Below are 57,671 nucleotides of genomic sequence, written 5' to 3' on the forward strand. Positions count from 1 at the left end.
AAAAAAAAACATTAAGGATATAATTTTGATATATTAATAGGAATTCCATTATTTATTAGCTAATTAATAAATTGTTGTTTAACAACTAAATTTCCCAATTTAAAATTCCCGATATAAAAGACCAGAATTTTTATATTTTATCTATTTTTTATGTTTTAATTATATACCCCCATTTGTTCCAATAATTCTTTTGCAAGAGTTCTTGATCCTGTAATTCCTTTTAGATATTTCATACTTCCTTCAGCAGACCAATCAACATTTTTTATCTTATAAAGGGTTTTAGTCATCTGGTTTATATCAATATTATTTGAATCTTTATCAAAATGTTTTCTTATAACCTGATTACCTACAAGTGACAATGCATTAATTCCTATAATATGTGTCATCTTATAATTTTTATAGTCTCCCCATTCATTAGGAAACATCTTTTTAATTATATTAAAGTAAGTTGTTGCTATTAACAAAATCTTCTCTTTATTTAATTCTGTAACTATTGAATCCTTTGTAAGCATTGACAGTGCTGTATAAATATTTTGTAAAGTAATATGTCTTCCTTTACTTCTTTGTCCTATAATAGTTCCTTTTTCGTGAAATGGACTATCTTTTTGAATTATTAGTTGCGTTGCTACCCAGCTTAGCTCTTCATTATCTCTTTTTAAATATCTACTTAGGGATGAACCTATACCTTTTGCTTTAGTATTAATGGTATCAAACAACATAATCTCTTCATCTTCATCTAACCAATGAAATGCCAAAAAAGGTATATTTAATGAGATATTTGATTCTTTAGTATATATTTCAATTCCTCCTAAACGATGTTGACCGTCCATAACTGAAGCTTTACCTTTACAGAACAGTCTACCAAATGAAGGACGTTTACTGTCATAAGCTGAGAATTCCCAATTCCCCATAGCGTTTAATAATATAGGGGTAAATAAAGCTCCATCTCCTATAGATAAGTATTCGGAAAAATCCTGACACCTTTTTTTGTTAACTGGTCTTTGATACCCTTTTCCAGAAGGGTCATCAAATGGTTTTACAAATAATAACTTAGTTGAATCATGAGAAGAAATATTACTTTGATAGATAACTTTACCTCTCATTTTGGTTTGTATGACATTTTCAATAATAATATTCTTATTTAATGAACTCATTATAATATCTCCTTTAATACAAAAATACAATATGAATAATAGTACTTATAAGTTCATTTTTCAATGGAAATTATATCATATTAGTCTGTATGGATACTTCTTACTTACCTACTCTTAAAGAGAGGTGGTAAAGGTGTCAGATTTCATTAAACTTGTTGGAATGAAGGTTAAATTGATAAGAAAATCCCTAAACTTAACTCAAGAAGAACTTGCTGAAAGAGCTCATTTCCAAGCATCATACTTAGCAGGAATTGAACGTGGGGAACGAAATATAACTTTAGAAACTTTAGAAAAAATTGCAAATGCATTAGAGATTTCCCCACAAGATTTATTTCATTATAATGACTTAGTTACACTTGAATCTGATAATGTTAGTGACATTGAAATAATTAAATCAATTATCTACAACCGTAATAGTACAGAACTTAAAATGATAAAGAATATTCTCTTTGAAATCACAAAAACGATTGACTCAATAAAAAAGTAGAAGAGTACATAACTTGGTACACACCTACTTTTTTATAATAACTATAAGTATGTTTATATACTTTTCCAGCTTATTTATAATAAGTTATTATCAAGAGCTTTCAAAAATTTATCTACTAACCATTATGCCGTTTTTTTATAATGTACTCTTCAGGATCAATTAATTTAGCTATTAATTCACACTTAGTTAAATTATGATATCTTCTTTTTAACGTCATTTTAAAATTCGATCTTGCTTTAAACTTTTACGATTTGTAGTTGTTATTTTGTTTTTTTTAACAGTATTACTATGTTTTTGGTATTAGAATGTATCGCTTTTTCGATGGATCAATTTCAAAACGATATTGCTAATACTCATATCTTCTTTTCTTAATTTTAAATAATCTATTGCTTTACCTAATTCCACTGACCTTTGTTCTTACTTTCATTCAACCAAGGACGTGGATATGAAGAACACTTCTGACTAATAATGTTCGTCCTTCTATATTCTTCAATTTATTATATTACTTACCAGTTTTAAATAACTACCCAAATTCACGCCCATTTCTCAGCGCTTTCAAGAGACCATTTAATAAAGGATTCCAATTCATGTTTTTGTTTAGGAATTTTAGCCTAAAATCTTTATTTTCTTTTGGGCTCCTCAATCTTCTGAATTTAGAGAAACTCTTCATTCTCACTTCTTACATACGGTATTTATCGATTGATTCTTATTAATTTCTCTACTGTCATGAAAAACTAATGATACACCACCTGCGGATGATAGAACTTCAGTAATAGTTCTTGATTAACAAAAAGTTTTGATTAATTTATTCAGCGCTATCCAAGTTTAGTTCGCATTTTGAGGGATATAGTTGGAGGTTCGTATTACCGTTTGTCATAATTCCCATATCCTTTTAAATAATAAAGCGTATAGAATCCATAATGTTAACTTGATTTTTTATCCATTCAATGATCTTTGAAGATTCATCCGTATTAACTTCCAATTAACTACATACCTGGTTTTTTCTCCATTTTTATATCTTTTATTCTGACCCTCTTCTCTCCCCTCAACTCTAGCCGTTTACCTTTTCCCTAATTTGTTTTTTGTAATTATCGATGATCTTAATAGTTAATAATAGATACATAACTTCTGTATTAAATTTTACTTCTGTTCAGCTGGTACAACAAAAATTTAGTTTTTTGCACCTTCTGTAACATTATTTTAGGATGGCTCTAATGCATCTCTCACTGTAATGCTCCACTTACTAAACAAGAATAAATTATTAAACAGAATAGTATTTGTCCTGAAAAAACAGCAATAGCTAACCACAATAAATACAATTAGTATAAAACCTCTTATAATTTCACGTACCATATCCATTAATCTCTATAACAAACAGTAGCTCTAAGATATTATTTCCCTATTAAAGTTTGCTTACTAACAAATAAGCAGAAAGGAGAATTTTGATATGTATTGGCACACTGGCTCATTATTTGTCAACTAGACCTCGCTCTTGGCGGAGATCCCTTGATGAAGAACGGTAGGCTTGTTCTATAGGCCTCCTCAGACTCTATGATACTCGTATCCTCTTTTGGCAGGACATTAGGAAACACGAGCTGCGCTCTTGGTATTGTTATCTGTTTTAAGGTAATAAGATGTTTAAACAATACAGACTTCGCTGAGATTCTGGTCACCGCGTTCCGACCGCGTCCCTTTGTTTGTTTGACGATTCGTTTTGATTGCTTTAACACCTCTTTTAAGGTGGATAAGGCCATGCCGAACGTTTCGGCGAGCATGCTTAAAGAGCCCTTCAGGAAAGGGTTGACTTCTGTTGTATGCTTCTTTAAGTACTCTAGGATATCGCTCTCTCGTTCGTCGTAATGAGAGCGTGATCTCTCTTCACGGGGCTTCTTAAACTTATACCAGCCTTCTCTTCCGATAAACCGAGCTTGTCCGTCGGTCCAGAGCTCAAGCAGGCTCTCCACGTAAGAACGCTTCACTCCTTTGTATTTACCGGAGTAAGCACTTTTTAACGTCCGTTCGAATTCTTGTTTACTTAATGGACGAGTTAGGTTGCTGTTGAACTGATCAAGTTCATCGTACGCCTCTTCTACACATCTTCCACTCTGATAATTTGCTAGAGCGAGTGTCATGAGAGCGTTGTTCCGGCTGGAACCGTGGTATCCTGAATCGATTCTCTCGGAACGGATGAGCGCCTGGTACCAGTCTGAACGGGTCATGTCTTCAGTCTGGTTTCGTGTAGAATAGATGACGCGGAACATGTTTTTCTTCTCATAAGTTACAGACCAGCTGATGAGATTTCTCGTGTCCGCTGGTGTAGGAAAGAAATCGAGCACGTTCTCCTCTGTCGGCATCCGGTAGAACCCAAAAGGTACACAGTTTGCGTCGACTGGTGCATATTGTTTCAACGCTTTTCGGATGTTGCTGGATAGTCGCTCTGCGATCCTTAGACTCTTGTAGTCTTGTTTTTTATGGATATAGAACGGTGTGGAGAGCACGTAGAACACCTGGTATCCCCTCGGTGTCGACAGCAAAAGATTCGGCCGGGGCAGCCCCAACTCCTCACAACCGATGTAGAGCCCATAGAGATCAACGTCTTTCGAGTCGATATCCATACCGATCACGTTGATCTGCTTTAAGTTCTCACGCTCGTGTCCTTTGATGATCCTGTTCTTAAAATCGTAGTATGTTCCACCGCGAAACGTGTTTGGTGTCCAATGGGAAAGGCCTCTGTACTTCTCTTCTAGCGTCTCATAAGATGTAACAATGAAGCCTTTTCCTTGGGTCAGGTCTTCTTTAGAGGAGGAGACGAACACAACACCACTCTTGTATGGTTTATTTTTTTCCGCATCACGAAAACGCACCACGTTCTTTAGTGGTGCAGATGTTCCTTTTTTCTTGTATGGAGTGAGGCTGTCATGTGTCATGAAAGCGAGTATGTCAGCTATTGAACGTATAGATTTTTGACTATTACTTGCTTCTCTCTCCATAAGAACACCCTTTTCTCCCGTGATTTTCGCCTTCTTTACCGTTAACAGGGTAAGCCAGAATAGTTTTGTCCCCTATTTACGTCTGTTCGAAGTTTGTTGGAGAAAGTATAGCGAAATCACTTTTTAATTTTTGGTGTCCTCTAAGGAAAATGCACCAAAACAAAAAGCCCCTCAAAGCGTGACACCTCAAGGGACGAAAAAAAGTGTTCTATTTTTTTATGATGCAAGTTTCGCTCGTCTTTTGCACCATGGAACATAATGTGTTCCATGTGTGCGGACTCTGTGTGGTTTTTTAAATGTTAGAAATCCCTATGATATCAAGGTTTAAAGAGTTTGTGATAAAACAATACCATACAGACTACGCTCAAATTTTAATGTAAGTGGTGCGTTTTTTACGGACATCCTTCGCTCAATTTCGTCAAGTCTCGTCGATTATTTCGTTAAAATTGGATAGTTTATCCTCTAAACCTACTGTTTTCATGGTTTTTATTGCAGACAGGTTCCGCTCAAAATGGAAACTCAGTAGATTGGTTGGTGCATTTTTTGGTTCGTTTTGATACACAGGTTCCGCTCACCATGTAGTAAGATGGTGCATATTTGGTGCGAAATGCACCACTGAGCGGACAGTGTGTACTATTTTCTTGAGTTTAGGAATAGTTTGCACCACAAGACAGCACCTAATGATTACCTATTTATTCTAATTTTTCATCTGAATGCTACAAGATACCCTAAATTTAAGTTGTCCTTAAATTTAAAGTACCTTTTTTTAGAAGTCATTAGACACATTAAGTTATAATCATTTACTTCACTTAAAGTAGTGAGATTAAGTCCGACTGCTCTTTTTAATTAACACACATACATTATAAAACCATACACTAAATCAAAAGGGTTTAGTCGCCAACATATAGCTTCAAAGGACTCCTGATCGATAGAGCAGGAGTTTTAAACCCTTCATGCTTACTCTAACTTACTTAATAATATCTTCCATTAATTACACAGCTTCTAATCGGTCAAAAATAAATGATGAATGGTTGCAAGCTCAAAGATACAACCGTTTTAACGTACACTTTCAAACTGGTGCAGTTTCATTATATGATCGGAACTTGTCTATTATATGGTGCATTTCTGTATGTTCATTTATAAAAAGACAGGTAAGTGCACGATATCTTCACAAAATGTACTGTAATTTTAAAATGCACTACTCCTTCTTGAAGGAATGTACCTGAAGTAGAACAAGACAATTATTTATAAACATAAAAATTTCAATTAGATTTAACCGAAAATCTGTAACTGCAATTCCATATAAGTTATTGTTTCTAAGAGGTATCCATCTGAATTAATTATTATAATGAGGGGTTGACTCACTTTTCAACACCACTATCAATTAAAAAGTTCATAAACCTTTCGTCACTAGTTGGAACGACAATTCTAAGAGTTCATTAATAGTTAAGCCAGTTGTTTTCATGTTTTTGGTCTACCTTTTTAACCATGGACTCAATTGTATCGGGGTTCCTTTATAAACTATCATTTCTTTTTATCTAGCATAAAATTGATTTGAAATATACTACATAAAACAATTTATAGATTTACGTTTAAAAAATATTCCTAGTAGAAGACTGTTGCGAAATGTTATTAATCCCTCATATAGTAAACATTATTACTTAATAATATACAACGACATATATATTGTTGTTATTATTGACTTATATTTTATTTAATTAAGTCGAATTCCGTTGGATTAACTGAAATGGGAGATTTACTTCTTTTCGTTTAAGTGATTTTTTATCTTTTATTGCGTTTACCACCTGAGCCATTGCATCTCGTCCCTTTTTTTCGATCGGTTGCTCCACTGTGGTAAGATTCAGTTTTCAGATAAGTCAATAAATCTTTTTATCTGTTATTTCGAATACAGAAATATTTGTCAGATAACTTCCCCCTACTGAATCCATAGGTTTACAAATTACTGGTGCATTTTTGGTACACAAGTTCCGCTCGAATGTACCAAAATTGGTGCAATTTTTATTATAAAAGTATCAATTTGGTGCATTTTAATGTCTTCTATATGTACAATGCTTGCTATAATGAAAACAGTGGTGCATTTTATATACATAAATAAACCAATATGATTGTTATAGCTATACATAGAGAGGGTGTATGTTATGAATTATGAAGACATACCTGATCGTTTGATACTAAACTATAAACTATTAAAAGTTGTCATCTATGAAGAAACAAAGGGATTGTTTGAAGACCGTCCGCATGTTTTGGAACATTGGCACCATGATGCCTACCAGATGACAGAGGAAGAGACTCGCCAACAAGCGCCATGTGAGAAGATGCGCCCTAGTTTTCGTGCTCTCTTCTACCTGTACACGCAGACCCTTTTTTCTGGTGAACATATTACTAAACACATGATTCGGGATGCTGTTGACCGTTATAAGGACACGATCAAACTCTTGCTTGCAGGTCACTTCATGCAAGAGTTCCCGAATATTGAGATCAAAAGAAGTGTGAACGAAGAAAAGATCGAAGAAGCGCTCGACCGTGATTATATCTATTCCAGTATGGATATGGATTTTCACCTCATGCGTGATATCGTGACGAAGAAGAAAGAATATAAAGAAGGTGACACGGGTTACCTCGCTACAGAGATCATTGATAACAAAGGACAAGTACGTGGGATGGCCGAACTACGGCCAAACGAGACAGGTGTTCCACAGCTTACCGCAGATCAGCAAGAAATCTGGCTCGAACTCATCGAATCTACACTGAATTCACTTGATGAGATGACGGCTGACCTCTTTGACTTGATCACCTACCTTTGGATGGTGACACCTAAAGACAGTGATGGATATATTGAGTTTCACAGCAACGATGCCCTTCGCCTTCGTAATCTTCGTAAACGTACAGCAAACGGTCGTGAACTAGATTACCGTGAAGAAGATCGCTTCAATATTATGAAACGTGTCGCTGCCCTCTCTTCTATCTGGGTCTCACTCGGAGACCAGAAGATCAAAGTCATCAACGCTGAAGAGATGCAAGATAACGAGCTTTATAAGTTCAAAGATTTTCAGCGCATGTTTGAGATTGGAAAAATACGTGTCGCGTATGATAAGAAGACGGGTGAAGCGAGAGGAATTTATGCGGTTCAAGTTAAACCCACCTCTATACTGACACCTTACCTAGAGGGACCTAACCGATCAATAGGTCTTCTTGACCTAAAGATCTTTCAATACAGTCACTTCACACAAAGAGAACAGAAACGTTTGGCTCGTTACCTAAATCTACAATGGAAGATTCGTACGGTGAGAAGGTCTTTAAACCAACCGTTTAAAGTTTCTACGATTCTTAAAATATTAGATATCTCTTCTCGTTATAACGGTGTTCAGATCAGGGACAAGTTTGAGAACGTATTAGATGAACTGCAAAAAGATGATGTAATCAAAACGTGGCATTACACCGAAGAGATCGATGAAGAGATGGTCGGCAGAAAAGGATGGTTTAAGAACTATTGGTCAAAGATCAACGTGATCATTCTGCCTCATGATTCACTCGTCAAAGAAAACCAGAAGAACTTAATTTCATCAGATCATAGTGTCGATGAAAGAATCATTGCGCGCATGCAGAAACTAACGCAAGACAATTTACTGATTGCTAGTCACGAAGATCCTACTCCATCTTGGGAGTTCGTCCAACAAGAAACAGCATCAACTATTGATACGAAACAGAACATTCATATATTGGACAAACCCGAGCAACAGACTTTCGATTTCACACCTGATATAAAACTTACACCTTCTTCTATAAAACAAATGATTGATTCACTCGGTATGAGTATACGTCAATCAGCCAGTGAGATCGGCATCGCACACACTACTCTCTCTCGTTATATCCGGGGAGAGAACAAACGTCAGAATAAGAACAATGACGAGAAAATGTTGAACTGGTTAAAAGAAAAAGCTGTGAAGTAAGAGCACTAACCAAATTGGTTAGTGTTTTCTTATAAAATACCATTAAAACATATGTTGATGATGATATATATGTTGTAATATTAATCGTATTATAATTTAAAAGTATTGTTATGAAAAATAACGTTTTTAATATTGTGGTTAACTATATAATCTTTATTGTAATTAACATTAAGAAAGATGACATTAATAAGAACGCTGTCATAAATATATTCGTATTACATAACAACATTAAAACTATGTTGTTATATATGAAGATTGATACAATACCAATAACTATATACTTACAACATCTTTTAAAAATAAAATTGATCATATATTTAATTTGGTTATTCATATTAACAACATCTATATTATTATTTTTAACGTTATAAATAAGATTGATAACAATATGCATGAATTAAGACTTGGGGGTGATTCCTATATGCATTACGAAATTATGCTTGTCACGAAAAATTCAGACCAACAAAGAAAAATAACTGTTATGGACCTTAGGGCCAATAAGACCATCACGTTCTTATTAAATGAATTAGATAAGAGTGATTTGGATGAGGACTTAAAAAATTTTATTGATTTACACATAAATAAAATAAAAAGAGGTGATTTCGATTACTTTGGAAATCAGCAATAGAAACAATATCAATCGTGACAATAATTAAAACTAGAAGAATTATTATATATGTTAATGATAATATATATAACAAAAACGTTAATAATATTGTTATCCAAAACACAATATAATTGAAACATATGATATAATTAGCATTGTTCATAAAATTGAATATGTCGACAACATATTAAAATATGCTGTATGATACTGTGTGTTATTGTCGACAGTATGTATGACGATGACATGTACAATGATGTTAAAATTAGAATTAACAAATAAGAGATTAATAGTGAGGTGTAAACATTGACTGCAAAAATTGTAACGTTTGGAATCAGTAAAGGCGGCTGTTCAAAGTCAATCAGCAGCGGTATCACATCATACCTCCTTAGTAAGAAAGAACGAGTTCTTGCGATTGATATGGATGGTCAGGGAAATCTTACGAGTTTCTTAACGAGTGAATATGATATTTGTAACGTATTTGAGAAAAGAACCGTATTAGAAGCTATCCTTGATGGAGATGCCAGAAAGTATATCATCAAGATTGCGAAGAACTTAGATTTAGTTCCTGCAAATGACTTCCTGGCTACGCTCCCTCGTTTGATGTATGAGAATGGATTAAACCTGGATGCCCTGCAAAAAGCATTAGAACCGGTAATGGAAGATTATGATTGGATCATTATCGATACACCACCGGCCCTATCAGAACATACAGTAATGCCTCTAAGTACATACTCAAGTGCAGGAAGTTACGCGGTTGTCATGTTTGATGGATCGATGTTTGCTTACTACGCCATTCCTAAGTTCTTAGAGATTATTGATGGAGCCAAAGAGAGATACAACCCTAACTTAGGAACAGCAGGTATTCTCTTCTCTCTCATCGATGCAAGAGCTAAAGAGAATGAGATCATGGAAGAGTCTATCGATGAAGAGTATCCAGGTGTACGCTTTAAGACGATCATCAAAAGAAAAGCAGCTACTCGCCGTTTAGCGATTACAGGATTTGATGAGAATCCAGAACTGAAGAACGCTTTAGAATACTACATCCCATTCGTGAAGGAGCTGAAGAAACGTGTCAAACAAGAGCAGCCTCAAGGATAAGATAAAAAAACCTAACGCGACACAGACCTTTTTTAATTCATATGACAACGTTGATGTTAAGAAAGAAGATAGGAAAGAAACTGAAATTAAGAACAATGAAGAAGATATCATTAAAAACGAGGATGAAGTTGCTAGCGAAATATATGATATGAACGACAACAACATCGACAACGTTGTTGATAATAAGAACAATAATGATGAAGATGATGATTACCTTCGAATGCTTGCTTCTGGTAACAAAATAAAGAAGCAAAAGAAGAAAAAAGTATTCACCTCCTTCTACATGGATCCAGATCTTGCTGTTGAAGTGGATAACATTGCCTCCCGCGGAGAAAAAGGAGATAAATCAAAACTTATTAATAAGGCGATAAGAAGCCTATTAGAACAATATGGAGTTATTGAAAAAAGCCGCTAAATTAGCGGCTTTTTTCAATCTATATAACCTCTTTGTCATTAATAACAACAATGTTATATATGTTGATTATGATATATTTTTAATTTATATCACGTTTATAACAACCATTAATATTTATATGTTGTTGATGTATATCAATTATCATTATTGTCAATAATACTAGTAACAGCAACACTATACTTGAGTATAAATAGAAATATGTATCAACAATATTTATCCCGACAATAAATATATATATATATTTATTTATATCGAGTCTTATTGTTATTTTTAGCCAGAATTTAATAATTAAACTTAATATCCAGAAACAAATATAAAAATAAGTAGTTTAACAGCTGATTGACATGTTCTAATTTTATTATATTTAATTGAGTATTATGTATGGTAGATCGTCAATGTTAATTGGAAGGGATAGTTTGGAAACGTTAAGTAAAGAACAGAGGTACTTTAGTTAATTTATTATAGCGGATGATTATAAATGTAACATTCACCAAAGCTATACTTAACAGTTTGTAGCTGATTACTGAATCTGGTAACTTTATTTGAAGTGAGCATTTTTGTCTTTTACGACATCAATTATATCAATAACAATGTTTTATATGTTGATCATGACATATATGATAACTAGTATTACATTAACAATTAATACTTCATCATTATTAATTTTTGTATGATATACAACATTAATATGATCCATAACGTTTGCCTTAACATTAATAATTAGAAATATAAATACCGTTGTCATTTATAAGTATAAATTCAATGTATATTAATAAGTTATTGACATTTATATAGGCGTTTTTAATTATAAAAAATATGATGTTGTTACTATATATATTGTATTTAAGATATGTTGTAAGCAATGGATTAACATATTAGATGTTATCAATATCAATTCCAATATTAATAAAATTTTTGATATACATACAATTGTATAGTTAATTTTCGTATGTTTATAAATTATCGAATTGCAACGTTAATAATCATAATCACTCATTTTCAGATCACAACATTCTTGTTCTGAATACTAGCATTTCGACCAAGTAAAAATCCAAGATGTAAATATTTATGTCATTGTTAATGTATCTGTTAAAATTGGATATGTTACTAATGTAGAGATTTAAATCCAACAATATAGGGACAAAAAAAGACCAAAACATAACGTTCGGTCTTTTTTGCTTTTCAGATCAGTTATTTCGAAAACACTTATGTTAATGAATATGAGGACGGTACAGGCATTCTAGTGGATTTGACTTCGCATTTAGGACGCTGAAACGTTAACTTGCTCGGTTATTGCTGATGTGAATGATAATGGTCTTTAAAATTGAAAATCTACACCCTTTAGTAATTTCAATATTCAACAAACGGTAGCTATAAGGATCTTCAAACTCAAGATCCTTTTTTTTGTTTAATAGTTAAATATATGCTCCAAGCTGGTATCAAAGAAGTAACGATCCATGGAAGATCCTTTGTGCCAATAGGGAATTGAATATTTATTGTAAATTATTTTGACTAATTTGACTTAAGGCATTGCCAGCACTTTGGTTGGACTGTTCACGTACAGCTAAATCCCCTAAGGACAACATTCCTACAAATTGTCCATTATCAACAACAGGTAAACGCCGTATTTGATGTTGAGACATAAGAGCTGATGCTTCTTCAAGAGATGCATCAGAGGCAATAGTTACGATATTGTTTGACATCACTTGAGATACATTTGAGCTTCCATTTGTTAATCCACGAATCGCTAGATCACGGTCTGTTACCATTCCGACAACTTGACCGTTTTCAACAACCGGAACAGCTCCGATATTTTGGGCTTCCATTTTACTTGCAACCTCCTGTAAAGAATCTTGATTCGAACAGGATTGAATATTGGTTGACATAACATCACGAACTTGCATGGGTAATCCTCCTTATATTCTAGTCTAAATATTATCATTTGATATTTTCATTAAATTATTCAGTTACTCCTTGCCAATGTAAATGGAAAAGCAGTAGTTTGAAAAGAATATATGTTAAAGAAAAAGCCAGGATTAAATAATCCTGGCAAATGAAGCTTATCCAATCTAGCTGTAACTAACTTTCTTAATTACCCTTAGAGGTCAAAAAGAAGCTCTAAATCAAGATGAAGTAGAAAAAAACTTAATTACACATAGTAGTCTGAGTTTTTTATTGGTCAGCTGATACCAAGTTTCACTTTTAATAACCCAATAACTATAACAATGTTATATATATTATTAATATTGTTTTCATTTAACATTATTTATAAAATAAAAACCCTATTCATGTTGATACTGTTATTTAAATTGATATTAATATTAACATTCACAACAACATATATCTTAACAACAATAATGTTGTTTACATGTGATTTATAATACTCATATAAAATTATGTTAATACTGTTAAATAAAATATTATTAATAATATTCTTGAATGAATGGAAACTGAGGGGTTGTTTTTATATAAAAATCTAGGGATAAAGTCGAAGAAACTGATAAACTGTTTGGACAGGTTGGATTTGATTCTTCCTGACAATTTCTAATCAGGTAAGGTCTAATGTATTTTATCCTCTTTATAGGGGAGGGACGGCTTTTTGACACTAAACAGTTATAACCAAAGTATTTGAAGAGCTATACTTATAAGAATAATAACCACGGAAGTTCAGAAAAAAAATGAGAAGTGTTCAGTAGGAATTCAAATTTCAAATGTTTAAACAGAGTATCTAAGAAACTAGATTAATTAACCAACCAATGAGTTGAACCATCTTAAGTCCTGATAAAGGGGGGGGCTCGAACAAGTTCAATTCTTTTTGTTATACAAGCTGCTATTCAAGTTCAACTCTGGTTGATGTGAGAGCGGCGGTTAATAAAAATAATCTAAACTCGTTTAAGACATTTTCGTTTATTATTCCATTTATGAACACTTCTCATGTAAGTTACTCGAGAACTTATTTTAATTTTACAATATCATTTTTATATATATCAATATAATTATTTTTATAATAATAATAGATTTTATCTATTACTACGAGTATATATTATCACTTAGTTATAAATATAAACCCGTGAAGAGGGTAAGATTACATGAATAAATTTTTGAGTTGAGTAAAATATAATATTGTTACCACCACCATTTAATGACTAATCAAAGGAGAATAAAATGTCTCATCGTCTTTTAGAAGCCATTCAACAGGCTCAAAACTTATTACAAGAGATACATCAATTAGCACATCAGCTTTCTTTAGAAATTGTGGCTAACAGACAGACCCCTACAGGCCACTATTCTGAGTTCGATGCCCACCTATTACATCAAGGGCATCACAGGCCAGCGGGAGGTATTACTCATTCTATAAGTTATGCAGGACATCCTATCTACTATAATGGACATCACCATCTACCTCACAACATTGTACATCCTGTCTCGGTTCCTATTTATTACACTGGGGCATTAAATACACAAATACCGAAAACTCCACCATCTGAAAATTTTAATCAAAATAAGAATAGTTGATAAGTACCTCTTCAAAAGGACCCTCTAGTATAGGGTTCTTTTTTTTTAAGGGCAAATTCATAGATAATATTAATTAATTATATAGAAACTATAATATTGTTTAATGATTCTTTAACAAATAAAATTATTCTAAGAAAACTAAAACTATCCAGGTAGTAAAAAGCATAGTGATTAAACAATTAATATTAAGAGGTAAACATTGATGCTTTATTTTGGTTTATCAAAGAAGCAATTAAGTAATCCTCACTATGAATAAATAAAAAGAGTATTCATTTATTTTTAGAAATTAAGGATTTATAGTTTGTTGATAATCATCAATTTAAAAATTGATTAGATCAAAACGAATCCCAAATTCACCTACTTAATTTAGAACAGTTTAAGAATTAGACTTGGAGGGGAAGGGCATGAAAATAAGGAACAGAAAAACTATTAAAGCTGGGCTTGTTCTAATTGAAAAAAAATGGACTAGTTTGATTATAATCGAATTGATGGAAGGTCCTATCCGATTCAAAGCTCTTGCTAAACGTATTCCTGAAATGAGTGAAAAAATGTTAGCTCAGAGACTAAGAGAGCTAAACTCTTTAAGTATAATAGAAAGACATGTCAGTAAATACAGACCATTAAAAGTTGAATATAAACTAACGCAAAAGGGACTAGAACTAGCCGTATCCCTAAATTCCTTCTCGCAGTGGACTGATAAATGGATGTAACAAAAGTATAAAAAAGTTTTTGGGGCATTCTAAAATCTATATATGAGACTGGAATGATCTCATTACATTAATAATAGATAACATCTATTGTTTTAATATTAACAATGGTATTGATGCATCTACCGATATGTTATAAGATTTAATTAAGTTCTTTTTTGACCCCCTAATCGATGAAAAGGACTAATTCCGGGAGGTGTTCATGAGCTGCAACCTAAATTGTATCTGTAAAGAGGTCTCCGGTTAAAACCATGATGGGTGAAGAACTAATTGTAAGTATCGTAACCCTTTATGGATCCTTGAATCATGCACATGGTCTTATAGATTAATTGATTGGAAATTTTGCCAACGCTAAAAAATCAAAACAAATGGCCAAACATATTTCAAAACTGTGCGAATTCAATTGACTTTCAGAAAGATACAAAACTCATACCCTAAGTTAGGATCCGGTTCCGGAGATACAATTTTGTAGTTTTGTTGCAGATATTTTTGAACGCCTCTCTGAGAGTTTAAAGCGGGACGTTAAAATTGTGCTCCAAACTATCCAAAAGTAAACAAACAGGAGGAAAATACTCACCTCCTGTTTCTTAATGCTTTACAGTTTATCGGCATCGACCAGTCTTTAACCCATCCCCATGATTATAAATACAGTTTTTAATGTGAATAATGTAGGCTAGAATAATTTATAAAAACTTGCTAAATTATATCCAAATTGAAAGAGGGGGGGAGATAGATGGATTTATGGTGGTTTGCTTATGCTCTTATTGTGATTATATCTATTATAGGGTTAGTCGGCACTATTTGGATTTCAACGATACAAGATAAAAAGTATGGAAGTTCCACAAAACAAAACTTGATAAGATTGACATTAATTTATGCTGTTCTAATAATTGTTTCATTGATTACACTAGCTATATATATGTTCGTATAATATCAACTTTAACCGAACGAAGGAACCCGATTGGGTCCTTTTTTGTTTATTTTACATGAATATATAGATACCATCTATCTATAATAATGTTGTCGTAAAATCAAAATAGAACAGCCCGGTAGTTAATCTTAAGACTTTTTTATCTATTTTTTAACGAGAAGGTGGATCTTATAATGGAAGAGTATATTTTGATTTACAGCATACCAGTTAAAAAAGAATGGTTAGTAATGTTACTTGCTGCCGTATTGTCTATGGAACAATACTTAAAGTTAAAATCAGATCATGCTCGAAAGTTCATATTCAATGTATTAATTACTGGTAATACTAATTTTATTTTTTAGTATGGAAAGTCAGTTATGTTCTATTCCACCCGGTTACAGCGCTCAAGAACCCAGTCAATTTACTTTTTCATGGAGGAACGTATGGACTCCTATTAGGTGTGGATAAGTACGCTCTTGTTGGTGACGATGTAAGGATCTTGGATTAAACATAAAACTAATACTTCAAAAAGTAGTTCTGTTAAACTAAAGTTAATCCAAACTATCAAAAGTATACAAACAGGAGAAAACCTATTTTCTTATGCTTTACAGTTAATCGGCATCGACCAGTCTTTAACCCATCCCCGAGCTTTTAATGCTTCCGCAATACGCCCGACACCGACCATATAAGATGCTTTTCGCATATCTATATCTTTTTCAACAGTCATTCGAAACACATCGTCAAAAGCGTATATCATTTTCTCTTCTAACTTTTCATTTACATCTTTTTCTTTCCAATAGAAGCCCATCGTGTTTTGCACCCATTCAAAATAAGAGACCGTAACACCTCCGGAATTACATAGAATATCAGGGATGATAAAGACACCTTTCTCATCTAATATCTGATCACCGGCAGGTGTAGTTGGCCCATTAGCTGCTTCTGCAACGATTTTAGCTTGTATCATAGGAGCTGTCCTTTCTGTAATCTGATTTTCAAGGGCAGCAGGAACAAGTATGTCTACCGGTAATGAAAAAAGCTCATCATTATCGATTCTTGTTGTACCTGGGAAGTTCATAACAGCTTTGGTATTATTGACATATTTAATTAATTCGGGTACATCGATTCCATTCTGAGAATAAATTCCTCCAGAAGCATCCGAGATTCCAATGATCTTTACCCCAAGTTCATGCAGGAATTTGGCAGTCATGCTTCCAACGTTTCCAAAACCTTGTATCGCTGCCTTTGCGTTTTTGAGATCGATGTTAAGCCTCTTAGCCGCCTGCACAATAGTGATCACCACACCACGGCCTGTAGCTTCGATCCTGCCTTGTGACCCCCCTATGATTATTGGTTTTCCCGTTATGAATCCCGGAACATTGTACCCACGTAATCTGTCGAATTCATCAAGCATCCAGCCCATTACTTGAGGATTGGTATTCACATCTGGAGCTGGTATATCTTTTTCTGGACCAATGATTGGAATTAATGCTCTAATATAGCTTCTGCTTAAATTCTCTAACTCACATTCAGACAATTGAGTAGGATCAACGATTACGCCCCCTTTTCCTCCACCGAAGGGAAGTCCAAGAATCGCTGATTTTAATGACATCCATATGGATAACGCCTTAACTTCATCTAAATCCACTTTAGGATGAAAGCGGATCCCGCCTTTTGTGGGTCCTAATATATCAATATGCTGAGAACGGTAACCAGTAAAGTTTCTGATTTGACCATCATCCATCTTAACCGGGATTGATACTTCCATTACCCTTGCTGGTTTTTCAAGGATACTGTATACACCTTGACTTAGCCTTAGTGCTTCGACAGACTCTTTGATGAGTTCCTTAACGATCTCGTAGGGATTCTCATTTTTATTGGCTGTGATCGGTGCTTCCGCTTTTGAATTGTTTTTAGCAATTTTACTACTTATGTTCTCCATACATTAACCTCCAGACTTTTTCAGCTTCCGTAATTAAAACATTAAAGATTTAGTGTTTTTTATTGACAGAATCCTTGTTATAACAGCCATCTACCCACCTTTTTCAACCATTAGGTTTCCATATCAGGCATTACATTATGCAAAAAGAAAACACCCTCTATAAAAGAGGATGTCTCCCTGGTCAAAGTGCAACCTGCACTTATGTGATCTTAACAACACCTTTTTGCATTCGCGCCATATTTATTCTCAAGCAGATCTGCAAAAAATTCTTTTTCAGTCGGCGGTGTTAAATCCGGATGTTTTTCTTTTAGGTGTCTGACATACGCTTGATAATCTGGCAGATTGGAAATGCCTTTACTTATATAAAAAACCACTTGAATAAAGGTTTTAAGCTGTAATATTAATGTCTTGATCATGAAGCCTCACCCCAAGCTTTGTTTCTACGAAAGGCTCTTCAGCTGTTTCCAGAGGCTTATCGCTCTTTATCGCTTTGTACCAAATTCTCATAGCATCAATTAGTATACCTATGATAAGAAGCATAAAGATCGCTGTTAGATAAGCGTTAAGGGTGTTATTGAATACAAGCCTTTCAGCCGCTTCAATGGACGGTACTGTTGGCGGCAGGTTTCCGCTGGTTGCTGCTTCCTTCAAAACTTCTGCCTGCTTTAAGAAACCGATCTTTGGCACGTCCGAGAAAATCTTCTGCCATGCTGCTGTAAACGTAGCGATTAGTAACCAAGCAAGCGGCATCAGAGTGACCCACACAAATTTCTTTTTACCCATCTTCAAAATAACAGTAGTTGCGACGATAAGTGCGATGGCTGCGAGCATCTGGTTAACGATACCGAACAACGGCCAGAGCGTATTGATTCCTCCTAGCGGATCCGTTACACCAACTACCAAGAAGTAACCCCATCCAGCAACAACCAGTGCACTAGTAAAATAAACTGCAGGCATCGAATCTGTTTTTCTTAGAGGTTTAAAGAATTGCCCAAGTAGATCTTGAAGCATAAACCGCCCTACACGTGTACCAGCATCAATTGTGGTTAATATGAATACGGCCTCAAAGAGTATTGCAAAGTGGTACCAGAAGGCCATCAACTGCGGACCACCGATAACTTGCGAGAAGATTTGCGCAATCCCTACTGCAAGCGAAGGAGCTCCCCCTGTTCTTGAAAGAATCGAATCTTCGTCTACATTCTTGGCAAGCTCATTGATCTCGTCTGCTGAAACAGTGTATCCCCAAGAAGAGATTGTGGTTGCAGCAGTCGCAACATCTGGTCCTATTGCAGCTCCCGGAGAGTTTATTGCAAAATAGATACCAGGCGTTAAAAGAGTTGCAGATAACAAAGCCATAATCGCAACAAATGATTCTGTAAGCATTGCTCCATAACCTACCATAGGGGCATGCTTTTCATTTGCGATGAGCTTTGGAGATGTTCCTGATGAGATCAGAGAATGGAAACCGGATACCGCTCCACAAGCGATTGTGATGAACAAGAACGGGAATAGCTTACCCGCAAAGACAGGCCCTGTTCCATCAACAAATTTAGTAAGAGCAGGCATTTGAATTTCAGGCAGGACGATCAGGATACCCAATGCCATCATTCCGATTACCCCAACTTTTAAGAACGTACTTAAATAGTCTCTCGGTGCTAATAGCATCCATACAGGAAGCACGGAAGCCAAGAAGCCGTAAATAATCATCATATAAGCCAATGTTTCACCATCAAATGTGAAAAGCGGGGCAAGTGTAGGAGAATCAGCGACCCATTGACCACTGATCAAAGCGAAAACTAATAAAACTAGGCCTATGATGGACGCTTCCCCTACCCTCCCTGGACGGAGATAACGAGTATAAATACCCATGAAAAGAGCTATCGGAATGGTCATAGCGATCGTATACGTCCCCCAAGGACTTGATTTAAGGGCATTCACTACAACCAAGGCAAGTACAGCAATCAAGATGATCATGATAGCAAAAACGCTAATCAATGCTAGGATTCCGCCGACAGGACCGATTTCATCTTTAGCGATCTGGCCGAGCGATTTACCTCTTCTTCTCATAGAAATAACTAAGATGACAAAGTCTTGTACTGCTCCTGCAAGCACGGCCCCCGCAATGATCCAGATTGTACCTGGAAGGTATCCCATCTGGGCAGCCAGCGTCGGACCTACAAGGGGTCCCGCTCCTGCTATCGCTGCAAAATGATGTCCGTATAAGACCCATTTGTTTGTTGGAACAAAATCCTTACCATCTGAATACCTTTCAGCAGGTGTTGCATTGTTTTTATTAAGGCCGAAGATTTTTGTAGCGATAAAACGGGCATAGAAACGATATGCGATCGCATAGGTACACAAAGAAGCAACTACAAACCAAATTGCGTTTATCTTTTCGTCCCTTTGAAGTGCGATGATCGATAGTGCAATTCCACCGGCTAAGCCGATCACTATCCATAAAAGCGCTTTCAATAAAGGGTTCTTCTTTTTTACTTGTACGTTACTTTGAAGCGCCATATCTATCTTTCCTCCTTAATAGTTTTAATATGAGAAGAAGTACTTGAATTATATCTAAATATTCTAAATTTTAAAATATCAAAATAATGGAAAACGAGCTACAGCAAGAAGACGTTCTTAAAGAGAACGGAAAGATCCTAGCTATTGAAAATCATATAGACCTAGCAACGGGTATCGAGATTCTCCAGCTGAAAACCAGTACCTCATTCCAGGTCGTACACACCCACTTAGACCTGTATGGAGAACGGGAGATTTTCCACTTCACACCATATCTTTTATGTTTGAAACGATTCATATTAAATATGGTCAATGGGACAAAATAACAAGAAATAATTTTAAAGGAGGCCAAGGAACATGCTTGATCCAAGTGCAGAGTCTTATCTTCAAAGTTTAACGGGCGGCTCCCCCTTAAATACAATGAGCCCTGAAGAAGCTAGAAGAGTGGCAAAAGAAGATTTTACAAAAAACGCAGGGAAGCCTGCCGCTGTAAATTCAGTGGAAGAATCAATTATTCAGAGTGAATTAGGTAGGATTGATCTTCGAATCATAACACCATTAGGGGATGCACCTTTTCCTGTTGTTATCTTTTATCACGGAGGAGGCTGGGTACTAGGTGACCTCGACGATTATGAAGTTTTGATGAAATCGCTAGCAGCAGCCTCCAATTCGATTGTAGTAGGTGTTGGCTACGGCTTATCACCGGAAAACAAGTTCCCCAAAGCGGTGGAAGAGTCTTATGCAGCATTAAATTGGGTGCATGAGAACATAAAAGACTTTGGGGGGGATCCTGAGAGAATTGCATTAGTCGGGGACAGCGCGGGTGGGAATCTTGCGACAGTATCGTGCATGTTATCTAAACAAAGGGGAGGTCCACATATAACCTATCAGATCCTTATATACCCGACGACCGATCTGAGTTTACGATCTAGTTCTTGGGATCGATTGTCAGAAGGATATTTTTTAGGAAAAGAGGACATGATCTGGTTCAGGGATCAGTATCTATCAAGTAAAGAAGATGTGGAAGACCCGAGGGCATCTCCATTACTCTCAGACGATCTGAGCGGATTACCACCAGCCCTTGTCATAACAGCTGAATATGATCCTCTGAAAGATGAGGGTGAAGCTTATGCTCAAAAAATGAAAAGTTTTGGTGTCGATGTTGATTCTGTTTGTTATAAAGGAATGATCCATACTTTTGTATCGAAGGCAAAACTATTCGAACAAGCACAAGAAGTAATAGATTTGATGGGCAACATGTTAAAAAGGCATTTTCAAACAGAAGAGAAGGAATAGGAGTAAGGGGCGACATGCCCCTTTTTTTATGTTTCAATAATCAGAATATTATTTTTGTTTTAATCACTAAAAGGACATGGGTATTCAGGAGAATACATGTGTTAATGTGAACATATGACAGAGAAAAAACCAAAGGAGGGGTAGCAAGTGGATGGATACATCATGATTGGACAGTTCCCTGTCCAAATTAAATGGACTTTCATTTTCCTTTCTGTACTAGCAGCTTACGGAACATTATTTTACCGATTAAGAGCTGAGAGGGCATCTAAACAGATACTAGACATCTTAACGAACTCGTTGATGCTATTTATATTAGTATGGAAATTAAGTTATCTATTCTTCTCCCCCTTACAAACCTTTAAAGCCCCCCTAAATTTACTTTACTTCAACGGAGGGAATAAAGGGGTTGCACTAGGCATGGTAATCGTTCTTCTCTATTTGATTAGGGTTAGCAAAAAGGCTGCACTCCCAAGAGAAAAATTGTTTTTTGCGATAACATGGAGCATTGTCTCGTACTACTTTTTCTTAAGATGTCTCCATTTTATTTTAGATAAAAGTTTGTATGATATTTTGATAGCAGTAGTTTCAGGAGCTATTTTGATTTATCTGTCTAAGATTCGGTCAGAAAGCATAAAAGTGTCAATTTCCTCTTTATTGGTTCTTTCTCTGGCCTTTACCATGATTTCTAACCTATCCTTTTCAAAAGTTCAATTGGATAAAAATGATCCTGACGTTCATAAAACGTCAGCCATAGAGGTAGGCAAAAGGGCTCCTACTTTTAAATTACAAGATTTACGAGATAGAGAAGTTAAACTTTCTTCTTCGAAGGGGAAGACCGTTTTTGTAAATGTATGGGCTACTTGGTGCCCCCCATGTAGGGCAGAGATGCCAGAGATGGACAGGTTTTATAAAGAATATAAGGGTGATGCTGAGATTCTTGCCATCAACCTGACAGAAAGTGATAGTAAGCAGGCAGTTCTTGAATTCCGCAAAGAGTACGGTTTAGACTTTCCAATCTTACTAGACCCAGATGGAGAGATTACTGAAATCTATAAGGCAGTTACCGTGCCAACAACTTATATTATAAATGAAAAAGGGATAATAACCGAAAAACATGTGGGTCCTATGAGTTATGAGATGATGAGTGGATACCTAAATGACTAAAGCGAACATCATGTCTTATGATGTTCTTTTTTTATCCTTAAATGTCTTTCAACGAATTATGTGGATTTCTATTTAAAGGCATTCGTATAAAGATAATAATAAAACATTTTTAATGAAACACTGTAATTGTAGGGCAACCCCATAAAACCGTCTTAAAGGGCGTTTAACTATCCATTAAGTTTTTAAAACAGAAAAATCAAGCTTTTCCTTATAAAACAATTCTTTCAAAGAAGAAAGGTGCTAGATATTGGAAACAAAACCTATAAAGATTTTAGTAATAGAAGATGATGATGATATAAACGAACTTTTATGTAAAATCGTTCTTAATAGCGGATACATACCGCAGCCCTGTTTTTCAGGAACGGAAGCAAAGTTATATCTTGAAAAAGAAGAATGGGACCTAATCTTACTCGATCTTATGCTTCCTGGTTTAACAGGAGAAGAACTTTTACGTGAGGTAAATGAGAAGAGCAACTCTCCCGTTATTATCATTTCAGCTTTGGAAGAACAACAAAAAAAGATAGAGATCTTACGAGCAGGCGCTGACGATTACATAACGAAACCGTTTGACCTTGAAGAGGTTTCAGCAAGGATTGATTCCCATCTAAGAAGATACAAACGTTTAGCAACTCCTAAACAAACTAGTGAATTGAAATACAAAGATATCTCTATAAACACTGAATCAAAAGAGGTAACAGTCAACGGTAGAGTACTGTCTTTAACCGCTAGAGAGTATGCCATCCTTGCCCTGTTGATATCGTCGCCGCAAAAAATATTTACAAGAACAAACCTGTTTGAAAGCATATGGAGTGAGGATTACCTTGGGGATGAAAACACCGTAAATGTCCATATGAGTAACTTAAGAAGCAAGTTATCTAGAGCTAATCCGGATAAAGAATATATTCAGACCATCTGGGGGATGGGTTACAGGCTCAAAAATTAATGTTTTCTTAAACATTTCTTTAAGGACTCTTAAATTTTACTCTTTATATTCTAGGTATCGCGAAGGAGGTGTCATGATGAGTAAAAATATATTAAGAACAATAAATCTATATAAGAAATACAGCGATGATTATGTTCTTAATAACATAAATATCTCAATTAAAGAGGGAGATATCTATGGATTGATCGGACTGAACGGAGCTGGTAAATCATCGTTAATCCGACTGATTACAGGATTAACGGCTCCAACAAACGGTTCGATCGAATTATTTGACGGAAAGAGTCAAAACCTAAGTATCCGAAAGAGAATGGGAGCCATTGTCGAGAGTCCAGCACTTATTCCGTCCATGACAGCTTCTGAGAACCTTGAAGTTCATAGATTAGTAAAAGGTATACCTGGAAAAGAGAGTATTAAACACAAACTCTCTCTTGTAGGTCTTAAAGATACAAAAAGGAAAAAAGTAAAACAATTTTCGTTGGGGATGAAACAAAGGCTTGGTCTAGCATTAGCTTTACTGGGTGATCCGGAACTTTTAATTCTTGACGAACCTACAAACGGCCTTGATCCAGTGGGAGTCATTGAGTTCCGGGAATTAATAAAAAAACTCAACAGAGAAAGAGGAATCACGATATTGATATCAAGTCACATGTTAAGTGAGCTTTCCCAATTGGCAAACCGGTTTGGCATCCTTCATAAGGGTAGGTTGGTTGAGGAGATATCAATAAAAGAGCTGAACGAGAAATGTAAGCAGCATCTCTTGATCAAAGTGGATAATGTTAATCGTGCTGCAACAATATTGGAAAATGAACTAAAAACGAACGAATTTGAAGTAAAACATGACGGTACCATTAAATTATATGCTTTGCTAGATGAAGTAAGGCAGGTTTCCCAATCATTAACAAATAACGGACTTATTATTGAACAGATGACCCCTATGGGTAAGGATTTAGAAAGCTATTTTACATCCATAGTCGGGAGTTCTAATAATGGGTAACCTAATCAAATCCGAATTTTATAAATTGACACGTAGTGGAGTTTTTAGGTTTTTATTTACGGTACCTTTTATATCAGCAATCATATTGTCTTTGATTCTAAATTTATCGATAAAAGATACCCTATCCTTTAATTTAGGGAATGAGTTTTCCTTTATAAGTGATAGTGGAGAAATAGAAAGAAGCTTAAACCAAATAACTCTTTTTAAGTTAACAGTGATTAAGAACTTACCCACTCTTATATTGATAATGTGTATTCTAGCTGCTTTCTTTATTTCGAATGATTTTACGACAGGAGTCATCCGGAACACAATCTTGAGTGGAACGAGTAGGACTCACATCTTCTATGGAAAACTGGCAGTATATATACTAGGGCTTATTATCATCACGGGAATATTTCCATTGGTGGTTACGGTTATGGGTACTATGCTCTTTGATTTTGAAGGGGAATCTCATTATAGCATTTTCCTTTATATCGGAAGATCTACGCTATTATATCTGCTTCATTTTATTGCCATATCTTCGATTTTCATGTTAGTCACGATGATATTAGAAGATAGCGGTAAAGTTATTAGTATGACTCTTCTCGCTTTCTTACTTTTGACGGTTGGATATAAATCTCTTGATCATATTCCATTAGTAAGTACTTTTTATGAGTACTCAGTATTCAATCAAATTTCTTTCGTTTTCACTAAAAGATTGACACCCGGAGAGATTCTTGTATCCATTATTAGCGGGATCACAACATTCATAATATTCACTTTTACTGCCAAAGTTCTTTTCCAAAAGAAAGAAATAAAGTAACAAAGAAAGCGGTGGAAAAATGGTTTACTTAACAACCTTATCCTTTGTTTTAGCATTCATTTTTCTTATCCGTTTAAATCTCCTAAGAAGAGGACTTATAAATATTAAAAATCAGTTAAGAGAATATAACACTCAACCAACCAATCAAAAAATCAGCATAGGCTTATTTGATAAAGAACTTGAAGAAGTTGCTGTCGAGATTAATCTGCTGATCGAGAGTCGGTTAAGTGAAAGAATCGATAAAGAGAAAAGCGAGCATCTACTAAAACAAGCAATTGCCAATATGTCCCATGATCTTAGAACACCGTTGACCTCAATCTTAGGTTATATACAGTTACTAGAGCATGACGAACAAATTACCGACGAGAAACGTAGGTATTTGGATATCACAAAAAAACGAACAAAAAGGCTTCAGTCATTAATAAATGAGTTTTTTGAGTTATCCGTGATCGAGTCAGTGGATTATCAATTAAAACTAAAGAAATTGAACTTTACTAAACTGTTATGGGAGATCTTGTTAAGTTTTTTCGATCAATTAGAAGAATTAAACATGGTACCTGAGATTGACATCCCCAAAGAAGACATTTTTATTATGGCCGATGAGTCTGCAGTTAGAAGAGTTATCGAAAATTTGATTAACAATGTGATTAACCATGCCATCGGAAAAGTTTCAATCTCTCTTGAAGCAGGTAATACCAGCGCAATATTAAGGGTAAGGAATCAGGCATCTGACCTTGCCATAATTGAACCCCACACTCTTTTTGATAGATTCTACACATCTGATAAAACACGTTCTGGTGAAGGAACCGGATTAGGGTTGTCTATCGCTAAGAGCCTTATGCTTAAGATGGAGGGTTCTATCACAGCAGAGAAAGTGGATGAATTTTTAGTCATTATTTGCGAATGGAAGTTATCTAATTGATTTTTTTATCATTGTTTGGTTGTTAGTACTACAAAAAACGGCATTGCCGATAATTTAGGAGCTTATCTATGAAGAAAATAGTATTTATTGCATTGAGTATTGTTGTCTCTGTAATTTTGACGGGTTGTAATATGTCTTTAGCTCTTGGGGGACAAAAAATAAACTCAACACCTGAAATACATGAACATGCCAAGCAGATACACAAGACATTGAACAATTCCATTGAAAATCTTTCGGTGAAAGAAATCCAAGACTTACAAAAAAAACTTAAAGATTTAGAAGAAAACGATGAGTTAACAAAAGGCGATAATATTTTAATTTCTGAATCAAAAATGGCTTTGGAAAAAGCTTATTCTGATAAAGAACAAGGTTTCTCAGTCGGTCAAGATTTGGATGATATGCTGGATAGTCTTGAGAAAAGTATAAATAAAATAAAGCCATGACAATAATTTTATTCTCTTATAGAAGTGTTCAATGGGGAAAGAAGGACGATTATGAAGAAACAGAATTCTGTACAAATTAGAAATCTAACAAAGGTGATTGGAGAAAGAAGGATTGTCGACAATATCTCTATTGATATACAAAAGGGAGAAGTCTTTGGTTTACTTGGGCCAAACGGGGCAGGGAAGACTACGACTATTCGAATGATCGTTGGACTGATATCCAAAACGAACGGTACTGTTCATATAAACGGAGTAGATTCGGATAAAGAGTTTCAAAAAGCCATGAAGAACATAGGAGCTATCGTTGAGAATCCCGAGATGTACAAATACCTGACAGGATACGAAAACCTACTACACTACGCTCGTATGGGTGAAGATATTAAACTTGAACGCATAGAAGAGGTAGCAAAATTAGTTGGTTTAGATGAACGTATCCACGATAAAGTAAGGACCTATTCATTAGGAATGAGACAAAGATTGGGACTTGCTCAAGCTTTGTTAAGAAAACCGACAGTCCTTATTCTAGATGAACCGACCAATGGTTTAGATCCTGCGGGTATTCGAGAATTGCGAAGTTACCTTCGAAAGCTAGCCAAAGAGGAAGGAGTATCTGTAATCGTTTCTAGTCATCTGCTTTCAGAAATGGAGTTGATGTGCGATCGCGTAGCGATTATTCAGAAAGGCAGACTAATGGATGTAAGGTTGGTTTCTGAGATGATCACTGCTCCTAGTGAGGGTACAATCTTTGAAATTGAAGTGGATAATGTGGAAGTAGCCAAAAAGATCTTGAACATAAATCTGGAATTGCAAGCGTTATCTTATGATGCAAATAGAATAAATGTCCAAACAACTAAAGAAACCATTCCTGATATCATAAGCTATTTGATTTCAGCAGGGGTCAAGGTCTATACTGTAACTCCTAAAAACCATACACTCGAAGATGCATTTTTAACGATGACCGAGGGGGGGATAAGTCATGTATAACTTAATATTAAATGAAAACATGAAGATATACCGTAGACCTCGTACTTGGGTGATGTTTGGTTCAATAGTATCGTTGGTGCTCATCATGTCATTTATTTTGAAACTGTATGGAACAGAACCTATAACAGGATGGAAGGCCGCTGACTCTCTTTTTAGTCTTACACAGCTTGCTATCATATTCTGTATTGTGATAGCGGGAGATACTGTGACAAGCGAGTTCTCATCTGGAACAATCAAAATGTTATTAACACAATCACAGACAAGGGGCAGAGTACTTTTCTCTAAGTATATCTCATCTATTATTTTTACATTGTTTATGCTGGTTACATGCTTAGTTGTTAGTGTTCTAGTAAACGGAGTTTTATATGGATTTGGCGGAATGAATACTCCCTCCCCACATGGAGGTGTGTTTCATGTTCTGATGATGAAATACGTGACTGTTCTTATTTCTGCTGTTATGTATGTTACGGTTGCCTTTCTGATTTCATCACTATCACGTAGTAATGTACTCTCAACCCTTTTATCTATTTTGTTCTTTATGTTGGGTCCAAGCTTAACTGCAACTCTTAAAGGGTTCGAATGGTCAAAATATATTTTATTTGCGAATACGGATCTTATGCAGTATATTGTCGGAAAACCGATGTTTCAAGGAATGACTCTCGGTTTATCCATCACCGTATTGATTGTTTATTTTATTGGAATGAATGTACTGACGTGGTCCGTATTTAGTAAACGTGATGTCACTGCATAATGATAAGGAACCTATCAAATTATGCATTTTAGTTAAAAAGATAGGCAGAACAGCATTTTTTGAGGTACAGATTCATATATACTACAATAATTTGCACTATTTCTATTAGGAGGAACATATGGAATCCATCACGATAAGTCGTCTTCAACAAGAACATCCCATTATTGGCAGGATCACTATGTTAGATGAGGTCTTTTGGGTTAATCCAAAACTAGAGCACTTTGAGAAGGGAAATTCCAATTCGAAACTTACAAAAGCAGATATAGTCGATGCGGAGAACCGATTAATTCGATTCGCTCCTTATTTTGTGAAGGCTTTTCCTGAGACCGCAAAGCTTAACGGAATAATAGAGTCACCTTTGGTTGAGATTGATTCCATGAAACATTATCTTGAACGAACTTATGAGCAAGAGCTATTGGGGAATCTTTTACTAAAGTGTGATAGTCACCTGCCTATCTCTGGTTCTATTAAAGCACGAGGCGGGATTTATGAAGTCCTTAAACATGCAGAGCATCTAGCTTTAGAAAACAATCTGTTAACTCTCGATAGCGACTATTCGATTCTCGAGGATGAGGCGTTTCAGAAATTTTTTTCCAAGTTTTCTATCGCAGTGGGTTCAACAGGGAACTTAGGACTCAGTATAGGGATCATTAGTGCTAAACTAGGGTTTAATGTGACGGTTCATATGTCAGCCGACGCGAAAGAATGGAAGAAGGAGCTCTTAAGATCAAAGGGAGTTTCCGTTATTGAGTACAAGGAAGATTACAGCAAAGCGGTAGAAGAGGGAAGAAAACAAGCTGAGCGTGATCCCAACTGCTACTTTATAGATGATGAAAACTCTAAAGACTTGTTCCTTGGTTACGCGGTTGCTGCATCTCGACTAAAAAGTCAGTTGGATGAGAAGAGAATCCGGGTGGACGAAGATCATCCTCTATTCGTTTATCTCCCTTGTGGGGTAGGTGGTGGGCCAGGAGGAGTTGCTTTTGGATTAAAACAACTGTTTAAAGATAATGTCCACTGCTTCTTTGCAGAGCCAACACACTCTCCATGTATGTTACTAGGCCTTGTAACGGGACTCCATGATAGAGTTTCTGTTCAAGATTTCGGTATCGATAACAGAACAGCTGCAGATGGCTTGGCGGTCGGAAGGCCTTCAGGCTTCGTCGGAAAAACGATAGAACCTTTCTTGAGTGGTAGCTATACGATCAGTGATTCTCAAATGTATAAAATGCTAAGTGCCTTGATTGATGAAGAACTCATTCGTTTAGAACCTTCAGCCCTGGCAGGTATGATAGGTCCTGTTAACCTCTTAAAAGAGGGATCGACCTATTTACAGAACATGGGTCTGAAAGATAAAATGAAGAACGCAACTCATATTGTATGGGCAACAGGTGGGAGCATGGTCCCTCAAGAGGAGATGAACAGATTTTATAATAAGGGAAGGGAATTAACATTAGAAAATTAATAATATAGAAAATAAAAGAGACGACCGATTGGTCGTCTCTTTGCTATACATTCAACTATTATTCAAAGTAATAAAGCTAGACTTAATTACCTTCTAATTCTTTTTTGATACTTTCTAATGTTTGCCCTTTAAACCTTTCTTGTGGGTTTGGAGGATTGGTCGCAGTGTCATTCACCAATAAGAAATTATTTTCTATGAAGGCAAAGTCGTTCATATCTACTACACCATCATAGTTAATATCTGCGCTGCGTGTATTGGTACCCCAGTGTTGTTTCATGTATATCGCATCCTTAATATCAATGACTTGGTCATCGTTTACATCACCAGCATATATAAGTCCAAAAAATTGGACATCACTCTCACCTCGAATGGTTTCTCCATCTTGTTTAAAAACAGTAAATGGATAGCTGATATCAAATTCACCTGGTACGTGAATATGATACATCAACTCTTTAGAGGTAACAGGCAACTTAGGAAACTTCACATAAAGATAGCCTCCATTATTTACAACTATTCCTTTATATTGTTTGTTATTCTCATCGGTAACTGATGCTGTGACACCTGCTTTTGTATAATCCACATCTAAAGGAAGTCCTTGTTCCAATCCTGCAATGATTACTTCCGAAAAGGTTGGAATCACATAAGACTCAATAGATACACTTGGAATAGAGACTGTCTCCTCATCCGTATTGATATACGAGGATGTAAGATTTTCTAGATTTAACTCACCATCATAATATTGTTCATCCTTTACTTTAAAGGTTACATCTACTACTGGGATAGTTCCGTTAATACTTTGGACTCCATCCTTCACAGTTACATGAATACGATGCTTTTTATATGTTCCATCTCCTTGTAACTCTTCCTCTTTTAATTCAACTGCGGCTTTTTTCTGAAGGTCTTGATGGACAGCTATGTTCTCAATTTCAAAGTGATCACTGAGATAATCGAATGTTAATGTTTGATTTTTTAGCATATTTGCATTATGCATTGTCAATGTATACGTAACTGATTCGCCCATTTTTTGCTCTTCCTTATTCGGTTTGGCTGATACATACTGTGTACCTTTCTTTACAAAATAAGTTGACAGCATTTTTGGGTAATCTCCAGCATCAGATATACTTTGAGCATTGAAGTTAACTGGAAGAATGGGAATCGATTCATCCATTGGTATGCTACCTGAAAATGTTCCATCTTGATTCAATGATACCATTACCGAATCAGCTGGATGATGAAATGCATTGTTGTATAAGTACCAAACTTTATTATTAGCTTGAGAAACATCCAAACCTGCTGCCTTCATATCATTGATAATATTGTCGTATATGGAACCAGAAAATGATACCGATTTTTGACCTGCTTCATACTCATACACTCCGTTTGGTAAATCGAGCTTAAACTCTGGAGCGGTATTGTCGATAAAAAGAACCTCTTCATTTGAAGAAAACGTTTCTCCATTATCATTTGTCGCAATAGCCTTTATTTTATATTTTCCAGGTTTGATTGTATCTAAGCGATTTGCAAGCGATGATATTAAATCGTTGATATCACTAGATGATGGTTTTTTTTGATTCCCGATAAAAGGGTGATAAAAACCCATGGTACCTAAAGATAAATCTTTATTTGGTTCTATATTTTTTCCATCAATTGCATTAAGAGACCCAATATATTCATTTGTTTCAGGATCAATGATCATAAAATCAATCCTCTTTACATGGGACTTTAAACTTAAACGGTACCCAGTCGCCATCCGTTTGAAATTACTTGGTTCCGGATATATTGTCGATGTCATAGCATGTTGTTCAAATTTGAAATAATTAAATCCTGCTTCTTCATAACTGAAACCGAATGGTACTTGATAGGTTTCAGATGGATTATCTTTGTTTGTATACACCACATACCCTTCATAAATTCCCAGTTCAGCATTTTTTGGTAGGTAAAGAGAAACATTTGCTTTCTTTTGATCATTACCTTTTAGCTCGATAGTAGTATCCGTTTGTACTTTCACTCCATTTTTCGCTGCATCCTTAGATCCTCTTAGATCCGATTGGAAATGTACCTTCACATCGAATGTTTTGGCGGTATTGCCGTTATTCGTAAGGATTACAGTCCGTGAATCAGCAATATCCTTGCCTGAATACAAGTGATACCCAAAGCTGATGCTGCCAGTTTTTTCATTAATCCTTTTTTCCTTTCCGTTCTCAATTAGTGGGGTGCTGTCCTTGACTGAGATTACGACATCCGAATGAATCGCTTCGTACGGATCAACACGTCCAGCGCCAACTTCAAACACACTGTAAGGCTTACTTAACGGATCTGCTGTATTCATTAAAATGCTCTTTACTTCTTCTGGCTGCAAATTAGGATTAGCTTGCAATAAAAGTGCAGCAGTACCAGCAACATGTGGAGCTGCCATTGAGGTTCCAGATAGACGATGGTATGCATATTGATAATTGTCTCCTTGATTACCATTGATCACATCTGAAGCAATCGTTGATAGTACAGCTACTCCTGGTGCTGTCACTTCTGGTTTGATATCAATATTTGTACTAGATGGTCCACGGGAGCTAAAATCTGCTAAAATATCTCCCTGTGTTTTCAATTCTGTCATCTCACCAAAGGTGAAGTTTGTATGGCCTGCTTCTACATGTTGTTTTAAGGCTATACCATCAGCATACGTTAAGGAGTATGCAGGAATGTAATCTCTTCCCTCTGCCAAATAATAAGGAATGTGCCCCTCATCCTGGTCGATATTGTATATAAGCACAGCAGCTGCACCATTTTGTTTCGCATTAACAATTTTTGATTGCAAGGCGATATCCCCATGGACTATTAAGGCAATTTTTCCTTCTACATTTTTATTTTCAAAATCCTTTTCACTCCCTATCCCTGTATAAACAACTGGGAGTGTTTGACCTTTAAACTTCGTGATGTCATCTCCAAATCCAAATGCCAGTAGTCTTAAATCTACAGTCACAGTTTTTTCCCCAGCTGCAAGTGAGCCATGATATTGAGGAATGGTTCTAGGAACATTGCTTGCCCCAACAGTTAGCGCTAATGCTGCTGCACCTGGATATCCTAAAGTGTACATTCCACTACCAGAGTTTCCAGCAGAAACCACTGCCGTGATTCCACTTAATACAGTGTTATTTAATGCCATACTTACAGGATTCATTGGATCATTTTGATTTACTCCCAATGACATATTGATTACGTCCATACCATCTTCCATTGCTTTTTCCATACCAGCCATAACACTTGAAAATTCCCCTGATCCATAAGGTCCCAGTACACGGTAAGCATACAGTTCAGCGTCTGGAGCAACCCCCGTGGTTGCATAATTATTATTATTCTTTCCTTGTCCAGCAATGGTTCCTGATACATGTGTTCCGTGAGTTGTCATATATGACGAATTATAAGGTTTTCCTGCCTTTACCCAATCCTCATAAGTCGTTTCCATTGGATCTGCATCATTGTCAACAAAGTCATAACCACCTTTAAAAGCTCCTTTTAAATCAGGGTGGTTATAGTCAATTCCTGTGTCGATAACTCCCACCTTAACACCTTTACCTGTGAAGCCTTCCTCATGAAGCTTATCAATTTGGAGGTGAGAACGTTCATCTGCCATCCCCAGACCCATTTGGCTTGCATCCGAATTCTTCACTTCTACAGGTGGTTCAACTTGGACCTTTAAATCACTATAAATTGCTTTAACCGCCTTCGATTGTAATAGTGATTGAACTTGGTTAGCTGGTAGTTTCATAGCTACCCCATTAAAGGCATTTTTATAGGATCTTTTTACCTTGTAAGAGGAAGCATCCTTTGCCTCTTTGGAAGCAAGAATCACCTCTAAATCTTTCTTAAAAGTATCATGTGAGACATCCACCTGGTTTTTCGCTTCTGTTACAGACAAACTTTTCCCTTCTATCGCTGCTTCGATTACGGCTATCTTATGCGGCCGTTGTTTGAATTCAACAATAACAGAAATTTCGTCTGTACTCTTCAGATTTACCTTTGGTGATAAATGCAAACCTGTTACCTGAGTTGTTTGCAGTTCCATAAATGCTGTTCGCTGCTCATAAGTGAGATTGGCTAGTATTTTCTCAGTTGTTACTTTGGATTGCGCATGTGCAACCTTAGAAGAGTAAGGATTCGATAAAAGTCCAGTGAATTGTGATAAAACGATAGAACTTGAAAGACACATAACCGCAAATCGTTTTCTAGTATTACTCATTTTTTGTTTGGTCAAAGCTAAGAACTCCTTCCATTGACTTATTAAAGAAATTATTAATCTTTTAACTACCAAATGACCAATGTCTCCTTTCTAGAAAAAAATGGCTTAAATGAATACACCATAAAGATTATGATTTTTCTGACTATTAATCAATATGATTAAATCTATTAAAATGATAGATGTTATCTATTTATAAATTTATCCATTAACTAAATCTATAACTAAATCTTTCAGACAAGTAAAAGAGGCGACTAATCAGTCGCCCCTTTTTAAGAAGAACAATTGGCTCAATATGAACGTTATTAAATTTCCATTTTATAAAAGTATACTAGTCTCTTGTTTGTTCAACTAAACAAAATGCTAGATAGATTGACTTATTGGAGTGAAATCTGAGGATGGGACATGATCAGTTTGTGAGTAAAAAGGATATTCAATGAGCGGACCTTGATAGAATAAATGGAGATCCGTCGAACAGGAGATATCATATGGTGTCATAAGACTATCTGATTTTTTTATGATCGGGATTCCACCTACGTTTAAGACTTTCGCTACAAATTCAGAACAAAAGAAAGCATTTTTTTGCTCGAATTCCTTATTCAGAATAACCCCAAATAATCCCCGGAAATTATACTTAAAATTTTTTTGTTCCTTTTCTATTCTTAAAATATAGGATTGCATCAATTTATACTGAAATGGGGTTACTTTGCATCTATACACCTTACAATAAGACCTTTTAAACAGTTTATTCTGCATATTTTCTTTAACAAAGCCACCAATAAAAGGATTGTTTGGTTCTTTACGGCCAAAACTGTATACATCTATTAACTTCTTGTCAAAAGAAATGGAAGCATGATTTAAAGGATGATTTGTAAATTTACTGATTACTTTTGTGAATAGGGTCTTAGTATCCGTAAGAACTATATATATTTCCATTTAAAATAGCCCTCCTTATGTGATAGGTAAAGAATAAAAGATAAAACATAAGAAAGACTTAAAAAAAACATACAAAATTCTTAAGTTTATGTGAATGACTTCTAAATCAGAAGTAATCCATTAAAAGCTGGGAGAACAATAGGGAGGAGGGGCAAAACTAAAGGAGTACCTTACAAAGTATAAGTACTCAAACAATAAGATATTAAAAAACTGAGTAATTTTAAAAAGCCTTTAAGATTTACAACCCGAATTAATTATATTCCTGAACAGTTTAGTTAAAAGGGACTTACGAATAACTCTAAAACTATAATTAAAAAAGCCGTTCAAATATGAACGGCTTTTTAATCGTTATTGATACTATTCCTACGTATTCCTAATAATTCTGATGCTTTCTTCGCTTTTTCCCTTGTAGTAGTGATATATAACAAAGAGGTTTGGGAGGATGTGTGACCTAATTGGTTCATAACTAATGAAAGATCACCAGTTGCTTCTGCTAGATTCGTCGCATAAGTATGTCTCAGCTTATGCGGTGACATCTTTTTATCAAAAGCTTTTGTATACTTATAAACAATATTCTGTATAGCGCGGTGGGAGAGGGGGGACGTTTCCTTTTTATAAACTGTTAAGAAGACAAACTCATCTTCATCCATAGTCCCACCGTACTTTTTATTTCTAACATCAATATACTTTTTTAGATCCTCAATACTTTCAGGAACAACAGCAACGGAGTCTTTTTTATTCCCTTTACGAATCACATGTATCTCGCTGCTGGTAAAATCGATATCTTTCAAACGGATATTTGCCAATTCATCAAGTCTTATACCGGTTCCTAAAAATAGGGAGATGATAGCAAAATCTCTCTCTTTATCTCGAATAAAATAAGCTTGTTGCTTCGGCGAGAGGGAATGGATATGCTCATCTTTAATGTAGTTTAGAAAACCGATATCATTTGTGCCAACAAATATCTTATTTACAATTTTTTTTGCCCGTTCATTTAAGGTTTCTTTTTCTTTATGTATCCGGATCTTCGATAATACGTTTCTAACGATGTAGGATTCTCCTTTTTCATTCTCAGTTTCGTTTGTTAAGTAGCTGAAAAGGGAGCGAAGAGCAGATTTTTTACGGTTTACAGTCGCTTGGGATATGCGTTTCTTTTCCGCGTTCTTTTTCTTAGCGGTGGTATATTCTTTTTTTCCTATGGTACGGAAATAACTCTCGACTTCCTTTAACGAAAGATGCTCTAATGCTGATAACTCAATCTCTTTCATTGGACCTTTTACGATTCTTTCGGAAATCAGCCATTCAAAAAAATCCTGGAAATCCCTGGCATAGTTATAAAGCGTAACAGGAGAGAGGTGATCACGGGAATCGATATATTCAATACAATAAAAGGGAAGTTCTTCTTGGATTTTATCTACTTTTTGCTGAAACTTCTCGCGCTGTCTTGATATAGCCAATAAAAAAACCCCCTTTTTAGATATATCCATATTACAGAACGTATGTTCGTATAATGCAATTTTTACGAAGAGTTATATTAAAAAATATCTGTATAATCGATATCTGGTTTATTCTCAACTTTAACAATTTCTATCTTGGGTTTAAGCCCAAAGGGATCATCATCGGATGAAACATTTGCATTCGTATGAATTTTAGTCATACGGATATCCACATTCTTTTGAAAATTAAACAAGCAAAGATTCAAAGCTTCAGGATCTTTAACACTTGAGTAAACTATCCCGTTAAAGCCATGGTAAGCTAAACATTGGGATAAGAAATTCGGAAAAATATATTCATAGGAAGAGGAATAACCATTATTGTCTTTAACCGTACCAGCAAATATATCGATATCAGTTTTTGTTGAGTTGAACACTTTAAGCTCACTTGTTATTTCAAATTCAGCAATGTCCACTATATCTAAATTTGAAGGCGAAATTTCTAATAAAACAGCATCTTGCTTATCACCTAAGTATAAATTTGTAACCCCTGGGGGATTAAACCTACCTTGTTGTGGTATACCGATAGGAGGGTTCCATAACTCTTCTTCTATAAATGGGACAAGTCTCTGATATTTATTTCTAGTTCTTCCTCGGTAAAAAATTGTCCCTGCTTTAATTTTTTCAATCCCCGGAAAATCACTATTTCTTATTTTATCAAATATTGTTTTTCCAATAGGCTGAGATAAACCTAACATTGGATTTTCCTGAAGGAATTCTATAAATTCCTCGGTTTCCTCACCAGAGACATTAAAGGTTTCTATTATAAATTCAATATCCTCGTTAAACCAGTTTTTTATTTCACCCTCAGTAACGTAGGGATCATCATGATTTACTGGATTTCCACACCTGCATTTTAGATAAGAGTAAATTCTTGATAGCAGATGAGAAGGGATATTATAACTGTCTACTAAACTCCCAACCATATTTAAATCAAGGGGGTCTCCATTTCTTTGTTCATATGGAATTATAGTCCAGTTACAACTTTGGCACTCATATATTTCAGCATTTATTTTTTGGGCTAAATATTTTAGTGATTCATCTAAAAAGTTCTCTTCATCAACAACTAGATATTCATCATCCATAAGAGGAGTTTTACAAATCGGACATTCTTCAAGTTCATCGTCGTATTCGGATACCACTTCAGCTCCAGGTACATAATCCTCGTCTAGTAATTTAAACGTACGAAATAAATCGGAATGACAGCAATTTTGGCAACCCACCATAAAAAAACACCTCTATTCTAAAACTGTTTTCTATATTATACCAAAAATTCGTTTCCATGGTATATTTTTCGTAAAATTGATATTATACGAATAATTAATAATCACTAGATACAATCTATTCTTTCATTAATAAAGGCTAGTAATAACATTTCTTATTTTTATTGCATAAAGAAACCGCTTATCATTTGATAAGCGGCTGTATTAGTTATATCTCTTTCTACTTCCTTAGATTGATATATAGTTTTCCAGATGCAAGTCTTTTTGTCTGATTTCCATATTGATCCTTCATAAAAACTTCAATGACTGCTCCTTTAATATCTTTTAGTTTTGACGGAACTTTCCAATAGCCTACATAATGTCCATTTTTTTGTTCCCTTAACTGTAACTCGTAGGAACTTTGCGAAATTGAAATCTGAGATTGCTCAAAAAGTGGCAATCGGATTATATACGAACCTTTCAGTCCGGGTTGGCTATCCAATTCAATTTTTACGGTGTGTCCTGTTTTTACATAGATATTTTTTGCAGGCTTGATATTCTTTATGGTAGGTGCCGAATATTTTGTAAAAATTGTTATTTGTTTTGTCTGCTGGTTTCCGGCTTTGTCTAAGGCTACCGCCTTTATCGTATTTTTTCCTGAATTTAAGGGAATACGGACAGAGTAGGTTCCGTTCCTCGCCACAACTACCGAATAACCATTTACTTTGACACTTTTTAAATATTTATCGGATACTTTCCCAGTTATGATTACCGCCGTTTTATTCGTTTTCCATTCGTTAACAGGTGATTGAATGGTTAGAGACGGCTTAATTTTATCAAGTATGACTTTAACTGGAGAAGATGGTTTTGTTGTTCCTACAGGGGTTGAGGTTGCAGCAGTTAGGATATTTTCCCCTTCTCCTAATGTAACTTGGCTAGTAAACGATCCATCATTATTTGAAGGAACAGATTTATTTTCTTTCCCGTTGTTATAAATTTTCACTGCTGTTCCTGGTTTGGTTCCTTTCCCTTTTACCGTAATTAATGGTTTGTTGGTAAAGAGACCATTAGCTGGTGAAGTAATAGAAGGCGCAGTTTTAATCTCATAACTAACTTCAGCACGAATCATGTAGTTTGCGTCTTTATAATTTTTAGACCACCCGTAAATATACTCCCAGTTACCTAGATTAGATGAACTTTCGTCACCACGCAATTTAGGTCCACTAACACTATCATTTGGTATAAAAGCTAAATAGAACTCTTTAGGAACAAAAATCGATTCGCCTGCAAGATTGACTAGTGTCCATTGATTATTCATTTGGGCTGTTGCATCAAACGGACCAGCAATCTTTTTACCTGGTTTTCCATGAATTCCACTAGCATCATATACAGCGACCTGAAAATCATTATTGGAAGGGCTCTCTTTGTTGATCATAAAAAGACCACCAGTAAGCAATGCTTTCTCTTGTCCCTCTTTTAAAATCATTTTAGTGGCATACATCTTACTGTTAGGGTTATTAAGAGTTGATTCTGCCGTCCCATCATCATAACGAAGTTGTTCTGAATAACCAATGAATGGTTTTAGCACAGCGTTTTGTAGGGTGGTTTGATCACCATCAATAATGATGTTAGCGGTTGTTTTATAATAGAAAGGCGCACTTATACGTAAAGTATAGGTTCCTTCGTAAGCTGTAAGGGCGAAGTAGCCATCCTTATTGGTTTTAACAGGGGCAACAGCTGCATCTTCAATAAGAGAAATCGTCGCATTGGCAATTGGTTTTCCTGTTTGTTCGTTTGTCACACGCCCTTTAATTGTGCCTTTTGGTAGAGGCTGCATATCAAAATTCACAGTTGTGGTTTCATTTTTTACGACAGTCACTCTTTGTTTAGCTGCCTGAATACCATATCCTTCAGCAAGAAGAGTAAAATCCCCCGAGCGTTGATAAAGAGCATAACTGCCATCAGCCCCGTTTGTCTTTGTGGAACGTCCTGTTTCAAGTACCGTGACCTGACTATCAACACCTACAGGACTCCCATTTATATTTTGTGTGACGTGTCCCTGTATCCTTCCTACACCTTTATTTAAGGTTTGAACTGCCTCATAGATGTTGATCAACCCATTCCCATATCCATTATTGGGAGCATTCGGGAATTCTACATCAGTTAATGGCACCGTAGAATGAATTAAGATTTCCTCTATGTCCTCTGGGCTCAATGAGGAATTAACTTGTCGAAGTAGGGCTACAGCACCAGCCACATGAGGGGCAGCCATTGAAGTACCGTTCCAACCACTTTCATATTTACTTCCTGGTACAGCGGAACGAATATTGACACCTGGGGCAGACACGTCTGGTTTGGTTTGATTATAAGGAGAAGGTCCTCTAGAAGAGAAAGGAGCTAATCGATTAGACGATTCAATAGCACCAACAGCGAATGACTCAGGATAGTTTCCAGGATGCGAAATACTACCAGGACCTAGTGTTCCACCATTCCCTGCTGCAAAAACAGGGAAGATATCCGCTGCTCTCCAGGCTTGTAACATGGGACGATACCATTCATCTAGACCAGTCCCCCCACTCCAAGAGTTGTTGACGACATCTGGCGCATTTTCTGGATGTGGATTACCTTGAGCATCTTTTGGGGCAAGAATCCATTCTCCACCTTCTAGCATATCTATACCTGTTCCAGAACCTCTTGAGTCGAATACTTTTACCCCTATCCATTTCGCTCCAGGGGCAACTCCTATTTTGTTATTTCCATTCGGCTCAGAGCCCACCATCGTGCCCGTTGTATGTGTACCATGGCCATTATCATCATAAGGGGATTTTTTTTCACCTACAGCATCAAACCAGTTGTACATGTTGTCTGGATGATCCGGGTCACCCAAACGGTATCCACGATACTTTTCCTTTAACGCTGGATGATCCCATTGCACACCTGTATCGATGCTGGCAACAACAACTCCAGTGCCGTCGATACCTTCTTTCCATACACGGGGTGCACCTATTTTTTCAAGACCCCATTCTGGAGTTGAAGTGATAGACTGATAGATCGTTTCCCTTCCTTCCGGTTTTATTTTATCGATTAGTTTGATGGTTTGGTTAGGGAAAATCTGATCTACTGCAGGATCTTTTAGCAGCTTCTCTGCTACCTCTTTTGTTCCAGTTACTGCGATGGCATTAACAATGTAAAACGACTGTACGGTCTTAACCCGTCCGGCCTTTTTCTCTTGAGAGAGTAGCTGTTTTAGGGGATATTGGGTTTCTTCTGCGGTTGTACGTAACGTAGAAACTAAGGTGGATCGTTTTAAGAGCTCAGCTTGAAACGCACTTTTTTTCTGACTTTTGGCTTTTAGAGCCGCTTTTGAAGCTACTTCAGAAACATTGACTTGTTGTTTAAGTTTTACAAGGAATGTAACATACGTTTCCTTCTCAAACTGTGCCATCAGTTCTTGATTGGTTTTATTGAATACTTGTCTTGTTGTAGAGGGGGTCTGTGAGAATCCAATTTGAGGTATAAAACTCGAAGCCATTAAAAATAACGCTAGCGTAAACAATAAGACTCTTAACTCGTTTTTTCGTTTTCTCAATGTTAAGAACTCCTTCCAACGTATAAGTTAATAATGCACAGAGATAAAATAATCTCTCATGACCCTATTTCCCTTATTACTCTTGATGAAAGTCCAGGTTAACTTTTAAAAACAAAGAAATTGGATCCAACAATGAAAAAGATGTTGTCCTCCTTTCTTTAATAAAAATTGATCTAAATTGCATTACATTTTAAGATTATGATTTTTCTGAATATTCATCAATATTATTATATCTATCAAAATAATAGATTACATCAATGTTATATAGAAAAATCAGATTAAATGCTTGGCTAATAATCAAAAAAAGATACTTTCGAAGGAATGGAATCTAAAATCGTGAAGTTACGATAGAGGAATAATACAAAAAATCCAATTCTTACATGAAGGGTAAGAATTGGATTTTAATAATTACTTTCTAATTATCTAGGGGATCATTATGCTATTTTTACAGTAAAAAAATTGTTATCATCATTTCCTTAGGTTGATATATAGTTTTCCAGTTGTTTGTTTTTTGGTGCTATTGCCGTACCTATCTTTCATAAATACTTCAATTACAGCCCCTCTTCTATCTTTAAGTTTAGATGGGACTACCCAGTATCCTACATAATGCCCTTCTTTCTGTTCCATCAATGGGACTTCGTCTATAACAGATATACTATTTGGCATACGGATGGAAAAATACCCCGTCAAGCCCTTTTGACTCTCTAATTCAACCTTTACGGTTTGGCCTGTTTTCACAAAGACATCCTTAGAAGGTTTAAGATTCTTGATCGTTGGCGAAGTGAATTTTGCAAAAAGCAATATTTGTTTGGACTGTTGGTTCCCTGCCTTGTCTACTGCAGTTGCTTGAATGACATTTTCACCATTTTTTAACGGAATACGCACAGAGTAAGTTCCATCCTTGGAAATTAAAGCCGAAGTACCATTCACTTTTACTCTGTCTAGATATTTATCTGATACATTCCCTTTAATAGTAACTATTTTTTGGTTCGTTCTTCCTCCGTTCACATGAGATTTAATAGTGAGCGTAGGCTTTACTTGATCGAGAATAACTTTAATCGGAGGAGAAGGTTTTGTAGATCCTCCCTTTGTGGTCGTTACAGCCGTTAAAACGTTTTCATTCTCTAATAAAATTACTGTGCCAGAAAAAGAACCATCCGCCTTTGTTGGGATTGACGTTTTTTCTTTTCCCTTGTTATAGATCTTTATGTTTGTTCCTGAGAAACCCTTTCCTTTGACTGTTAAGCCATTTTGATTGGTAAAGTGACTAGTTTTAGGAAAAGTAATAGTAGGTGGATTTTCTATCGGATAACTTACTTCCGCACGAATCATGTATTGATTCTCTGCAGAATTTTTAGACCAAACACCATTTTTGGAAGACCAGCTTCGGCTTGAGAATGTGTTATCATCCTTACTCAGTCTAGGGTTGAGTGAACTATATTCATTATCAAGGTATACAAGATAAAAATCATGGTTGACTATGATAGATTCGTTTGTAAGGTCAACATGTGTCCATCGGCCATTTGATAAGGCGTTGGCATTGATAGGTCCAGCAATTTTTTTACCTGGAGCTCCATCCGGTCCATTTGCATCAAATACAGCCACTTGAAATTGACTAGGATAATAAGAGCCTCTTAATTGAGTTCCCATCATGAAAATGCCCCCAGTAAGTAAAGCTTTGTCTTTTCCATTTTTTAATGACATTCTTACAGCATAGCCGTCTCCAAAATCAGGTTTTGGAACAACGGATTCTGCTGAACCGTCATCATAATGAATTTCTTCTAGGTTTCCAATAAAAGGTTTAAGAACAATATTTTTTTCAGTTTCTTTGTTTCCTTTAATGGTGACCTCTGAAGATGAATAAAGTCTATAAGGTGCACTTACACGTAATGAATAGGTCCCTTCGTATCCTGAAATGGAAAAGTGGCCATTCTTATCGGTTTTAACTGGTGCGATCGCTGCATCTTCTATGAGAGAAATGGTTGCATTTTCGATAGGGTTATTAGATGGATCGGTTATACGTCCTTTTATTATTCCTTTCGGAAGGGGTTGTAAGTCAAAATTAATGGTTGTTATACCGTCTTTAGTAACTATAACTCTTTCTTTAGCTGTCTTATAGCCATATTTCTCGGCTTGAACGGTATATTCATTGGGTTTTTGGAAAAGAGTATAGCTTCCATCCATGGTGGTAGTTGTCGAGCGTCCGCTCTCAAGTACTGTGATTTTGGCACTCATACCGGTGGGAGTTCCGTTTATCGTTTGGGTGATCTTTCCTTTTAGTTTTCCTGCTCCTTCAGTAAGGATTTGAACCGCTGCATAGGCGTTGATTAATCCATGGCCGTATCCGCTATTAGGAGACTTTGGAAACTCCGGATCAGTTAATGAGTTACTAGTAGAAAACAATAATGCCTCTAAGTCATCTACACTTAAAGAGGAATTAACTTGTTTAAGGAGAGCAACAGTTCCTGCGATATGAGGTGCAGCCATTGAAGTACCGCTAGATTCTTCGTACCCATTGCCGGGTACGGCTGAACGAACATTGACACCAGGTGCTGAGATATCAGGTTTGGTTTCACCGGAAGAATAAGGTGTTGGACCTCGGGATGAGAAGCGAGCTAAACGATCAGAATTGTCCGTTGCAGCCACGGCGAATGACTCCGGATAGAACGCTGGTGGGGGGATGTAACCAGGCCCGTGTGCACCATAATTCCCTGCCGCAAAAACAGGAAAGATATCAGCTGCTCTCCATGCTTGGACCATTTGGCGATACCATTGGTCTTGAAAACCTTCCTTCCCATATCCCCAAGAATTGTTTACGACATCAGGAGCTTTTTCTGGATGAGGATTCCCTTGGGAGTCCTTAGGTGATAAAATCCATTCACCAGCTTCAAGTAAATTTACATCTGTGGTATAGCCAAAGGAATCCATTACTTTTACCGCTATCCATTTTGCTCTAGGAGCGACTCCAATTTGGTTTCCATCGGGTGCGGAACCTACCATAGTTCCCGTGGTAAGGGTACCATGTCCGTGATCATCGTAAGGTGCATCCTTTTTTCCAACGGTATCATACCAGTTAAACATATTATCGGGCTGGTCAGGATTGTCAGGATTATACCCTCGATACTTATTCTTTAGGGAAGGATGATCCCACTGGACGCCAGTATCAATACTTGCAACGACCGTCCCCGTTCCATCAATGCCCTGTTTCCATGCACGAGGAGCACCAATTTTTTCAATGTTCCATTCCGGAGAGGAAGTAGTAACCTGCTTTCCTATTACATTATCTTTCAACTTCTCTTCCTTCCTTGCTTGATGGGTTTCGTTAAGCAGGATTTTTTCGACATCGGAGTAACTAGCAAGCTTATCCACCACTTCTTTGGTCCCTGTTACCGCGATTGCGTTTACAATATAGAATGACTGGACATATTTTACACGGCCTTCTTCTTTTTCCTTAGCGAGGAACTGTTTTAAGTCATGTTGAGTTTCTTGAGCTGTCGTTCGTAAAGTAGAGACGATCGTTGAGCGTTTAATAATTTCGGTTTGGAATGCACTTTTTCCCTGAATCTTTGATTTTTGATCTATTTTTACAGCAATCTCTGGGGTGTTGACCTGTTGTTTAAGTTTGACTATAAATGTTACAAACTTCTCTTTTTCAAACTGATTTGTCAGTTTATGATTTATTTTGTTTGATCCTTGTTGTTTAGTAATTGATTTTGAGAAAGAGAAAGTCTGAGAGAATCCAATTTTAGGGACTAAACCAGAAACTATTAAAATTAAACAAATCGTGGAAAGAAAGACTCTTAATATATGTTTTTGTTTTCTCACGATATAGAACTCCTTTCGAAATAAATTTACTTCTTCGTATTGATATATAGTTTTCCAACAGCTCTTTTTCGGACTTCATTTCCATATTCATCTGTTAACTTGATTTCGATTACTGCACCAGGAATAGTCTTATGAGGAGTCGTCCAATATCCAACATAATGACCAGATGATGTTTCCCTGAGGGGCAGTTCAACCTCATTTAAAGCTGTAGACATAGTGGATAGACCAGTTAGCGGCATTCGTAGGATGTAAGTTCCTTTTAACCCTCTTTGGCTATCTAGTTCAATCTTTATCTTTTGGCCAGATTTTGCAAAGATATCCTTTGCAGGCTTTATGTTCTTCATGGTAGGAGGAGAAAACTTGGCAAATAGTGTGATTTGTTTTGTTTGCTGGTTACCTGCTTTGTCTATTGCTGTCACTTTAATATTATTAGCTCCTTCATGTAACAGAACTCTTGCAGAGTACATGCCATCTTTGGAAACAAAAGCAGTCCTTCCATTAATACTCACTTTATTAAGATGCTTATCTGACACTTTTCCCTTAATGGTCACTGCCTCTTCATTGGTTTGATAACCATTCTTATGGGAAGTTATAGTTAGTGTCGGTTTTGTTTGATCAAGTATAACTTTGAGAGGTGAAGAAGGCTTTGTAGGTCCCCCCTCAGTAATGGTAGTAGCAGTTAGAGTATTTTCATTTTGGTCTAGAGTTACAGGGATCGTAAAGCTTCCATCTGTTTTAGTTGGAGCTATTGCTTTTTCTTTCCCCTTGTTATCAATTCGCACTTTTGTTTTCGGTGAGCCCATCCCTTTTAATGTAATTGTTTTTTTATTAGTAAAAAGGGAACTATTTGTTGGCGATGTAATGACTGGAGCTTTTACTTCATAACTAACAGTAGCTCGTATCATATATTTCCAATACTGTAATCCTTGCTCCCAACTACCATTAACATATCCCCACATGTAATCCAACTTTCCATTTTCATCTACTACTAAACGGGGAGATGTTTCCCTATTTCCTTTTTGTATATAGACCAGATAAAATTCTTTATCAACTATAATGGATTCATCTAGTAAATCTACGTATGTCCAACCAGCACTCCATTTGGCAGTTGCATCTATAGGGCCAGCAATTTTACGTCCTGGTCCTCTATTTTTTCCATTCGCATCAAATACAGCAACTTGGAACTGATTATGTTGTGAACTACCATGTATTGTATCAAGCATAAAAAGTCCACCAGTAAGCAAAGCTTTATTTTGTCCCTCTTTTAATGAGATTTTTACTGCAAAACCATCTCCGTAATTGCGGGCAAGGGCAAGTTCTCCGGTTCCATCATCGTAACCAATCTCTTCTGGGGTTCCGGTAAAGAATTTTAGTCTAACGTTCTTTTCGGTCTCTTTATTACCTGTTACATTAATTTTTGCAGTTGTTTTAAACGAATAAGGAGCAGTGATTTGCAATGTATAGTTCCCTTCATAGGCCGAAAGGAGGAAATATCCGTTATTATCGGTTTTAACGGGTTTAATCGCTGCATCTTCAACGAGGGAAACTGTAGCATTGGCAACAGGTCTACCTGTTTTTTCATTAGTTACATGTCCCTTTACCTTTCCTTTAGGAATTGGCTGCATGTCGAAACTAGCAATTGTTGTTTTGTGTTTGGTTACAGTGACCCGTTGTTTGGCCGGTTTAAATCCATATGCTTCAGCCTGGAGAGTATACTCTCCTGATGGCTGTGTTAGGGTATAACTACCATCAGTCGCATTGGTCATCGTCGAGCGCCCCGTTTCCAGTACCGTGACCTGCGCATCAATACCAGTTTGTTTTCCGTTTAGTGTTGTTGAAACGGTTCCATTTATTTTTCCTAATCCTTCATTGTTTAAGATCTCTACTGCTCTATGGACGTTTAGCAATCCGTATCCATATCCCATGTTTGGAGAAGTAGGGTAACGAGAGTCCTTCAAGGGTGTACTGGAACTCAATAATATTTCCTCAATTTCATCTATACTTAATGAGGCATTGACCTGCTTTAGAAGAGCTACAGCTCCAGATACATGAGGTCCTGCCATAGATGTTCCATCAAAAGCAATATAACCTCCTCCGACAAAAGCAGAACGAATATTGACTCCTGGTGCAGAAATATCTGGTTTAATTTCTTTACCATAAAGAGATGGTCCACGAGAAGAGAAATCTGCCAACTTGTTTTGATCATCTGTCGCTCCAGTAGCAAAAGATTCTGGATAGTTCGCCGGATGGGCTATTGTCCCCTCTGCTGATCCATCATTACCGGCTGAAAACTCGGGAAAAATATCCGCTGCTCGCCAAGCTTCTATCATCGGACGGTACCATTCATCCAAACCGGGTCCACCACCCCAAGAATTGTTAACCACATCAGGTGCTTTTTCAGGGTGAGGATTTCCATCTTTATCTTTTGGAGCTATAATCCATTCTCCCGCCTCTAGCAGGTCGACATCTGTTCCCCCCTTTGCACTGAATGCTTTGACAGCTATCCAAGTTGCGCCTGGAGCGACTCCGATTTGATTCTTCCCATCACGCTCAGAACCCACAATCGTTCCCATGGTATGGGTACCGTGGAATAAATTATCGAAAGGGACTTTACTGTCATCAACAGCATCGAACCAGTTATACGTATGGTCAGGATGATCGGGGTCATCAGATTTATAACCGCGATATTTCTCCTTTAAAGATGGATGGTCCCATTGCACACCTGTATCAATATTGGCAACAACTACACCGGTGCCATCAATTCCTTGTTCCCAAACACGAGGAGCTCCGATTCTTTCAATGTTCCATTCGGGGGTATTAGTAGTTTTCACCTTATTGTACATTTCGTTTGACTTAAACTGCCTACCTTGAATTTGGTATTTATTCAGTAAGGAAGTATTAATCTCTTTAAACTTATGATTATCTACTAATTGTCGTGTTTCATTTGGAAGTATCTTGTCAACTTCTGGATAGTTAGCAAGCTTGTTCATAACCTCTTTTGTCCCGGTAACTGCTATTGCGTTGACAATATAAAACGACTGAAAAGATTTTACTCTTCCTTCTTTTTTCTCTAGAGTGAGTAATTGTTTGAGAGGAAATTGGGTTTCTTCGGCAGTTAGACGTAATGTAGATACAATAGTTGATCGTTTTATGATTTCAGTTTGAAAAGGACTTTTCTTTTGATCCTTTGTTTGTTGGGTTGCTATTGAAGCCACTTGAGGAGTATTTACTTGTTGTTTAAGTTTGACTAGAAATGTGACATGCTTATCGTCTTTAAATTGGGATAATAGCTTTGGACTGATTTTACTTGTGTCTTGGTTTTTAAGTGTAATCATTCGTGAAGTAAAAGATTTCTGGGAGGAGGCAATTTGAGGCAGAAAAACAGAGATTGCTAAAAGTAACGAAAGTGTAAATAGAACGGCTCTTAAAACGTAGTTTTGTTTGGTCAATGTTAAGAACTCCTTCCATATTAACGGTCATTTGTACCTTTAACACCAACTATTCTAGAATTAAAAAACATAAGTGACTGAACCCGGTAAATATGCAGATGTAAACACTGTTTTTTCTTAGAGGTAAATAAGACCTACTTAGGATATTAAATTATAGGGATGAAACTGACCGGAATACTTGATACATCTTCCTCCTTTCTAGTAATAAATGGATGAGATTACATTATAAAGATTATGATTTTTCTGAATATTTATCAATACGATTATTTCTATTAAAACAATAGATTATTTCTATTGTAACAACTTAGCCTTCAACAACTTTTCAGGACAAGAAAAAGAGGCGACAAAATTGTCTCCTCTTTTTTAAAAAAATTATGGGCCACTATTTTTGCATTTTTTTAATCTATCTTTTTATTAAGTAAAACTCCAATAAATTCATCTGATTGACCCTATAATACGATCTGGCCCATTTGTTGAATCTAGTATTGTCATACTTTATATAGCCTGTTGAAAATGTTTTTACTGCTATAATGGTTCTAACTCTTCTATTTGGAGCTTTCAACCTTATCCTTTGGTATAAACATACTAATAAGAAACACGAAAAATAAACAGATTAAAGATAAAACCCTATGCTTAAAATGCATAGGGTTATTTTACGTTCCCAAAAAGACTGACCTCTTTAGGCGCTGATAGCTCTTACCTTTGTTGACACGATCAAGATAGATATTGGTTGTCGAGATATCAGAGTGTCCTACCCACTCTTTCACATGGCACCTCGTTCTCCAGCATCGTCGTTACGAACGTATGCCGGAACCAGTGGGGGCTGATTTTTTCGTTCGCACCAGCCATTCTTACGACCTCTTTTACAATCTTATATAGGTGGTTGTAGATGATTTTCTGACGAGTTTCTACCTATATAGGGAATAAAATCTGAAAAAATACACATCTCGCTTTGATATCAATAATTTATTCCATGTATAGGCTTAATTACTTATTTTTTCTCTCTTCAAACTTAATAACTAAAAAACAGTCCGTTACAAGAATTGGCTTTTTTAGTTACTATCATTTTACTCCCCCATTTTCAGGTCTTTATCCCCGAGTAAAACAACCTATATTAATTGAATATTTATCCTTTTTTAAAAACGATAGATATCATCTATCTTTTTAATAGATTAAGTAGCATTGATAAAGTTTTCGAAAAATCCTAATGTTCTTAAGAAGGGGGCGGGATATCATTGTTTATGTGTATCAGAAACAGGCTTTATAAAAAAAAATTTGAGAGGAGCATACCATTTGAATAAAAGAAAAAAAAGATTTTTAATTAGTTCACTATCTAGTTCTTTATTACTAAGCACTCTGGTGCTACCAAACTCTATATTTTATGAAAATCGTAATGCAAAAGCCGAAGCTTCAAAGGAAACTTTCACTAAGGTTATTGTTGAGATGGAAGAGGCGCCTGCTATCAAAACATTATCCAAGGGAGAATTATTGGGAGCTAGTTCTGAGAATTTATCAAACAAGCTCAAGACAACTACAACCCAACTGAAACATGCTAGAGATAAAGTGTTAACCTCTATGGACGATGAAGGGATTAAGTTTACTAAATCACATGACTATTCCCTAATCTTTAATGGTATGTCTGTTAAGGTACCCAAGGATCAATTAGATGAGATCCGGTCGATTCCTGGTGTTAAGGCCGTTTATCCTGATCAGCCTGTGCATGGGAATGTGAGTGAAAGTGTTCCATTGATTGGTGCACCTGATGTTTGGTCAAAACATGATTCCAAAGACCAAAATGTCACAGGTAAAGGGGTTACTGTAGCTATAATTGATAGTGGTATTGACTATAGGCACCCCGATCTGGGTGGAAAGTTTGGACCTGAACATAAAGTAGTCGCTGGTTATGACTATGTAAATGATGATGAAGACCCAATGGATGACAGCAGTCATGGAACACATGTTGCCGGAATCGTAGCAGCTAATGGAAAAATAAAAGGTGTTGCACCGGATGCATCTTTAACAGCATATAAGGTGTTAGATGATGCTAATAGAGGAGAATTGTCCGATGTCATTGCAGCCATCGAAGCATCGATACAACCTGATAATCCTTACCGTGCAGATATCATCAACCTGAGTTTAAGCAATACAGTTGTAGAGGATCCTAGTAATCCAAAGAATCCCTTGACCGTTGCAGCACAAAACGCTGTAGATGCTGGGATAGTAGTTGTGGCTTCAGCAGGAAATTCAAATGATTATACAAAAGTTGGATCTCCAGCCGTGGCTAAAGGAGTTATCGCAGTGGGTGCAAGTATAAGTGGATATAAAGTACCCGCAGCCAAAATGGTGGCCCCCTTTGAAATGAATTTGAATCCTATAAGACTTGATATTTCAGCTAATGCTTACGAAGCAGAAACCACTCGTGAACTAGTAGATGTAGGTGAAGGGAATCCTGAAGACTTTGAAGGATTAGACGTAAAGGGGAAATTGGTCTTAATCAAACCGCCTAAAGATCAATTTGAACAATGGACACCCCGTTATGCAGGACTTATTGCAGAGGAGAAAGGAGCATACGGGGCACTCGTTCTCCAACATACGGCACCACCTGTAGACCCTGGTCCTGGTGACGGTCCTGGTCCAGTGTACCAGCTAAGTGAGGCTGTACCATCTCACTATAGATCTGTTCAAGACGAGTTACTCAATAATCAACAGCATTCCCTAACAAGTTCATATTTCGTTGATCGATTCGAAAAGCTGGTTGCGATGGAGATTGATGCAGAAACAGGGGAAGAATTAAAGTCCCTTTTAACTGAGGGACCGGTCAAAATTAAGGTCACAGCTAAAGATGAAACAGATACATTGTGGCAGGATACAATCTCTCATGGTGATTTACTTTCCATGAAACCAGATATCGTCGCTCCAGGCTATTCCATTTATTCCACCTATCTAACAAGTACTAAAGATGGTAATGATAGTGGTTACAATAGACTAAGCGGAACAAGCATGGCGGCGCCTCATGTAGCTGGTGCCGCTGCCCTATTGAAACAGCTACAACCAAATTGGGAACCGAAGGAAATCTCAGCTGCATTAAAAGGGACTGCTAAACCGCTTGATGTCTATGATTTGAATACACAGGGAGCTGGACGATTAGATGTACATGCAGCCTCAAGGACGGATGTTATCGCTTCCCCTGATTCATTAAATTTTGGTTTGGTAGGTAATAAAAGCTCTGTGATTGACGAGAGTGATACTTTCTCTTTAAAAAATCATAGTAAAAAACCAGTAGATCTCGACTTTACAGTTAAAGAACTAAAAAATAACGGTGCTAAAATCATAGTGAGTCCATCAAAAGTCCACATCGAACCAGGCATGCAGGCAACAATCGATGTGAAAATAACTATGGATCAATCAAAACAGGATACCGATATATCGGGATGGATTGAAGGTACGGTGCAGTCTACCGAGGAAGTGTCAAATGTTCGTGTTCCATTTAAGTTACTCACAAGACATCTCCAGGTCACCGTTAGTCCAGATCCCGCATCAAGTGATACAGAGGCTTTCATTTACAGTCCTGTAGATTTGGAAACTACACCTCAGGTGACCGTTCGTACTCCAAACGGAGAAACTAAACAAGTTCAAGCGGTGTTAGACCATGACCGTTGGTGGCGAGCACCTATCCAAAAAGATGAGCCTGGAATCTATCAGATAGAAGCGACGTCTACTATCAAAAGTTCTTCGAGTGAGACTGATAAGACGATAATAGGATCCGGTCATCTCGAAATTTTACCAGTGGATACAGATCAACGAGATTCTTCTTGGCAACCAATTGGTCCAAATGCATCAGCTGCCTGGTTGAAAATCGATAAAAACAACCGTAAAAGCATGACCGGGTTGAGTTTACACACTTCTTCAGTTTTCAAGACTATGAATGGAGCTGAATCTTGGCAAGAAATGCGCAATCTACCAGTAGGTGCTGGATTTCCGATTGAAATGGTCGTCGATCCGACTGATGAAAAAAATATTTACGTTCCTATCACCTCAGATCAAGACCCTACGTATATCGGAAAGATAGTCGCGAGTCAGGATGGCGGGAAAACATGGAAAACGTTACCCTTTCCAAACGTACCGCTCTCTGGTTTAGAAATTGATGAAAGTGGTGGTAGACTTGTTGCGATTTCAAATAACGCAGTTTATGTCAGTCAAGACAGAGGAATGAATTGGAAGCAGCTGCCGGAATATTGGAAATCCCTTTTTGAAGCACGACTCATAAATGGCGATTTATACGTTACAGGCGTCCACGGCGTTGCAGTCTATAAAAGAATTTTTGCTGGTTCAACTACAGCTGAGCAAGTGTTTACCCCACCGTTTCCTCATAAAGCTGTAAGTGATGTTGTAGGAAATAAAGATATCTTAATCGCGAATGTTATGGGAGCTGGAATGTATGCTTCGTATAATCAAGGTATCGACTGGATAGAACTAGAACATTCTGGAAAACCATTCTATGGAGTTTCTCGTGTAGAAATTTTGGAAGGTAAGATATATGCCGGGACCCATGAAGATGGTATATTGGTGAGTCACGACAACGGAAGAAATTGGAGTTATTGGAAGGCGCCACTTCCAGGAAGTAACTCATTAGAAGTTGATTTTACTGTTAAGGATCGCTCTGTTTTTGTTAGTTCAGTTCAGGCCGGTATTTACGAAACAAAGAATTCAGGGAAAACGTATAAGAGAATGGGTATTCCTGCCGCAACCGTTTACGATTTGGCGATTACTAATGGCACGAGAGGACATCTGCTGATAGCTGGGACAGAATCCAACACGTATCAAAAAGTCTTACCGACTCAAGAAAAAGTAACAGCTTCTACACGTGAATGGGGACCTGCAGAAGGAGAAGGAAGAACGGGTGAACAAGTTCATCATCTGGCGACTTCACCTTCGAATCCAAAGATTGTTTATAAAACACGGATCGATCATAACTTTAATTCATTTCTGTATCGAAGCAGTGATGGTGGGAAAACATGGGATGTAAAGTTAGAATGGATTCCTCCAATTCTTGATTTGCAAGTTCACCCCGCTGATACGAATCAAATATTCCTGTCATATTATGACTCATATAATAAACTCAAGGGGATTATGATCAGTAACGATGGTGGAGATAATTGGAAAAAAATTACTCATGATTATCCATTCTTAGCATTAGTTGGGGATCCAATAGACTCACATAAGATTTGGGCAGGCGGAAGTAACGGGCTGTTCGTTTCTGAAAATAGGGGCGAATCATTTAAAAAGGTTCATAACGTTCCTGTGAGTAGTCTTGCTTTTTCTCCAAATAATCCGAACAGTTTAGTTATTGGTGGACAACAGTTATTTGTAAGTAATGACGGTGGGAAAACGATACAAGAATCAAAGTTTAATCAAGAGCTCGGAATCTATGTAAATGACATTAAGTTCTCACCACGTGATTCTAAAGTTGTCTATGCTGCAACGGGTGCTTTTTATGAACGAGGGTTGCTCAAAGGCGGTAGAGGCGTTTTAAGGAGTTCTGATGGAGGGAAAACATGGGAAAATATTTCGCAGGGTCTCAATAACAGAAATGCCACCGCCCTTGAGATATCACCGGATGGTGAGTATTTGTTTGTTGGAACAGAGGGTGGCAGTGTCCACCGTATTAAGTTAAACAAATAGTATAATTAATAGTGAACAAATGTTATATTCCCTTTTTCATGTAATGAAATAACTCTCTTCCAAGGTAGATCAAGCAACAAAAACCCCGAGATGTTTCTCGGGGTTTTTTATACTCTGAGTCAATCTAACCGTGGATTATGAGTCAGAATAATTTTGCTTTTTTCAACTGTTCATAACTTCGTTCTTTATTGATCCTACCTAGATAGATGTTTGTTGTCGAAATATCGGAATGACCCACCCACTCTTTTACATCTGTTAATGGAATATCGTTCTCAAGCATGGTCGTGACGAACGTATGACGATACCAATGTGGACTGATCTTTTCATGCTTGCCAGCTAACCTGACCGCTTCTTTTACGATCTTATAAAGTGTGATATAAGATAATCTTTGACGAGTTTCTTCCTTATTATATAGAGAATAAAATAGAGGTGTTTCATCATAAGGATTAATCTCAATAGATTGACCTAACAAAGTTCGATAATAAAAAAGCTGATCTGCTGTCTCTTCCCTAACTGGCACCTCTCGATGTTTCTTCCCTTTTCCGATGACATCCGCCCATAAGTTACCACGTCGGTCATTCTTAAAGCTACCCCAATTAAGATTTGTGATCTCACTAGCACGCAAACCTAATGTATACAGAAAGTAGCCGATAAGCAGGTTTCTCTGCTGCAGTTGTTCCTGATATTTTTTAGCTCTGACGACTTTTGGAAAAAAGGAAAGGATCACCTCCGCATCTTTCTGATTCAGTTCTCGGAGTTGCACCCGATTCTTGTTCTCTTCATATAGAACATGACCTCTCCTGATCTTTGGTTTTTCAATCCATATGGATAGATGTGCTTTATAGAACCTCGTTTCATAACCGAAGTCCAGTAGACGACGGAAAAACTCCAGTTTTCTTACTGCTGACTTCGCTGCATACCTCTCTTTTATGTAACGGTTGTATGCCTTCACTTCTGGATAGCCTATATCCTTAAAGGATAACTGCTGTTCAGATAAAAAGTGCAACAATGTTTTCGCATCCGATCGGTAGGCTTTTAATGTATGAGGAGAAAGTTCGTCCTCTGCCTTTTGAATCTTTACAGCAAAGAACCATTCGATGAGATCTTTTTCGCTCGCTTGAGAAAAATTTAAGTTGCGGTTCTCATCAAGGAGCTGTTTTTTTTCTAGATCTGATTTTAGAATTTGTAAATATTCGTTTGAGGATAGTTGATTGACAACTTTTATAAGGTTCATTTTCCCCTCCGCATTTTTAAGTTACATAAGTCCTTTATTGTAAACTGAGGATAAATAATAAAGATAATACATCCTTATCTTGATTATTTTATTTTATCATATATTTTAATTAAAGCGAATGTATATTCCCCACCAAATTTGGGTCAAAAATTAAAATTGCCACTTTTTGTGAAATTAAAAAAATAACCTTTTGTCTAATAAGAAATGAAGACAATAAGTTACTTTTTGGTTTTTAACTAATTTTATTTTTGTATAATACGGTACGTGAAATTTTTTTGATGTTGAAAAAATTTAATAAAATTCAGATTAAAAATTTAGATTAACTAAAAAAGGTTTATTGACTTAATAAAAGCAATGATGTATTGGAAAACAGAAGGCATGAATCGTTTATGAAAGGAATCGAAACTTGTTTGGGGTATCCGGGGTTAAGGGAAAACTGATTCATACCTTCTATAAATCTTATTTTATAAGATAGTTATATCTTTTTTCTTAATGAATTCTTACTTATTTATTAAGCTTATTTAAAAATATTTGTTTTTTTTATAATTAAGAGAAACAAAAAAATTGCACCCCTAACAAGGTGCATAAGAATCTTTCAAGAACTATTTTTTGATGATGAGTTTGCTAAAAATACTGTTTAATTCAGATATCTCACCGGGTGTCAAAAGTGGAGACAGTGTTTTTTGGATAATAAGACTTCTTTTTTTTCGTAATCTATTCGTTACAACGATCCCTTCCTCTGTAAGGGAGTACAATACCAAACGACGGTCAAACCTGTCAAAGGACCTGATGACCATACCTTCATTCTCAAGTGTATGCATTAACATTGAAACAGCACTTTTACTGATGTTTAACATAATCGCTATATTTCCAGCTGTTAAACCTCCATGATCTAACAAACACATGAGAGCGTTCATTTGTGAAATGGTTGTTGTTTCATCACGGAAAATCGCTTGTTCTATTTTATTAATAAAACGTTTGATACTTGTTATATCTAGAATTGGATGTGTCATCTTATCCCCCCTTCAAATGCAGGTTGGTGAATAACTGTTAGTTATACCGGTATATATAATTTTGTTCTTTCCTATAACCTTTAAAAATTAAAGATCTGAAAAATCTTCTAACTCTTTTTTTATTTTATATTTGGTCCAAGCTATCTCAAGTAAAGCTATAAGGATGTTTAATAGTCCGATTCCTAACCCAGCTAAAGTAAATGTTAAAGGGTTTACCTTGAAGTTCAAAACATTTAACATCCATGCCACTGACCAACCAACCACTCCGTATAAGGCTAGAATACCCAATGACACAATCATTCGTGAGAGGAAAATCACAATTAGGTTATCCATGCTTTTTCCACCGTTCTATGCACAAGTTATTTCAATATTTGAACAAAATCGTCCACCTGTATCTTACCTTCAACTAATACTGATCCATAAACTCCAATAGAACCAGCGTTATTCTTAACAATAGACTTTAGAACATTTATATCTTTTGGAAGATCTCCCTGAGCTAGGGTAGTCATGATGCAGCGTTTCGTAACATTAGAAATCTTTAATTTAACTTTACCAATTTGAATGATCTTTCCTACCCAACTATTTTCGATAAATCCATCGGATTCTGGAACATCAATGATGATATTGGGTCTGAACCTTCTAGGTTCAATCCTGCTTCCAGGCGTTATTTTTCCAAGATGTTTTATGGTTGAAGTTGTTATTAGGTGAACAGTATCTATATCAAAAAAAGTGCCTTTTGGTGATATCTTTGTAAAGATGCTCCCAGGATTATCAAGTTCATGAATTTTTGGAATGTACCCTTCAAACCCTGCATTAGGAAAGGGAGACGAAAGTATTACTTCTCGCTTTAAACTTTTCGAGAGGCGTTCGTTTATGTCGGTCTCTGAGCTAAGAACTGTTTCACCAGATGGTATAGTGACCCGAACAGGGGGGGTAGGATGTGAT

40 protein-coding genes (1 of these 40 running past the window's edge) are annotated in these 57,671 nt (G+C 36.4%); 21 read left to right on the forward strand and 19 right to left on the reverse strand.

Annotation, left to right across the window (positions count from 1 at the left end; all coding sequences use genetic code 11):
* Positions 1–155: 155 nt before the first annotated feature.
* Positions 156–1,154 (reverse strand): DGQHR domain-containing protein, encoded by a 999-nt coding sequence (locus tag IEV52_RS19490; protein ID WP_188404260.1) that lies wholly within the window; start codon positions 1,152–1,154, stop codon positions 156–158.
* A gap of 133 nt (positions 1,155–1,287) precedes the next feature.
* Here IEV52_RS19490 and IEV52_RS19495 point away from each other — a divergent pair, with 133 nt between their 5' ends.
* Complete coding sequence (locus tag IEV52_RS19495; protein WP_188404261.1) at positions 1,288–1,641, forward strand: helix-turn-helix domain-containing protein; 354 nt, start codon at positions 1,288–1,290, stop codon at positions 1,639–1,641.
* A 1,475-nt stretch (positions 1,642–3,116) separates the two neighbouring features.
* On the opposite strand, the gene IEV52_RS19500 is transcribed toward IEV52_RS19495, so the two are convergent.
* Positions 3,117–4,631, reverse strand: a complete 1,515-nt coding sequence (locus IEV52_RS19500) for a primase C-terminal domain-containing protein (RefSeq protein ID WP_188404262.1) — start codon at positions 4,629–4,631, stop codon at positions 3,117–3,119.
* Positions 4,632–6,349: 1,718 nt separating this feature from the next.
* Entirely contained in the window at positions 6,350–6,481 is a 132-nt protein-coding gene (locus IEV52_RS22835) for a hypothetical protein (RefSeq protein ID WP_188404263.1), read from the reverse strand.
* 309 nt (positions 6,482–6,790) lie between these two features.
* Between IEV52_RS22835 and IEV52_RS19510 the strand changes: the two genes are divergently transcribed.
* The 4 genes from IEV52_RS19510 to IEV52_RS19525 all read left to right on the forward strand — a co-directional run bounded on the left by IEV52_RS19510 (position 6,791) and on the right by IEV52_RS19525 (position 10,722).
* Complete coding sequence (locus IEV52_RS19510) at positions 6,791–8,602, forward strand: helix-turn-helix domain-containing protein (protein ID WP_188404264.1); 1,812 nt, start codon at positions 6,791–6,793, stop codon at positions 8,600–8,602.
* 421 nt (positions 8,603–9,023) lie between these two features.
* Positions 9,024–9,230, forward strand: coding sequence for a hypothetical protein (locus IEV52_RS19515; protein WP_188404265.1), 207 nt, complete (start codon positions 9,024–9,026; stop codon positions 9,228–9,230).
* A 282-nt stretch (positions 9,231–9,512) separates the two neighbouring features.
* On the forward strand, positions 9,513–10,307 hold the full coding sequence (locus IEV52_RS19520; RefSeq protein WP_188404266.1) for a ParA family protein: 795 nt from the start codon (positions 9,513–9,515) through the stop codon (positions 10,305–10,307).
* Positions 10,279–10,722 (forward strand): hypothetical protein, encoded by a 444-nt coding sequence (locus IEV52_RS19525; RefSeq protein WP_188404267.1) that lies wholly within the window; start codon positions 10,279–10,281, stop codon positions 10,720–10,722. The genes IEV52_RS19520 and IEV52_RS19525 overlap by 29 nt, the downstream gene beginning before the upstream one ends.
* A 1,493-nt stretch (positions 10,723–12,215) precedes the next feature.
* On the opposite strand, the gene IEV52_RS19530 is transcribed toward IEV52_RS19525, so the two are convergent.
* Positions 12,216–12,626, reverse strand: coding sequence for a CBS domain-containing protein (locus IEV52_RS19530; RefSeq protein ID WP_188404268.1), 411 nt, complete (start codon positions 12,624–12,626; stop codon positions 12,216–12,218).
* A gap of 1,261 nt (positions 12,627–13,887) precedes the next feature.
* On the opposite strand from IEV52_RS19530, the gene IEV52_RS19535 reads away from it, so the two are divergent.
* The 4 genes from IEV52_RS19535 (at position 13,888) to IEV52_RS19550 (ending at position 16,217) form a co-directional block, all read left to right on the forward strand.
* A complete protein-coding gene (locus tag IEV52_RS19535; protein ID WP_188404269.1) occupies positions 13,888–14,238 on the forward strand; it encodes a hypothetical protein in 351 nt (116 codons plus the stop codon).
* A gap of 404 nt (positions 14,239–14,642) precedes the next feature.
* A complete protein-coding gene (locus IEV52_RS19540; RefSeq protein ID WP_188404270.1) occupies positions 14,643–14,948 on the forward strand; it encodes a winged helix-turn-helix transcriptional regulator in 306 nt (101 codons plus the stop codon).
* Positions 14,949–15,678: 730 nt separating this feature from the next.
* Positions 15,679–15,876, forward strand: a complete 198-nt coding sequence (locus IEV52_RS19545; protein WP_188404271.1) for a hypothetical protein — start codon at positions 15,679–15,681, stop codon at positions 15,874–15,876.
* Positions 15,877–16,049: 173 nt separating this feature from the next.
* The gene (locus IEV52_RS19550) at positions 16,050–16,217 is read left to right on the forward strand and encodes a hypothetical protein (RefSeq protein WP_188404272.1); all 168 of its coding nucleotides are present in this window, start codon (positions 16,050–16,052) and stop codon (positions 16,215–16,217) included.
* A 236-nt stretch (positions 16,218–16,453) separates the two neighbouring features.
* On the opposite strand, the gene IEV52_RS19555 is transcribed toward IEV52_RS19550, so the two are convergent.
* The 3 genes from IEV52_RS19555 to IEV52_RS19565 form a co-directional block, all read right to left on the reverse strand.
* On the reverse strand, positions 16,454–17,794 hold the full coding sequence (locus IEV52_RS19555) for a Glu/Leu/Phe/Val family dehydrogenase (protein ID WP_188404273.1): 1,341 nt from the start codon (positions 17,792–17,794) through the stop codon (positions 16,454–16,456).
* 209 nt (positions 17,795–18,003) lie between these two features.
* Positions 18,004–18,210 (reverse strand): YbdD/YjiX family protein, encoded by a 207-nt coding sequence (locus IEV52_RS19560; RefSeq protein ID WP_188404274.1) that lies wholly within the window; start codon positions 18,208–18,210, stop codon positions 18,004–18,006.
* Positions 18,182–20,311 (reverse strand): carbon starvation CstA family protein, encoded by a 2,130-nt coding sequence (locus IEV52_RS19565; RefSeq protein ID WP_188404275.1) that lies wholly within the window; start codon positions 20,309–20,311, stop codon positions 18,182–18,184. The genes IEV52_RS19560 and IEV52_RS19565 overlap by 29 nt, the downstream gene beginning before the upstream one ends.
* Positions 20,312–20,397: 86 nt before the next feature.
* Between IEV52_RS19565 and IEV52_RS19570 the strand changes: the two genes are divergently transcribed.
* From IEV52_RS19570 to dsdA, 11 genes are all read left to right on the forward strand, one after another.
* Positions 20,398–20,634 carry a hypothetical protein gene (locus IEV52_RS19570; RefSeq protein ID WP_188404276.1) on the forward strand — a complete coding sequence of 79 codons (237 nt, stop codon included), beginning with the start codon at positions 20,398–20,400 and terminating at the stop codon, positions 20,632–20,634.
* A gap of 31 nt (positions 20,635–20,665) precedes the next feature.
* Complete coding sequence (locus IEV52_RS19575; protein ID WP_188404277.1) at positions 20,666–21,604, forward strand: alpha/beta hydrolase; 939 nt, start codon at positions 20,666–20,668, stop codon at positions 21,602–21,604.
* Positions 21,605–21,751: 147 nt separating this feature from the next.
* Positions 21,752–22,768 (forward strand): TlpA family protein disulfide reductase, encoded by a 1,017-nt coding sequence (locus tag IEV52_RS19580; protein WP_188404278.1) that lies wholly within the window; start codon positions 21,752–21,754, stop codon positions 22,766–22,768.
* 247 nt (positions 22,769–23,015) lie between these two features.
* On the forward strand, positions 23,016–23,711 hold the full coding sequence (locus IEV52_RS19585; protein ID WP_188404279.1) for a response regulator transcription factor: 696 nt from the start codon (positions 23,016–23,018) through the stop codon (positions 23,709–23,711).
* Between the two features lie 76 nt (positions 23,712–23,787).
* Positions 23,788–24,705, forward strand: a complete 918-nt coding sequence (locus IEV52_RS19590) for an ABC transporter ATP-binding protein (protein WP_188404280.1) — start codon at positions 23,788–23,790, stop codon at positions 24,703–24,705.
* Complete coding sequence (locus tag IEV52_RS19595; RefSeq protein ID WP_188404281.1) at positions 24,698–25,507, forward strand: ABC transporter permease; 810 nt, start codon at positions 24,698–24,700, stop codon at positions 25,505–25,507. Before IEV52_RS19590 ends, IEV52_RS19595 begins: the two co-directional genes overlap by 8 nt.
* Positions 25,508–25,526: 19 nt before the next feature.
* Positions 25,527–26,429, forward strand: a complete 903-nt coding sequence (locus IEV52_RS19600) for a sensor histidine kinase (RefSeq protein WP_188404282.1) — start codon at positions 25,527–25,529, stop codon at positions 26,427–26,429.
* 68 nt (positions 26,430–26,497) lie between these two features.
* On the forward strand, positions 26,498–26,872 hold the full coding sequence (locus tag IEV52_RS19605) for a hypothetical protein (protein ID WP_188404283.1): 375 nt from the start codon (positions 26,498–26,500) through the stop codon (positions 26,870–26,872).
* Between the two features lie 51 nt (positions 26,873–26,923).
* Positions 26,924–27,856, forward strand: a complete 933-nt coding sequence (locus IEV52_RS19610) for an ABC transporter ATP-binding protein (protein ID WP_188404284.1) — start codon at positions 26,924–26,926, stop codon at positions 27,854–27,856.
* A complete protein-coding gene (locus IEV52_RS19615; protein ID WP_188404285.1) occupies positions 27,849–28,607 on the forward strand; it encodes an ABC transporter permease in 759 nt (252 codons plus the stop codon). The genes IEV52_RS19610 and IEV52_RS19615 overlap by 8 nt, the downstream gene beginning before the upstream one ends.
* Before the next feature lie 118 nt (positions 28,608–28,725).
* The gene (gene dsdA, locus IEV52_RS19620) at positions 28,726–30,072 is read left to right on the forward strand and encodes a D-serine ammonia-lyase (RefSeq protein ID WP_188404286.1); all 1,347 of its coding nucleotides are present in this window, start codon (positions 28,726–28,728) and stop codon (positions 30,070–30,072) included.
* Between the two features lie 82 nt (positions 30,073–30,154).
* On the opposite strand, the gene IEV52_RS22680 is transcribed toward dsdA, so the two are convergent.
* The 8 genes from IEV52_RS22680 to IEV52_RS19660 form a co-directional block, all read right to left on the reverse strand.
* The gene (locus IEV52_RS22680; protein ID WP_188404287.1) at positions 30,155–34,321 is read right to left on the reverse strand and encodes a S8 family serine peptidase; all 4,167 of its coding nucleotides are present in this window, start codon (positions 34,319–34,321) and stop codon (positions 30,155–30,157) included.
* Between the two features lie 345 nt (positions 34,322–34,666).
* The gene (locus IEV52_RS19630) at positions 34,667–35,239 is read right to left on the reverse strand and encodes a hypothetical protein (RefSeq protein ID WP_188404288.1); all 573 of its coding nucleotides are present in this window, start codon (positions 35,237–35,239) and stop codon (positions 34,667–34,669) included.
* 341 nt (positions 35,240–35,580) lie between these two features.
* A complete protein-coding gene (xerS, locus tag IEV52_RS19635) occupies positions 35,581–36,726 on the reverse strand; it encodes a tyrosine recombinase XerS (RefSeq protein ID WP_188404289.1) in 1,146 nt (381 codons plus the stop codon).
* Positions 36,727–36,773: 47 nt separating this feature from the next.
* A complete protein-coding gene (locus IEV52_RS19640; protein ID WP_188404290.1) occupies positions 36,774–37,958 on the reverse strand; it encodes an RES family NAD+ phosphorylase in 1,185 nt (394 codons plus the stop codon).
* Between the two features lie 217 nt (positions 37,959–38,175).
* On the reverse strand, positions 38,176–41,523 hold the full coding sequence (locus IEV52_RS19645; protein WP_229754387.1) for a S8 family peptidase: 3,348 nt from the start codon (positions 41,521–41,523) through the stop codon (positions 38,176–38,178).
* A 468-nt stretch (positions 41,524–41,991) separates the two neighbouring features.
* Complete coding sequence (locus IEV52_RS19650) at positions 41,992–45,348, reverse strand: S8 family serine peptidase (protein ID WP_229754388.1); 3,357 nt, start codon at positions 45,346–45,348, stop codon at positions 41,992–41,994.
* A gap of 26 nt (positions 45,349–45,374) precedes the next feature.
* Positions 45,375–48,797 carry a S8 family serine peptidase gene (locus tag IEV52_RS19655; protein WP_229754389.1) on the reverse strand — a complete coding sequence of 1,141 codons (3,423 nt, stop codon included), beginning with the start codon at positions 48,795–48,797 and terminating at the stop codon, positions 45,375–45,377.
* A 741-nt stretch (positions 48,798–49,538) separates the two neighbouring features.
* Positions 49,539–49,691 carry a tyrosine-type recombinase/integrase gene (locus IEV52_RS19660; protein ID WP_188404361.1) on the reverse strand — a complete coding sequence of 51 codons (153 nt, stop codon included), beginning with the start codon at positions 49,689–49,691 and terminating at the stop codon, positions 49,539–49,541.
* A 399-nt stretch (positions 49,692–50,090) separates the two neighbouring features.
* Here IEV52_RS19660 and IEV52_RS19665 point away from each other — a divergent pair, with 399 nt between their 5' ends.
* Positions 50,091–54,479, forward strand: coding sequence for a S8 family serine peptidase (locus tag IEV52_RS19665; protein ID WP_188404291.1), 4,389 nt, complete (start codon positions 50,091–50,093; stop codon positions 54,477–54,479).
* Between the two features lie 142 nt (positions 54,480–54,621).
* Here the strand turns inward: IEV52_RS19665 and IEV52_RS19670 are convergent, their stop codons facing one another.
* The 4 genes from IEV52_RS19670 to IEV52_RS19685 form a co-directional block, all read right to left on the reverse strand.
* Entirely contained in the window at positions 54,622–55,713 is a 1,092-nt protein-coding gene (locus IEV52_RS19670) for a tyrosine-type recombinase/integrase (protein WP_188404292.1), read from the reverse strand.
* A 602-nt stretch (positions 55,714–56,315) separates the two neighbouring features.
* A complete protein-coding gene (locus IEV52_RS19675; RefSeq protein ID WP_188404293.1) occupies positions 56,316–56,726 on the reverse strand; it encodes a MarR family winged helix-turn-helix transcriptional regulator in 411 nt (136 codons plus the stop codon).
* Between the two features lie 87 nt (positions 56,727–56,813).
* The gene (locus tag IEV52_RS19680) at positions 56,814–57,059 is read right to left on the reverse strand and encodes a hypothetical protein (protein ID WP_188404294.1); all 246 of its coding nucleotides are present in this window, start codon (positions 57,057–57,059) and stop codon (positions 56,814–56,816) included.
* A 26-nt stretch (positions 57,060–57,085) separates the two neighbouring features.
* Positions 57,086–57,671: the 3' portion of an MOSC domain-containing protein gene (locus IEV52_RS19685; RefSeq protein ID WP_229754391.1), read on the reverse strand. It continues 215 nt past the right edge of the window; 586 of the gene's 801 nt are visible here — the last part of the coding sequence; its start codon lies off the right edge, out of view — the gene reads right to left on this strand; it ends in the stop codon at positions 57,086–57,088.

The sequence above is a fragment of the Fictibacillus barbaricus genome (assembly GCF_014635025.1).
Classification (GTDB): Bacteria; Bacillota; Bacilli; order Bacillales; family Fictibacillaceae; genus Fictibacillus; species Fictibacillus barbaricus.

What these genes read in the sequence shown, in the direction of transcription:
- IEV52_RS19515 (WP_188404265.1), top strand. Translation starts at nt 9,024, where the DNA reads ATGCATTACGAAATTATGCTTGTCACGAAAAATTCAGACCAACAAAGA.
- IEV52_RS19565 (WP_188404275.1), bottom strand. Translation starts at nt 20,311, where the DNA reads ATGGCGCTTCAAAGTAACGTACAAGTAAAAAAGAAGAACCCTTTATTG.
- IEV52_RS19575 (WP_188404277.1), top strand. Translation starts at nt 20,666, where the DNA reads ATGCTTGATCCAAGTGCAGAGTCTTATCTTCAAAGTTTAACGGGCGGC.
- IEV52_RS19550 (WP_188404272.1), top strand. Translation starts at nt 16,050, where the DNA reads ATGGAAGAGTATATTTTGATTTACAGCATACCAGTTAAAAAAGAATGG.
- IEV52_RS19545 (WP_188404271.1), top strand. Translation starts at nt 15,679, where the DNA reads ATGGATTTATGGTGGTTTGCTTATGCTCTTATTGTGATTATATCTATT.
- IEV52_RS19640 (WP_188404290.1), bottom strand. Translation starts at nt 37,958, where the DNA reads ATGGTGGGTTGCCAAAATTGCTGTCATTCCGATTTATTTCGTACGTTT.
- IEV52_RS19530 (WP_188404268.1), bottom strand. Translation starts at nt 12,626, where the DNA reads ATGCAAGTTCGTGATGTTATGTCAACCAATATTCAATCCTGTTCGAAT.
- IEV52_RS19555 (WP_188404273.1), bottom strand. Translation starts at nt 17,794, where the DNA reads ATGGAGAACATAAGTAGTAAAATTGCTAAAAACAATTCAAAAGCGGAA.
- IEV52_RS19510 (WP_188404264.1), top strand. Translation starts at nt 6,791, where the DNA reads ATGAATTATGAAGACATACCTGATCGTTTGATACTAAACTATAAACTA.
- IEV52_RS19500 (WP_188404262.1), bottom strand. Translation starts at nt 4,631, where the DNA reads ATGGAGAGAGAAGCAAGTAATAGTCAAAAATCTATACGTTCAATAGCT.
- IEV52_RS19615 (WP_188404285.1), top strand. Translation starts at nt 27,849, where the DNA reads ATGTATAACTTAATATTAAATGAAAACATGAAGATATACCGTAGACCT.
- IEV52_RS19590 (WP_188404280.1), top strand. Translation starts at nt 23,788, where the DNA reads ATGAGTAAAAATATATTAAGAACAATAAATCTATATAAGAAATACAGC.
- IEV52_RS19570 (WP_188404276.1), top strand. Translation starts at nt 20,398, where the DNA reads ATGGAAAACGAGCTACAGCAAGAAGACGTTCTTAAAGAGAACGGAAAG.
- IEV52_RS19535 (WP_188404269.1), top strand. Translation starts at nt 13,888, where the DNA reads ATGTCTCATCGTCTTTTAGAAGCCATTCAACAGGCTCAAAACTTATTA.
- IEV52_RS19675 (WP_188404293.1), bottom strand. Translation starts at nt 56,726, where the DNA reads ATGACACATCCAATTCTAGATATAACAAGTATCAAACGTTTTATTAAT.
- dsdA (WP_188404286.1), top strand. Translation starts at nt 28,726, where the DNA reads ATGGAATCCATCACGATAAGTCGTCTTCAACAAGAACATCCCATTATT.
- IEV52_RS19540 (WP_188404270.1), top strand. Translation starts at nt 14,643, where the DNA reads ATGAAAATAAGGAACAGAAAAACTATTAAAGCTGGGCTTGTTCTAATT.
- IEV52_RS19595 (WP_188404281.1), top strand. Translation starts at nt 24,698, where the DNA reads ATGGGTAACCTAATCAAATCCGAATTTTATAAATTGACACGTAGTGGA.
- IEV52_RS19560 (WP_188404274.1), bottom strand. Translation starts at nt 18,210, where the DNA reads ATGATCAAGACATTAATATTACAGCTTAAAACCTTTATTCAAGTGGTT.
- IEV52_RS19490 (WP_188404260.1), bottom strand. Translation starts at nt 1,154, where the DNA reads ATGAGTTCATTAAATAAGAATATTATTATTGAAAATGTCATACAAACC.
- IEV52_RS19630 (WP_188404288.1), bottom strand. Translation starts at nt 35,239, where the DNA reads ATGGAAATATATATAGTTCTTACGGATACTAAGACCCTATTCACAAAA.
- IEV52_RS19610 (WP_188404284.1), top strand. Translation starts at nt 26,924, where the DNA reads ATGAAGAAACAGAATTCTGTACAAATTAGAAATCTAACAAAGGTGATT.
- IEV52_RS19600 (WP_188404282.1), top strand. Translation starts at nt 25,527, where the DNA reads ATGGTTTACTTAACAACCTTATCCTTTGTTTTAGCATTCATTTTTCTT.
- IEV52_RS19605 (WP_188404283.1), top strand. Translation starts at nt 26,498, where the DNA reads ATGAAGAAAATAGTATTTATTGCATTGAGTATTGTTGTCTCTGTAATT.
- IEV52_RS19670 (WP_188404292.1), bottom strand. Translation starts at nt 55,713, where the DNA reads ATGAACCTTATAAAAGTTGTCAATCAACTATCCTCAAACGAATATTTA.
- xerS (WP_188404289.1), bottom strand. Translation starts at nt 36,726, where the DNA reads ATGGATATATCTAAAAAGGGGGTTTTTTTATTGGCTATATCAAGACAG.
- IEV52_RS19680 (WP_188404294.1), bottom strand. Translation starts at nt 57,059, where the DNA reads ATGGATAACCTAATTGTGATTTTCCTCTCACGAATGATTGTGTCATTG.